The organism is Sneathiella sp. (assembly GCF_029233945.1).
Classification (GTDB): Bacteria; Pseudomonadota; Alphaproteobacteria; order Sneathiellales; family Sneathiellaceae; genus Sneathiella.
The window spans coordinates 1-57,671 of sequence record NZ_JARGOQ010000011.1 but is presented as its reverse complement, the minus strand read 5'-3'; the positions used below and the strand labels follow the sequence as shown (position 1 = coordinate 57,671).

The window sequence follows — 57,671 nt, the reverse complement described above, 5'->3', positions numbered from 1 at the left end:
CGCGGATCGTATTGATCACCCCGTCGATATTACCGATAGCCGAAACCGCTTCCTCGGTTGCGAACTGCATATCGTTGATCTGACCGCCGATCTCTTCGGTTGCGCGGGCGGTCTGGGTCGCCAGGCTCTTAACTTCAGAAGCAACGACAGCAAAGCCCTTGCCCGCTTCCCCGGCGCGGGCCGCCTCAATCGTGGCGTTCAAGGCAAGCAGGTTCGTCTGACCGGCGATATCATTGATCATATTGACCACTTCGCTGATTTTTCTCGCGGTTTCCGCAAGCTTGGAGACAGAGGTCGAGCTGCTGGCAGCCTCAGTAACTGCCTGCTCGGACACATTATTCGCCTGCTGTACCTGACGGCTGATTTCATTGATTGAAGAGGTTAACTCTTCTGCCGCCGCCGCCACAGTTTGCACATTGGCAGATGCCTCTTCGGAAGCCGCAGCAACAGCTTCAGACAATTCCTGTGAAGAGCCCGCCGTCTGGGTCATTGAATTAGCCGTGTCCTGCAATTCGCGAACAGCATGTATCACCGTCTCCAGGACTTCCTGTACACGTCCTTCGAAATTCGCGATCAGCCCTGAAATCTTTTCGGCTCGTTCCTGCTTGGCGGCATTCTCCGCCTGCTCGCGGGCACGTTCATCGGCTTCACGCTTGGCCTCGCGTTCACGTTCAGCGCGTTCATGCTCTGCTCGTTCTTCAACCGAACGTTTTGCTTCAGCCTCAAGACGCTGCTGTTCAAGAGCGTTATCCTTGAACACCTGCACCGCGCGCGCCATTTCACCAATTTCATCTTTCTGATCCTGGGAGCCGATTTCGACCGTGCTATCCCCTTCAGCCAGCTTTGCCATAACGTCGGTGATTCCGATAATTGGCCTGGTGATCATACGCATTGTAACATATGTAACCGCGCAGGAAATAACCAAAGCCAGGACCGCGATTACGATAAAGGTGATCTCAATGTTCTTGATTGCGGTAGTAGCCTCAGCAAGAGACTCTTCGCCCATTTCGTTCCAAAGGGTCGTCAGCTCATCAAATTCTTTATACAAAGCATGGAACTGCTCATCTGCCTCAGCCATCTTGATAGCCGAGCCGGAGACATTGGACTCTGTCATTTTGATGACTTCTGTAGCGGCAACGCTATAGCTTTGAAGTTCCTTCTTCGCCCTGGCCAGAATTTGCAATTCAGTTTCCGTAAACTGATCCGATTCAGTGGCAGTACTGAAGGAATTTGTCAGTTTAGCAATCGTTGCCAAGTCTTTCTGACGTTCATCAGCAAGCTTTTCTTCCTCAAAACCAGCCGTGGCTTCCGAAATCAGACGAAACAGGTCACCGTTAAGCGCCTGTAAATCGCGCTGAAAACGCACTGCGGCACCAATTTTCTGCGTGTCCTGTTTGTGCAGGGCCGCCATGGTGGATTGAGAATTACTTAGTCCGACATAAGCCACGACACCCAATATGATCAGGGAGGCGACAAAAATCATCGGCGCGATGAATAGTTTGGTTGAAATCTTTAAGTTCTGGACACTCATAAGCCTTTACCTTCTCAAATTACTGTAATGGGCGTAAGCATGATCGTTTTGGAACGACCATACGATACCGAGGTTTACTCAATCGAAGAAACCAATGTCGAAATAAACGTTACCGGTTCTTTTCATATAGAAGTGTTTTTGAACAACTGTCTCACAATGACCCACGTTACTGTTCACCATATCAACAACAATTTCCTTTTTATCTTCTGCAAAGACAAGTTCCGAGAACAAAAACAAACCAAACACAACAACTATTGGTAGATATCGATAGAAACAATAACTCTTTATCTTAAATTCACTTCTCCATTTAAGGAGAACTTACTTAATACATATAAATTTATTAAAATATTACTAACGGAATTAACTATATATCAAAGGCTAGATCTTGCGCTTTACTGCGAATATCCTCACAATCAATTTGCAAGGCCGCAAGTAATTCATCAATAATAGTTCAGGAGGACTTAAGTCAAAACCCGAAGACAGGCTGTAACAGACGACTGAAAAAGCCGGAGAACTTCAGCGGCGCATCGGTCGCTATCAGACAGATACAGTCTTCCGCCGTATCAGCGACAGGCTGATGCAGAATATCGCTATCAAGGTCGGCGATATCTCCGGCCTGAAATCGGCCAAAATCATCAATATAGGATCCACGAAGAACCAGCGTAAGCTCCCGACCCGAATGGCCATGTTCAGGCATGACCTTGCCCGGGGCGATCTTCAGCAGACGAAGCGTCCCCTTAACCTTCTGCGCACTCGCTCTTGGCAGGGGGTAATGGCTAACGCCGGGGCCCAATGTCCGCCAGGGAATATCATCAAGTGACGTCGGCATGCGCTCCGCCAAGGGCATCGGCACACCGGTATTCGAATAATCCTGCGTTCGCGATGAACGATCCTGAGCGTGGGGTTCCGGATGCGCACGGTTCGGGATCATGTCCGCCATCGCCTCTTCCGTCGCGGACAAGGCTGCGGCTTCGGTCTCCATCAACAACAGACCGGCCATATCCTCCATCAATGAGACGCTTCTACGGCATTTGGGACATATCGCCAGATGGGTTGCCACAACGACCGACAGCGCGTCCTCAAGGGTTCCGTTGACATATGCCATCAGCGTATCGTCGCCGATATGATGCCGTATATTCATTTCAAACCCTCCAATTCCGTTCGGATTTTTCTAAAAGCCAAACGTATTCTGGACTTGACGGTACCGAGGGGGATATCCAGCATCTCGGCAATTTCACCGTGCGATTTTTCCTCAAAAAAAGACAACTTGATAATTGTCATCTGTTCTGGCGGCAGCATCGCCATCGCTTTTTGAATGCGTTCTCTATCCTGTTTGCGGCTGACGGCCTGCTCTCCGGTTTCCGGATCATCCGGTACAAAGCAGGGATCTTCCGGGTCGGGCTCTGGTCGGTGTTCCTTTCGTAATCGGTCAATCTTCACATTACGCGCAATCGTATAGACCCAGGTTGAGGCCGACGCCTTGGAGCTGTCAAACAGAGCGGCCTTTCGCCAGACCTTCAGCATCGTATCCTGCATCACATCTTCGGCCGCGCTCTCGATCATGCCGCCCTTGATCATGAAATACTTCAGCCGCGGCGCAAGATTGGCAAACAAGCGCCGGAACGCTGAAGGATCCTGGTCAAGACCAACCGCCGTCAGGTCTTTGTCCAGTTCCTCCGGGAGTGCTCGTGTCCCCGTTCTATCCTGCCTGATACCATCTGGTGAGGTCATGCTTGCCTATAAATATCGTAACAGCCACTTTACGTTATTCTATAGTCTACCTTATTACGGAGCAATTGGATAACCGGATCATTTTGAACCGGCTTTTTTTGTGATCCATCCTCCTTCTATTCGCGTATCTCAAGTTAATCGACGAGAACACGGCGGATGGAAAAATGAAAAAAATAGCAGTCATCGGAAGTGGGATTTCAGGGTTGTCAGCGGCCTGGCTGCTGGCGCAAAATCACGACGTCACCTTGTTCGAAAAGGATGATCGCCTCGGCGGTCACAGCAACACCGTTGAAATCGACGGCCAATATATTGATACCGGTTTTATTGTATATAACGAGTTAAACTACCCTAATCTGGTCGCATTTTTTGAACAGTTGAACATCTCCACCCAACCGGGCGAGGTGTCTTTCAGTGTGTCTTTCGATAATGGAAAATTTGAATATTCTGGGGCATCAACGACGGCTCTGCTCGCCCAGAAATCAAATCTCCTCCGGCCTGCGTTCTGGCGAATGATCCGCGACATTCTGAAGTTCTATCGCGAAGCTCCAGAATTTCTGGATCGCGCGGAAACGGAGCATTGGACGCTCGGGAAGTTTCTCGTGCTGGGCGGCTATGGTCGTTATTTCATGGATTGCCATCTACTGCCCATGGGTGCCGCAATCTGGTCGATCCCGGCGAAAAACATGCTCAACTACCCGGCAGCCACCTTCATTCGGTTTTGCCAGAACCACGGCCTCTTGCAAATTTCCGACCGGCCTGAATGGCGGACCGTTACCGGCGGCAGCCGCCAGTATGTTGACCGGGTTGCCGATATCCTTTCTGGGTGCATTCACCTAAATAGTGCGGTTGCTGCGGTCCATACCGGCGAATCCGGCGTTCTGGTCGAATGCAGGAACGGGCATGTACAGCAGTTTGACGACGTCTTACTTGCCACCCATGCGGATCAGGCCTTGTCCCTCATCGCCGAGCCAACGCCCGCCCAGAAGAAGCTGCTGGGTTCCTTCAAATATAAGAAAAACCTCGCAATCCTCCATTCCGATCCATCGCTTATGCCGAAACGGCGCAAGGCCTGGGCTAGCTGGAACTATATTGGCGATGATCACGATGTCTCTTCGCGGGAAGATCTCTCCGTCACCTATTGGATGAACCGGCTTCAAAAGCTGAACACAAACAAGAATTATTTCGTCACCCTCAACCCGGCGGTTGAACCGAAAGACGGCACGGTCCTCAGAAGTTTTCCTTATGATCATCCGCTGTTCGACAACGCGGCCATTGCCGCCCAGAAGATGCTCTGGAATTTGCAGGGACATCAAAACCTCTGGTTCTGTGGCAGCTATTTCGGGTATGGTTTTCATGAAGACGGCATTCAGTCCGGTCTTGCGGCGGCGGAGGCGTTGGGTGGCCATTTGCGCCCCTGGCAAATCGATCCGTCACGCTCGCGTATTCATCTACCCAAAGATTCCGCCGTTCATCGCTTAGCAAGCGTTGCCTGAGTTCAATCTGAAAAAGCACCCTTTATCGCAAAGTGGTATTCTATTCGACTCATCTCATAATGCGGAAAAGACAGCGATCGGATACGAGAAGCTGGCGTTCATCCCGTTTCCTTTTTATGATTTAAAAAAATAAAAAGGCAGGTGAGAAATGAGTCTGATTGATACCATCACACAATCCCACAAATCCATGGTCGAAGGCCGGGATATTCCCTGGCTGCTGCGTCAATGGGTAGAGCGCTGCCCCGACAAACCTTTCATAATCTGGGAGCCATTCGATGAAAAGCCGCAATCCTTTACCTATGCCGAGTTTGCGGCGCAGGTGGAACGGGTCGCCGCCGCACTGTATAAAAATGGCGTTACCCTTGGCGACAAGGTCATGCTGCATATAGACAATAGCCCGGAGTTCCTGATTTCCTGGTTCGCCTGCGCGCGCATTGGTGCGGTGGCAGTCTCCACCAATACCCGCTCCGTCGCCCGCGACATGACTTATTTCGCGGATCATGCCGAGATTGTCGCGGCCATCACACAGCCTTCCTTTGCCAGGCTTGTGCATGATTCCGCCCCCGGCATCAAGTTTCTGGCGGTTACCGATAACGATGCAGGTGCGTCAGCGGACGTGCCCGCGGATATCCCCCATATTCCCTTTGCGGACCTGCTTGCTGAAACGGCGGCCTGCCCCGCAAGAAGCACGGAGCCCTTTGCCGATCTTGGCGTACAATTCACGTCCGGCACCACGTCACGACCAAAAGCCGTACTCTGGACCCATGCCAATGCGATCTGGGGGGCGCAGATGAACGTTGCGCATATGCGGCTTCGCCATGAGGATATCTGCCTCACCTTCCTGCCGCTCTTCCATACAAATGCGCAATCCTACTCCATGCTGAGCAGTCTTTGGATCGGTGGCACGATTGTCGTGCAGCCGAAATTCTCCGCCTCACGCTTCTGGGATGTCGCACGCCGAACCGGCTGCACCTGGAGTTCCCTCATCCCTTTTTGTGTGAAAGCTTTGCTTGCCCAGGATCCCCCGCCGGATCACAGTTTCAGGTTTTGGGGTCCGGCCGTCCGGCTTCCCGATGTCGAGGAAGTCTATGGCATTCAAACATATGGCTGGTGGGGCATGACGGAAACCATCACGCAAGGCATCGTCGGCGACTTTGATCAGCCGGGTCCGGCGATGGGAATTGGCCGGGTATCTCCGGGCTATGACATTGCCATCCGGGATGAGGATGGCAATCATATCAAACCCGGTAGCCGTGGCTCGCTTTTTATTCGCGGGGTACGCGGGGTTAGCATGTTCAAGGAATATTTCCGCAATCCGGAGGCCAATGCGAAAGCCTTCGATGCCGACGGCTGGTTCGAGACCGGCGACGTGATCCAGATGGATGAGGATGGCAATCTCTTCTTCGGGGATCGGGAGAAAGACATGCTGAAAGTCGGGGCAGAGAATGTTGCTGCGTCTGAAATCGAAGCCGTGGTTTTGGAAACCGGCTGGATTGGCGAATGTGCCGTCGTCGGGCAAAAACACTATATGCTTGATGAAGTGCCGGTGGTTTTTGTGATCCCGAATGCCGATGCACCAGACAATTTGAAAGATGCCCTTATTGAGGCCTGCAAGAAGAACCTTGCTGATTTCAAGGTTGTCCGAGATGTTATTATCCTCGACGATTTTCCGCGCTCAACCTTGGAGAAAATCGCCAAGAATGAGCTTCGGGAGAGATTGCCCGCGATTGAAGCGGAAACCAAAACTGGATAACCTGGAAAGATGAAGCAATGACCGATGCGACGACAATGCGCGAGCTTATCAACTCAGGTGCAGGCGAAGATGCCGCCATCGGTGCACCGGGTTGCGCGTCCCTTACCTATGACGGCCTTAACAAGCTAAGCAACCATGTGACGGAAAGGCTGAACAATCTCGGGATCGGGCGGGGGGACCGGGTTGCAATTGTCCTGCCAAACGGTCCGGAAATGGCGAGTGCCTTTGTCACGGTCGCCTCTGCCGCAACCACTGCGCCGCTCAATCCCGATTATAAGGCGGAGGAATTTGAGTTCTACCTTGAAGACCTGAAAGCCAAAGCCCTGATCGTCGAGAAAGGCAGCAAAAGCCCGGCTGTTGGTGCCGCCCAAAAACTCGGCGTTATGGTGATTGAACTCACTGTTCCCGAAAACGCCGCTGCCGGAAATTTTGAGCTGATGGGTGAATCTGTTGGGAGAGCCACCTCTCCGGGTCCAGCAGAAGCGGATGACATCGCGCTGATCCTGCATACGTCCGGCACAACCTCGCGGCCGAAAATTGTCCCGCTCAGCCATCGGAATGTGGCTGCCTCGGCACGCAACATCGCCCGTTCTCTCGCCCTCACGCCGAAGGACAAATGCCTTAACATCATGCCGCTCTTTCATATTCACGGGCTTATTGCGGCGGTGTTGGCATCCCTGAAGGCCGGCGCAAGCGTGACCTGTACGCCCGGCTTCAATGCCTTGAAAATCTTCGGATGGATCGATGAAGAAAAACCGACATGGTATACGGCCGTTCCGACCATGCATCAGGCCATTCTCGCACGGGGCGCACGGAACGAAGAAATTGTGAAGGCGGCAAAGCTGCGCTTTATCCGCTCCTCCTCCGCGTCCCTGCCACCACAGGTCATGACGGCGCTGGAGGATATGTGGAATTGCCCGGTGATTGAGGCCTATGGCATGACCGAAGCGTCCCATCAGATGGCGGCGAACCCACTGCCCCCGGCGAAACGTGTTCCGGGCAGCGTCGGCATCGCGTCAGGACCGGAGGTTGCCATCATGTCCGAAGATGGCCAATTGCTCAAATCCGGCGAGACAGGCGAGATTGTCATTCGCGGGGAAAATGTCACGAAGGGATATGAAAATAATCCAAAAGCCAATGCGGAAGGTTTCAGCGACGGCTGGTTCCGCACCGGCGATCAGGGAATCTTGACAGCGGACGGATATCTCTCCCTTACGGGGCGGCTGAAGGAAATCATCAATCGCGGCGGCGAAAAGATTTCCCCGCGTGAAGTCGATGAAATACTGATGAACCATCCGGCAGTGGAACAGGTCGTGACGTTCGCCCTCCCCCATGAAAAGCTCGGGGAGGAAGTGGCCGCAGCCATCGTTCTGAAGGATGGCCAGCAAGCAACGGAAGCGGAGCTTCGAGATTTCGCGGCGAAGAGCCTCGCGGCCTTCAAAGTACCGCGTAGCATCACCCTGCTGGATGAAATACCGAAGGGTGCGACGGGAAAACTACAACGGATCGGTCTGGCCGAGAAACTGGGATTGGCGTAATGAAAATTTGTATCTATGGCGCGGGCGCGATTGGCGGGCTGGTCGGGGCACTGCTGGCACGAAAAGGCGAGGCGGAAGTCTCCCTTATCGCGCGGGGGCCGCATCTGGCCGCAATCCGGGAAAAAGGCCTGACAATCAACGGGCCGGAAGAAAGCTTCACCATTGAAAATATAACGGCAACGGATGACCCGGCAGAACTCGGCCCGCAAGACTACGTCATCATCGCGCTGAAAGCCCATTCAATCAGCGGAATCGTGGACAAGTTGCAACCGCTTCTTGGCCCGAATACGGCGGTCGTCACCGCGCAGAACGGCGTTCCCTGGTGGTATTTTTACGGTCTGACCGGGGACAAGGAAAACGCGCGGGTAAAGGCCGTCGATCCGGACGGAACAATCTGGGACGGGATCGGACCGGAGCGGGCCATCGGCGCGGTTATCTATCAGGCAGCAGAAGTCACAGAGCCCGGGGTCATTGCACAAATGGCCGGGGATCGCTTCCCGGTGGGCGAGCCGACGGGAGAGCGAACCGAACGCGTTACGATCCTCTCCAAGCTATTGATCGGGGCCGGATTAAAAGCCCCCGTACGGACGGATATCCGGTCCGATATCTGGGTCAAGCTATGGGGTAATCTCAGCTTCAATCCAATCTCCGCTCTGACCGAAGAGACACTTGATAAGATAACCGGAGATCCGGACACCCGTGCCATCGCAAGAAAGATGATGCTGGAGGCCCAGGCCATTGGCGAAGCCCTCGGCGTCAAATATCCCATCAATGTCGATAAGCGCATTGAAGGATCGTCAAAAGTCGGTCCGCATAAGACATCCATGCTGGTCGATATGGAAAGCCGCCGCCCAATGGAGATTGATGCCCTTGTGACCGCAGTGCAGGAACTCGGTGCCATTACGGGCCATGAAACGCCAACAATCGATACGGTTGCGGCTCTTGTCCGGCAAAAGGCGCGACGGCTTGGGTGCTTCATCTAATTAGGAAGTAATTCCCCTATTTATCTGATTTCATTTGTTAAACGGCCCGCTGAGAAAGATTTTTGCAGCGGGCTTTTTTTATCAGACATCATCCTTATTGAATTTTAATATATATTGCTTATTATATAGAACATTCAGTAAAAGGAGACGCGGTATGAAGCTTCCGGAAGAAAGCCTCGGCTTTCTGGTCAATGACGTGTCCCGATTGATGCGCCGAAACTACAATCGGCGGGCACAAGGATTGGGTCTCTCTCTTGCCCAGTGGCGTGCCTTGGCCTTTCTCGCACGTCAGGAAGGGGTCAAACAAGTGACCCTGGCGGATTCGCTTGAGGTTCAGCCGATTACACTGGCCCGCCTCATCGATCGACTGGAGGAAGCAGGGCTTGTCACGCGGCGGCCCGATCCGGATGACAGGCGGGCAATCCGGCTTTACCTGACACCCAAAGCGCAGCCCCTGCTGGATCAAATGTGGGCCTTAGCCGCGAAAACGCATGAGGACGCGTTGAAGGACCTCTCTGAAGAGGCGCGCGCTGTCCTGATCAAGTCACTTTTACAAGCGAAGCAAAGTCTGCTGTCCGCCGAAAATCGCCTGTGCGGTGAAGATGCCGAAAAAGCCGAAAGAAACGATAATGTCTCAAAGCGCACCTGATCCCTCAGATGATCTAACTCAATCCGAGCGGCAAAATCCGGAGGCGCCAACCGTTTTAAGCGTCGCACCCTCACCTCCGAAGAAATCAGGACGTCATCGCCGCTGGATACGGAATTTTCTTCTCCTGCTGGGGCCGCTTGCCGTGATCCTTATCGGCGGATATGCCTATTACACCGGCGGCAGGTTTGTCGACACGGATAATGCCTATGTAAAGGCGGATAAGGTGATGGTCGCCGCCGAGGTTTCGGGTCTGGTTTCCGCTGTTCCGGTGAAGGAAAATCAGCGCGTTGCCAAAGGCGATATCCTGTTTCTGATCAATGATCGATCCTATCGAATCGCGATGGCAGAAGCCGATGCCGGGCTCGCCAACGCCAGAGACAAAATCGCCAGTCTCAAGGCCACTTACCGGCAGAAACTGGGGGAGCTCACTCTTGCGCGCACCAATATCGCCTTCGCCAAAAAAGAGTATGACCGGCAGACGCGGCTGATTGCCAGTAGCGCGGTCTCGCGCAGCAAGCTCGACGCAACGCGGCACGACCTCGATATCGCGAAGCAACAGGTTTTGGTTATCAATCAGGAACTGGCGGAAATCAGTGCTCAGCTCGGCGGTAATCCGGATATTCCGCTGGAACAACACGCGCTTTATCTTTCGGCCATGGCGGCAAAGGAACGCGCGGCGCTCAATCTGGAACGGGTCGCCGTGCGCGCTCCGTTCGACGGGATTGCCGGCAACACGCCGCAGATCGGCCAGCAGGTCATTGGCAACGGGGCGTTCAGCAGTCCGGTCATGAGCCTGGTCGCCGACAGGAATATATGGGTAGAAGCCAACTTCAAGGAAACCGACCTCACCTATGTTACGCCGGGACAGAAAGTCATCCTCCATGTAGATACCTATCCGGATCGGGAGTGGCAGGGAACCGTCGAGAGCCTCAGCCAGGCCACGGGCGCGGAATTTTCCGTTATCCCGCCGCAGAATGCTACCGGCAACTGGGTCAAGGTGGTGCAGCGAATTCCCATTCGGATCAAGGTCGTCCAAAAAAGGGATGATCCTCTCCTTCGCGCGGGCATGAGTACAATGGTCGAGATCGATACGGAGCAAAGCCGCCCGATGCCAAAAATCATACACACCGCTCTCGACTGGCTTGGCGCCCTGCCTTCGGTAGCCATTGCCCGGGAGGCGGATAGCGGCAAATGACTGAGGGAGCGGCCGAAAGCACCCCTCTCGAGCGCGGCCTGATTACCGTTTCCATCATGCTGGCGACAATTATGCAGGCGCTGGACATGACCATCGCCAATGTCGCCCTGCCCCATATGCAAGGGACCATGTCGGCAACGCAAGATCAGATTTCCTGGGTTCTCACCTCTTATATTGTTGCCGCGGCAATCATGACACCACCGACGGGCTTTCTCGCCTCCCGCCTTGGCCGCAAGCGGTTGTTCGTTATCATGGTGATCGGTTTCACCATTATGTCGATGCTATGCGGCACGGCAACGACATTGAACGAGATTGTGATCTTTCGGTTACTACAAGGTGCCTTCGGGGCTGGGCTGGTCCCGTTATCACAGGCCGTCCTGCTGGATACTTATCCGACTGAGAAACATGGCTCTGCCATGGCAATGTGGGGGATGGGCGTCATGGTCGGGCCGATCCTGGGTCCGACGCTTGGCGGTTTTCTAACCGAAACATATAACTGGCGCTGGGTTTTCTTCATTAACCTACCCTTCGGCATTCTTGCATTGCTGGGCATCCTTGCCTTTGTTCCTGAAACCGCGAAAGAGCGCGCCCGTAATTTTGATTACTTCGGATTCGCGTTGCTGAGCCTTGCCATCGGCGCATTTCAGATGATGCTCGATCGCGGGGAATCGCAGGACTGGTTCTCCTCGACTGAAATCATTATCGAAGCTGTCGTTGCCGGGCTTTGCTTTTATATGTTTCTGGTACATATGTTCACCGCGAAAATGCCCTTTATCGAACCAGGTTTGTTCAAGGATCGTAATTTTAGCGTTGGTCTTCTCCTGATCTTTATGGTCGGCATTATCCTGTTTGCCACCATGGCGTTGCTGCCGCCCTTTTTGCAGAATCTTATGGATTTTCCTGTTTTGATCACGGGATATGTACTGGCGCCGCGCGGCTTGGGCACCATGGTCGCGATGGTTTTTGTCGGTCGGTTGATCGGGAAAATAGATAGCCGTCTGTTGATCTTTTTCGGCCTTAGTCTCACGGCCTACTCCCTGTGGGAGATGTCAACTTTCACCACCGATGTATCCGTTGCAACCCTTGTTTGGACGGGAATTATACAAGGCATCGGCCTTGGGTTTATCTTTATACCCTTAAGCACTCTCACCTTTTCGACACTCGCCGCACATTTTCGCAATGAAGGAACCGCCATGTTCAGCCTGCTGCGCAACATCGGCAGCAGTATCGGGATCTCAATTGTCTTCACCATGCTCGGCCGCAATACCCAGGTCAATCACGCCAGTATGGCGGAGCAGATGACTCCCTTTCGCGATGCAATGCAGGCCCCCTTTCTGCCCAATGCCTGGAACTGGAATATGACGTCAGGCCTCCTGGCATTGGATAACGAGGTAACCCGGCAGGCCGCCACCATTGCCTTTCTCAACGATTTTACATTAATGATGTGGGTGATGATTATATCGACGCCTCTGTTGCTCCTATTGAAAAAGCCGGAAAAGACACAATCCGCTGAACTGGCCATGGCAGAATAGCCATTGCCAGCATCTGTAAATATGGCCACAATGGCCGGATCAAAAAAATAAGAACGTAGTCCGATGAATGAAGGCTATCGAAAAGGGCCCTGATTTTCTATGCAGTATTTTAATTTCGACCCCTACAGCCTGCCGCCTGAGGCGGAAGCACTGCGGCTGGAAGTACGAGAGTATCTAAATGAAGAGCTGGCCGACTATCCGGCCGTGCTACGCTCCCGGTCCTGGGCCGGTCTCGATCCGGATTTCTCCCGCAAGATGGGGGAAAAGGGATGGATTGGACTGACATGGCCGAAAAAATACGGCGGCGCGGAACGCTCCTTTTTTGAGCGCTATGCCTTACTCGAAGAACTTCTCGCCTATGGCGCCCCGGTCGGCAGTCACTGGATTGCCGATCGCCAGAGCGGTCCCACGATCCTCCGCTTTGGAACGGAGGAGCAGTGCCACCGTATTCTCCCCGGCATCATCAAGGGGGAATCTTTCTTCTGTATCGGCATGAGTGAGCCGGACAGCGGCTCCGACCTTGCCTCTATCCGCACCAAGGCGGACAAGGTTGACGGCGGCTATCTGATTAACGGCACGAAAGTGTGGACGACCGGCGCGCATCATTGCGACTGGATGATCGCGCTGGTGCGGACAAGTCCAACGTCGGAAAACCGGCATGCCGGCATGAGCCAGTTCCTGATCAACCTGAAACAGGCCAAGGGTCTCACCATCGACCCGATCAAGAATCTCGCGGGCGAGAAGCATTTCAATATGGTCGTGTTCGAGGATTTCTTCGTACCCGAGGAAGACCGCATCGGCGACGAGGGTGATGGCTGGCAACAGGTCACGGCTGAGCTCGCCTTCGAACGGTCCGGGCCGGAACGCTATATGTCCTCCATCCAACTCTTGATCGAGCTGATCCGGGAAGCAAAGCTCGACCCCGGCAAGAAGGCACAGGAACAGATTGGCCGACTAATCGCACATCTCGCGACGCTGCGCCGGATGTCGATCTCCGTTGCCGGAAAGCTTGAATCTCGCTCCAATCCGGCGCTGGAGGCCTCCGTCGTCAAGGATCTTGGCGCAATCTATGAACAGGATATGCCCGAAATTGCACATCGTTTCGCCAGAACTGAGGCCAGCATAACCGCCACAACTGATTTTGAGCAGGTGCGCGCCTATATCACACAAGCCGCCGTCTCCTTCTCCCTCCGGGGTGGCACGCGAGAGATTTTACGCGGCATTATTGCACGGGGGCTCGGCTTACGATGAATGAACTCCGTCAAATTATGGCCGATACGGTCGAGAAACTTTTCTCCGACCAGGTTACAAAGAATTCGAGAGAGCAGGCGGAAGAGGGAGTTTTCCCTGATGCATTGCTGGAAGCTATCGCCGAAAACGGCCTTTTGCACGTCCTCGTCCCAGAAGATATGGGCGGCGTCAGCGGGCAGTTCGCCGATGCGGAAGTTATTGCCCGCGCCGTTGGCCGTCATGCGGTCCCGCTTCCCATTGTCGAGCAAATCCTCGCGAATTACGTCCTCGCAAGCGCGGGGATAGCGCCGCCTGACGGTATCACCGTCTTTGCCCCCGTTCGTGACGGTGAAGCGATCCAGTTGAAGGATGGCAAGGTCTCGGGAACAGCAACGCGGGTACCCTGGGGCCGCAAGGCCGATCATGTTGCCGTGGTCACGGATGATGGCATCGTCCTCGTCAAGGCGGGCGACTATGCGCTCGGTGAAAATCAGAATATCGCCGCCGAACCGCGTGATACGCTTGATTTCAGCAACGCAACCCCTGTTGAAAGTGGCAAGCTCCCGTCCGGAATGACGGTGCAGTCCGTCTTCGCGCTCGGCGCGATGATGCGCGCGTCCCAGATGGCGGGGGCTATTGAATGGGTGCTGGAAGCGAGCGTGCAATATGCCAATGACCGGGTGCAATTCGGGCGACCGCTCGGCAAGTTTCAGGCGATCCAGCAGAATATGGCGGAGATGGCGGGACATGCGGCGGCGTCCGGTGCCGCGGCCCTTGGCGCATTTCAGGCGGCCGATCTCGCCGTGGACGGAGATATCGACAGCACGTTCGAAATTGCCGCCGCCAAGACACGGATCAGCGAAGCGGCAGGCGTTGTCACCTCCCACGCGCATCAGATTCATGGCGCCATCGGCTTCACCTATGAACATGATCTGCATTTCCGCACGCGGCGGCTCTGGTCCTGGCGGGATGAATTCGGTTCGGACAGCTATTGGGCCGATTGGATCGGCGGGCATATCCTAAACCTGGAGGCCGATGATCTCTGGCCCTGGCTAACAACCCGGCCGACCTAACAACAACTAAGCTGCGGCGACTTACGTCGCAACAGAAAGGTAATGGGCGCACGAGACGCCCCGCCGCGAGAGGGAGAAAAAGATGTCACTCGATCTGAAAATCACGAATGGGACAATCATCGACGGGACGGGAGCCTCCGGCTATGTCGGCGATGTGGGTATTAAAGACGGCAAGATCGTCTCTGTCGGCGAAGTTGACGGTGACGCGGTACGCGAAATTGATGCCACCGGGTTGGTGATCTCCCCCGGTTTCGTCGATATCCATACCCACTATGATGCGCAGGTTATCTGGGACCGGATGCTCTCCATCTCCCCCTGGCACGGCGTGACCACGGCGGTGATCGGCAACTGCGGCTTTGGGGTTGCCCCGACCCGGCCCGAGCATCGCACCAGCATCATGCGAACACTTGAGAAGGTCGAGGGGATGTCCTATGACGCCCTCGCCGAAGGCCTCGGAAGTGATTGGCCCTTCGAGAGCTTCCCCGAATATATGGACGCGATTGAAGCGCGCGGAACAGCCATCAACCTCGCGGTTTTTGCCGGACATACCCCAATCCGAACCTACGTCATGGGACCGGATGCGGTGGAACGTACTGCCAATGACGCGGAAGTTGCCAGTATGGCCGATATTGTCCGCGAAGCGATGGAGGCCGGCGCGATCGGCTTTTCCACCTCGCAAGCGACAACCCATCATGGCTATGGCGGCAAACCAGTGCCAAGCCGTCTCGCCGACATGATCGAGATGGACCGGCTGGTTGCTGCAGCGCGTCTCGGCGGCGCAAAAATCGTGCAGGCAACGGTTGGCCCGACGCTGTTCCATGACCAGCTCGCCCTGCTCTCCCAGAAACATGATATCCCTGTCACCTGGACAGCGCTGCTCTCCGGTATGTCCGGCCCCGGCTCCCATCGCCGCCACCAGGAAACGACGCGCAAGCTGCGGGAAGACGGGGTCAAAATTCATCCGCAGGTCGCCTGCCGCCCCATCAATTTCGATTTCGAGTTTAACGAGCCCTTCCCCTTCGAGATGCGCCCCCTCTTTAAGCAGATCATGGAAGCCGACCGCGAAGGCCGCAAGACCATCTATCGCGACCCTGAGTTTCGTAATCAGTTCCGCGAGGATACGGCGGCAGATGCGCGCAATGCCGTAGCGGGCTGGATAGATCGCTGCGTTATCTCCATGGCGCCTGGCAATCCCGAATGGGAGGAACAGCCGCTTCGGGAAATCGCCGAAGGTCAGGGGAAAGACCCGATTGACTTTGTGCTCGATCTCTCGCTTGAGACGGATTTCGTCGCCCGCTTCCGCTTCCCCATTGTCAATTATGATGAGGAGGAAGTCGCCGAGCTCCTGCAAGATGATAACCTCATTCTCGGGCTTTCCGATGCCGGTGCCCATGCAAGCCAGCTCTGTGACGCCTGCTACTCAACCCATCTTCTGGGATATTGGGTGCGCGAGAAAAATACTCTTAAACTGGAACAGGCAATCCATATGCTGACCCAGAAGCCAGCGGAGTTGTTTGGGATCACGGATCGCGGCCTCCTTGCCGAAGGAGCTTTGGCTGATGTGGTCATCTTCGATCCGGCCACCATCTCCGCGGGCAAGCTGGAACGTGTTTATGATTTGCCTACCGGCGCGGACCGGCTGATCTCCCCTGCAAGCGGCATGAAAACCGTTATTGTCAACGGGCAGGTACTGCTAGAGGAAAACCAGGCCTCAATCCCCAAGGCTGCTGCACTTCCCGGCAAATTGCTCCGGAACGGCGCAGCCGCCTGAACGCCTGTCAGGCGGCAGGCGGATCGGCGCTGAACGTCGTGCGATACAGTAACCTGCGAGCGCCATCATAATCATTGGTGGCGTAATGAAGACAGGTGCGATTGTCCCAGATCGCCACATCCCCGGCCCGCCAGCGAAACCGGCAGGAAAAGTCCGGGCGGGTGCAGTGCTTATATATGTCGGCAAGGATCGGCGCGCTCTCTTCTTCGCTCATATCTTCAAAGCGGGTTGTATAGATGGGGTTCAGAAAAAGCGACCGGCGACCGCTTAACGGCTCGGTTATCACAGCCGGATGTAATATTTCCCGGTCAGCCTTTGGATCCCCCCGGGACATACGAATGGAGGCCCCCGCCCGCTCCTCTTCGGGTGGTTGATGCGTCACGCCATAGGGCGCGCCAATATGAACCGCCTTGCGCCCGTCAACGATCTTTTTCAGCTTGTCCGGCAAGGAGGCATAGGCGGACACCTGACTCGCCCAGACCGTGTCCCCGCCTACTTTCGGAACCTCGATCGCGGACAGGATTGACCCGGCAGGCGGATTTTCAAGAAAACTGAAATCAGAATGCCAGTCGCCGCCAAAAACACCCTTATTGCATTCATCCGCCTCTTTCAGTACCGCGATAACCTCATCATCCTCCGGCATCGGCTCAACATAGGGCAGCTTCATGACAGGCCCGAAAACTTCGGTGAGCTCTTTCTGCTGTTTGATCGTCGGGTGCAGGCCGCGAAGGGCGATCATCTGATGATCCGCCAGCGCATGGCGCAGGAAATTCGCCATGTCCGCCGTGATGCCCCCGGTGATATCGAATCCCGTAATTTCGGCGCCCATCAATCCCGTCAGTTTTTCTATCTGAACCATTTTTCCATCATGCTAGTTTAATAATTTTAAATTTTGGGCGGCACTTTTATCAGGAGAAACTACCCATATTGCCGCCATGACCGCCATCGACATTCACAACAGAACCGCTCATGAAACTGGCCCGGTCGGAGGCCATGAAGGTCACCACATTGGCCACTTCCTCCGCCGTCGCCGCGCGTCCACCCGGCAGGTTACCCAGATAGCTCTGCCAGCGATCGGGGTCGCCAAATTCCTTCTCCGCACGGGTCCGCATGAGGGTCTCAATCCGGTCCGTTGCGACGGCACCGGGGCTGACAGCCAGAACCCGGAGGCCATCGTTAAGGCTGCGGCCACCAACAGCCTTGCTGAAGGCATTAAGGCCGGCATTGCCGGTTGTGCCCGCAACATAGCCCGCATCGAAGCGGTCCCCCGCGAGACCGGTGACATTGATGATTACGCCATGTCCACGTTCCTTCATTAGCGCATAATAGGCTCGACACAGATTGATATAACCGAACACTTTGAGGTCCCATGCCTCCCGCCAGCGGGCCTCATCAATAGTCAACAGATCGCCCGCCGGGATGGCGCCCGCGTTATTGATCAGGATATCGGGAAGCGGCGTTGCTTCTATCAGCGTACTGATACTGCGGCTATCACTCAGATCAAGAGCGGAGTAAGTTACAGAAACGTCAGTCTCCTTCGCAATGTCCGCCACGGTTTTAACCAGCTGTTCCTCAGTCCGCGCCACCAGATGCACCGCGCAGCCCTCTGCCGCCAGCGCCCGGGCGACCGCTGCGCCGATTCCTTTTGATCCACCGGTGACAATGGCGCTTTTCCCTTCAAGGCCCAAATCCATTTTTTCTCTCCTTTTCTTTTGCCGTTACTATGACATGTTTCAGCAGTATCTGGATCCCTGTTTTATGACTTTTCTGATGTCGCAAAACCCGGTCGCGGCATCAAGGTCTTTCAACAAATCGCAGTTTATGATTTAATTCTCATGCTCGCCATCTACCGGCGTGTAGTTTCTGATCACAATCCGGTCATATGGAGGGCCCGGCTAAGTGAACCAACCCTTTGTCCTGGCCCTGTTGCGCAATCCCCGGCAAATAGGCGCCGTCGTACCGAGTGGTCAATCATTGGCCCGGGCGATGGCTTTGGCCGCGAAGCCTTCCGGCAAAAGAATTCTGGAGATCGGTCCCGGAACCGGGGCCATCACCAAAGCTCTGCTGGCCGAAGGTGCTTCACGTGAAAAGCTATGCCTGCTGGAGCGTGATGACCGACTGGCGGCCTATCTTACCGGAAAATTCCCTGGCATCCGTGTGATCAATGGGGATGCCCGCTCAACTGCCGACCTGATCCAACCGGAATCTGGCTCTTATTTCGATGTCGTTATTTCCAGCCTGCCACTGCTTAATGTGAAGGAGGCGGACAAAATTATAATTCTGGAGCAAATTTTCTCGCTGCTCAATCAGCAAGGTGTTCTGGTCCAATACACTTATTCGGCCAAGGCACCTATATCATCTTCTCTGGCGAACAGATTTGGTGTCAAAGGTGAGCGGACCGCTATGGTTTTCCGGAACCTGCCCCCCGCGAGCGTTTGGAAATACAGCTATCCCAGTAACTATAATTTTCATAATTAATTCAAATACTTTATGAATATATCTTATGTTATGGGTGACTTTAATTCTGCTTATCCAAGGCAATCCCATCGAGGAAAACCGTCAGAACCTTCCCGATCAGATCATCCAGTGATTTCGACGCCTCCTCTCCATCCCAATTCGGATGAAACCAGTTGGCACTCCAGTTAAGCGCGCCTAACATTAGCTGCCGCATCTGAAGGACATCTAGATCGCTCCGAACCTCTCCGCTTTCCTGCGCCCGCACCAATGTTCGGCTCCAGCTGTTGGAGTACTGTTGCCTTATCGGCCGATGCTTTTCCCGCATGTCCTCGGGCAGCTGGCCATAGATACGTATATTCATCGCGACGAAATCATTGCGAACGAATAAATAATGCATATGCGCGCGAATGGCGGACGCGAGACGGCTGGCATAATCGGAAAACGCGGATTCATTCTCAAGAATATAGATAACCCCCTCGACGATTTCATTCAATCCCCGTGACAGCACATCATCGATAATCTCCTCTTTCGAGGCAAAATGGTAGTAGATACTGCCCGCCTCAATCCCTGCCGCTTCGGCAATATGCCGCAGCGTAATACCATCATAGCCCTTCTTTCTTAGCGCCCGCGTGGCGGACAGAAGAATATGCAGCCGGGTCTGCGCCGCCTTGGAGCGTCCAGCCACGTTTAGAGACATCGGCTCAATCATCATGCCGTCCGGCTCGCGCCCGTTCCATTTAAAAGAAGGGCCAAGGATACCATCGAGGAGAAGATTGACGGTTGTTTCAGAAAATTCACGAACCGAAAACCGATCCCGATCAAACCATTCGGTCGTCCAGTTAAGGGCCCCGATAATCAGCTGCTGAAGGGTCAGCACGCTTATATCCGATCTGATTTCATGCTTTTTCTGAGCGTTGATAAACGCCGTTGTCCATAGATTTTCATAAGTCTCGAAAACCCGCCGATGTCGCACCTGCGCTTCCGGCGATAGCATGGAGAAATTCCGCATGATGGCTGCTGTAAATTCACTGCCACCCAGAATCTGGTGCAGATGAGCATAGACCATCGCAGCAAATATTCCCCGGAAATCCGAGCCCTGCGCTTCTTGCTCATTATATGCCGAGGAGACAACATCAATGACTTGCCGACAGCCGAGATCAAAGACATCATCGAGCAGATCTTCCTTCGAGGCAAAATGATAATAGAGGCTACCGGCTTCCATTCCTGCGCTGGCGGCAATCTCCTTGAGCGTGGTACGGGCATATCCTTTTTCACAAAACTGCCGTGCCGCAACCGCAAGAATGGTATCGCGCGTGCCCTTTGATTTCCGGCTACCGCGTTTGCCCCCGTTTCCGCTGTCCCACTTTAGGTTCATGGATTGAATGTTCCTCAATATGTGAGATCACTGGACAGTCCCTCAGCCAGTGCAATAACGTTATGTCGCCACGACGCCAAGTGCAATGAAGAATAACAATAAACTTAAGTGAAAATAAGGAATTAAAGCAATGCGAGGCTGATCAACTTCCCGCCAGATATCCGTCATCTGGGTATGGGTTTCCACTTCGACAGAATTGAAGGTTTCCGGGCGGTTGAAGGTGATTCCGAGAACGCGCGGTGCGGGATAGTCGAATTTCAGCTTGTCAAAAGCGGCGTAGCGATCGGTGATCCCAATATCTCCTCGGATTATTATTGTTCTTCTATGGTGAAAGCATCCTTTGTATTCGGACTTTCGCCCCTTTCAATATGGGCAACCATATTGGGATAGGCCGCGCGAAAATCGCGAAGGAACCCGTCTATAGGAACGTCCAGAAACAAGCCCCGGTCATTCACATATTCCATATGCTGCTCGTCCTGCTCATTGAACTCATGAAAAAGCGCATCTGAGGTTCCGTCGAACACAAGCGGCTTCACGCCGAAGCGCTCACATAATTCCATATTGAAGGCCGGAGTGATTTTATAGCTTTCCCCCTCCAGCCAGACCTGTACATAGCCGTGATAGATAAATAAATCCGTCCCCATCAGCTCGGTCAGCTTCGGTGTATTGAGATGATTGCGGACGTCCGCAAACCCAAGTGCCGCCGGTACTCCTGCGGCACGCAAGCAGGCTGTCAGCAAAATAGCCTTCGGCACGCAGTATCCCGCCGCCCCTTTTGCGATTGTACTGGCGCGGTAGGCATTAGGTTCCAAAGAGACCCGGTAAGGATCATATTTCAGACCGTCGCGCACCGCCTCGAACAGGCGAATGGTTTTCTCTGTGTCGGAAGCTGTTACCGCCAGCCCGCCCAGCGCCCTTGCAGTAAAATCCTGAACTTCACGCGAATTGCTGTCGACAAACTCCGCAGATTGAAGAAATTTTTCCGCTTCTGGCGGAACTTGATTATCTTGCGCCTTCATTTTTAGTCCTTCTTTCGGCGACGGAGCTTAGGAATAACTCCTCCTTATCTGAGTACTGCCTCTCCTGGTCACTGTCAATAAACCCCATGGGATGGCGAAACACATAGAAAGTTACTTGTGACAAGAGAGCTAATGATCTTTAATATAAGGAACTGCTTATCGTTGAATTGCGATCCGGCGAGAAAATAATAAACAAGACCAGGAGCAAAACATGGTCCAGAGCCTCACTACGGATTATGAAGTCATTGTCATCGGCGCAGGTGTCGCCGGGATATATCAGATCAAGCGCCTCATTGATATTGGGATTAACGCAACCGTGCTGGAGGGCAGCGATAACCTCGGCGGGACCTGGTATAACAACCGCTATCCCGGCGCGCGCTTCGATTCAGAAAGCTATACTTATGGCTATTCCTTCTCGAAAGAAGTCCTGGAAGAATGGCATTGGAAAGAACGGTTTTCGAGCCAGCCGGAAAATCTGCGCTATCTCAATTTCGTTGCGGACAAGTTCAACCTGCGGAACCATATGCAATTCAATTGCAAGGTTGAGGCCGCGAAATTCGATGACCAGAATTCTATCTGGCGCTTGCAGGTGAGCGACGGTCGTGTTCTCACCAGCCGGTTTGTGATTATGGCGGTCGGCCTGCTTTCCCAGCCGACATTGCCAAAGCTGGACGGCAAGGAAGATTTCAAAGGCGCGTCCTTTCACACCTATCACTGGCCGCATGAGGGCATGGACCTTAAGGGCAAGAAAGTCGGCATCATCGGCACCGGTGCGACGGCCATCCAGATCATTCCGGTTATCGCGGAACAAGCGGACGAGCTTTATGTTTTCCAGCGGCGCCCCAACTGGAGCGCACCGCTGAATAACTGCGAACTCTCCGAAGCCGACATGGCCGACATCCGCACCCGCTATGACGATATATTCAAGGCCTGTAGCGAGTCTCCGGGCGGTTTCGTGCATCGACCCGATCCACGCTCCTTCTATGAAGTATCGCGCGAGGAACGGCTGGCGCTCTGGGACAAACTTTATGACGAGCCCGGCTTCGGGATATGGCTCTCCAATTTCCGCGAGATTTTCATGGATGAAAAAGCCAATGCGGAATTTTCCGACTATATCGCGAACCGCATCCGCCAGCGGGTGAAAGACCCGGTGACGGCGGAGACGTTGATACCAACGGATCATGGCTTCGGTATTCAGCGGGTCCCGCTCGAAACCAACTATTTTGAGGCATATAACAAGGACAGTGTCCATCTGGTGAATATTCAGGAAAATCCGCTGGAACGGGTGATTGAAACCGGTCTTCGCACAATGGCCCGTGACTATGATCTGGATGTGATTATCTATTCCACCGGATTTGACGCAATGACCGGTGCCTTCGACCATATCGATATCGAAGGGGTTGGCGGTGCCAAGCTAAAGGACAAATGGTTTGAGGCTCCTGCAACGTTTCTTGGGATGATGATACATGGCTTCCCGAACCTGTTGATGCCAAACGGCCCGCAAAGCGGCTCAGCCTCGACAAACTATCCGCGCGGCATTGAATCCGGCGTCAACTGGCTGATGGAGCTGCTGGAGTTTATGCGCGACCATGGATACGCCCGTGCAGAAGCGACCAGGGCCGCAGAAGAGGAATGGACGGCAGAAGTCGTCGCAATGTATAAAATCATGCTGATGCGGAAAGCCAAATCCTGGTTCACCGGCTACAACTCCAATGTTGAGGGGCATGAGGCCGGACATGTCCGGCATCTTGTCTATAATGGCGGGTCCCCTAAATATATGACGCGCCTCAAAACGGTTGCAGAGAGTGGCTATGAGGGTATCGAGTTTGCCGGTGAACCGGCAGAGCCCGAAGAAAAGAAACTACAATCGACGGTGTGAGCCAAGCAGGGGTTAGTTCAGCTTAACAACCGCCTTGCCGATCATTGTCCGGTTTTCGATCCGTGAAAGCGCGTCTGGCACGGCGGCTAGATCTTCAAGCGGTTGCGTCGGCACTTTAAGAGCGCCCTTCTGAATGGCCTCAAAGACCACCTTTGCGGCGATGGCCAGTCGCGCGGGTTTGTGCCAACGGTAATAGCCAAGCACCATGCCATGAGCGGAGCGGTTCTTGACCAGAAGCCGGTTGGCGGCGAAATTCGGTATTCCTCCGCCTGCGAAGCCAATAATCAGGTATCGGCCATCCCAGTCGAGGCAATGGGCGGCGGTTTCCGCGAAGTCTCCGCCAACCGGATCAAGGACGATATCGACATCCCGTTCCTCATTGGCCTCTTTCACGCGATCACGCAAATCCGGCCCGTAAATAAGCGCCGCATCGGCACCCGCCGCCTTTGCAGCCTCGGCTTTCGCGGCATCACTGACGGCGGCGATCACCCTAGCGCCATGAAATTTTGCAAGCTGGACGCCGGTAAGGCCCACACCTCCGGCCGCGCCGGAGATCAACACTGTCTCACCCGGCTGTATCTGGCCCTTCTCGACCAACGCCAGTTCGGACGTTAGCGCCACCGAGAGGACGGCCGCAGTCTGCACAGGATCGCAATCCTCGGGCAGCGCGAACACTTCAAATGCTTTGGCGCAGACATACTCTGCATGTCCCCCCTCATACACCAGCGCCGCGACCGTATCGCCAACACTGAAACCCGATACTTCTGGTCCCAGCGCCGCGATCGTGCCGACAACTTCCATGCCGGTGGAAAAGGGTGGCTCATGCTTGTTCTGATGCTTGTTTCTGCTCATCAGCACATCGACGAAGCTAATCCCGGCGGCAATCGCCTGAATTAATACCTCGCCTGCGGCTGGTTCCGGCCTATCAACTTCCGCAACGCGAAGGGAAGACGGTCCGTCAAACTCTGAACAGATAAGGGCTCGCATTTATTTTCTTTCTTAAGCCTTCAAGCATCAGGAAAAGCATGGATTGTGCCGCCGCATTTAAATGCAAATCGGCACAATCCTTGGGAGAAACCTTACTTTGCTTCCGGCGGAATGATATCTTCCGGAACTTCAATACCGATTTCTTTGTAGTATTTATACGCACCGATATGCAGAGGCATATTCATCTGGCTCAAGGCATTCTCAGGGGTGATGATCTTCATCCAGGCGGCCGCCTGAGTAAGTTCTGCATTATGCGTTAAAATTGCCTTGGTAATGTTATAAGCGTCTTCTTCGCTCATCCATTTGTTCGTGCCAAGGCCAACGATTGAATTCAGCATACGCACGTCGGTTTCATTGACGAGGTTTTCGTATGTACCTTTCTTTAGCGTAATAAATTCCCGGCCCGGCAAGCTTGAAGCCGCTTTCATCTCTTCGGAATCGAGCGCTGAATCAGGAATGCCCAAAATCCGGATTTCGCCGATGGACGAGAGTTGAGCCATCTGCGGGCTCGGGACAGAGGTTGGAACGAAATAGGCGTCAACCTGTCTATCCTGGAACGCCTGCAAAGCAGAGTTAAAATCAAGGTTGATGGCCTCGTAATCCTTTTTCGGCTCATATCCGGTTGAACCTTTAATGATCTGCTGAGAGACGGTCCGTGCGGCGCCCGAAGGAGGGCCAGTAAAGACGCGCTTCCCCTTTAAATCTGCGAGCGACTTAATACCGGAATCTGCCCAGACAACTGCATGGTACGGCCCGATCGGGTAGTTCAGAATGCCACGAAGATCGCTGAAAAGCTCTTTCGAGTCCGCCATCTTGGCATACATTCTGGTGCCATTCTTCATGAAATGGTTGATCGAGACAGCAGTCACAAACAGATCAAGATCTTTCTTGGCTGCATCAACAGCCTGACGTGTCGCCGGTGCACCGGTTTGAAGCTGAATTTTATAGCCATAGGCTTTTTTCAGGATTTCAATCGCCGCAATAGAGAATGTCGTTGTCGAGTTTGCCGCGCCAAGAGATGCCATTTTAAACGACTCTGCTGCGCTGGCGGTTTGCGACATCGATAGTGTCGCCACTAGTCCGAGGGTGGCCACCCCCATTGATTTAAGCAAGTTTCTTCTTTTCATTACTCTCTCCCTTTTCTTTTTTAGATTAACGATAACACTTTCAACTCTGCAATTTACGACGAGACCGGAGGGTTCCGAAGGTAATCAACGACAGTCCGATTACCAGGAAGGCAATCTGCAAGGTTGGTATCTGGATAAGCAATCCTGCACCCGAAAGCCCCCGCAATATTCGTTCCGGTGCCCCCAACTCTTGCCGTTCATACCCAATCAGCGCCGTATTTATGAGCCAGATTGCCAAGGCCAGACAGATAGATACCCGCACAAAACTCATCAGGTCGAATGTGCCAACCAGCAATAACGACGGCTCATAAATGAAGATAAACGGAATGATAAAGCCAACAAGAGCAAGCCGCACCGCATAGACAGCCGTTGTAAACGGATGAGCGTTGGCGATGGGCGCCGCGGCAAAGGCACCGATAGCGACCGGCGGCGTGATGGCGGACAGAACGCCAAAATAAAAGACGAACATATGCGTCGCCAGAAGCTCGGCACCCATTCTTTGCATGACCGGCCCCAGGACCAGGATAATAATCAGATAAGCCGGCAAGGTCGGCATGCCCATCCCCAGAACAAGCGCCGCCAACGCTGTCGTGACCAAGGCCGCGAGCAATGAAAACTCACTAAACTCCGCAACCACCGAGGCGAAAGAAATTCCCAGCCCTGTCAGGTTCAGAACACCAATTATGACACCGATACACCCGACGGCGACGATAATCCAGGCGCAGGATCGACCCGCTTTCACCAATGCCGTCCAGATAACCGAGGGGTTTTCCCGGTTTTTCTTGTTAAAAACACCCATGATGACGGCGGCTACAATCGCCCAGAACCCCGCAAGAGCCGGGGAGCGTCCCATCACCAGTACAAAAACAATGATGGCGATGGGGATGACAAACATCAGGCACGCGATCAGATCTTTACTGTTCAATGGGGGGCGTTCGGATTCCGGTAACGGCTCAATACCATCGGCACCGGCCTGAATGGAGATGGAGGCAAACAACGAGCCATAATAGAACAGCGCCGGAATAAGAGCCGCAATACAGATCGTCGTATAGGCTTCACCGGTCAGGTCCGCCATCAGGAATGCGGCCGCCCCCATAACGGGCGGAACAATCTGGCCACCGGTTGACGCAGCCGCCTCGACGCCGCCGGCCATGGGCGCGGAAAATCCGCGGCGTTTGATCATTGGTATGGTAAAGGATCCGGTGCCCACCACATTCGCAGTCACGCTGCCGGACATGCTGCCGAACACGGCACTGGCGACAACGGCGGAATGCGCAGGCCCCCCCTTCGTCTTCCCAGTCAGAGCAACGGATGCACGGATAAGGGCATCACTCGCGCCCGTGCTTTCCAGAATAACCCCGAAGACCACGAAGATCAGCACCACCTGTAGGACAACCCCCATCGGCAACCCAAAGACCCCCTGGAAGCTATACCAGATCGTCTGCATGGACCGATTAAGACTAAAGCCGGAATGATTAAGGAAGCCCGGCAGATATTGGCCGTAAAGGCAGTAAAGGATCCCGAGTGACGCGATAATGACAATCGGCAGGCCAAACAGGCGTCGGGTTGCCTCTAACAGCACAATAACGGCTGCGAAAGCCGCCCAGATATCTATAGACTCATATTCGAATATGGTTTCCTCAATGAGGATTTGTATGTCTATGAATTTCAATGTGCCGTAAACAAAAACGGCAACCAGGATTAAGTCGATCCCCCACAGCATCCAAACTGGAAGTCGGCCCATCACCGCGTTACTATCCGCGACCCGCCCTGCAAGTGGATTACCCAGCAAAGCAATGACCACGGCACCACAAAGGATCCATGACCGACCGTATGTAATGTCCCAACTGCCTGAAATGGCGACATAAATTGCCTGTAATGCGAGAACAACCCCCACCAGTGCGACTCCCCAGGAAATGAGGGATTTGAAACTCATGCTCACAAAGACTCTCCTCTTTTTCCTAAAATCCACCCGGTGCAATATAGGGGCAATCCGCGATGGTCCATTCCGGGACCGGCTCGGTTTTGAAAATTTGTCTCAGATGCACTTCATCCGGGCCATCCCCGATACGGAACCAGCGGGCGTAAGAATGGGCATGGTGGATTAATGTATCATCCGTCCCCCCCATGGCGCCAAATAGCTGGACCGCTCGATCGGTCACTTTTTGTAGCATACGCGGTACGGACACCTTTACTTGAGACACAATCCGCCAAGTATTCTTGTCCGGGCTGGTATCAAGCAGCCAAGCTGCTTTATGGATAAACAGGCGGTTTAGATCGATATCAATGCGGGCCTCGGCAATCCATTTCTGAACCGTATCATACTCGACAATCGGGCGACCGAAAGTTTTCCGCTCATGCGCCCTAGCAACCATCTGCGCAAGAACCATTTCGGCCATGCCAATGCAGCGCATGGAATGGTGGATACGCGCCGGGCCAAGCCTGACCTGCGCGCCCTTGAAGCCTTGCCCCCGCTCACCCAGCAGGTTGGATTTCGGGACACGGACATCTTTCAGCTCAAACTCACCGATGGGGGCCACGAAGTCTTCCCAGCCCATAAAGCGTAACTCGCGTACCAAGGTAAGACCGGGCGTTCCAATCGGAACGATCACCATGCTATGCTGTCCTGTCCGGCCCGCATCGGGATCGGAAATTCCCATGACGATCAGGAAGGAACAATCTGGATGTGCCCCCCCGGTCGCAAACCATTTACGGCCGTTCAGGACCAGTTCATCCCCTTCTTCGTGAATTTTAGTCGCGATATTCGTTGCATCCGACGAGGCCACATCCGGCTCTGTCATGGCGAAAGAAGACCGGGTCTCCCCATTGAGCAAAGGGCGCAGCCATTTCTCTTTCTGCTCCGGTGTCGCCAGCGCCTGCAGCATCGCCATATTGGGCACTTCTGGTGCATGACAGTTAAAGACCTGAGATCCCCATGGCAACCGACCCAGAATCTCGGCAATCGGGGCAAATTCGAGATTGGTCAATTTTGTTCCCGGCTCGTCATCCGCAAGCTGTGGCAAAGCAAGGTTCCAGAGTCCCTGCTCTTTCGCCTTATCCTGAATTTTCTTGATAAAATGCGCAGGCTTACGCTCATGACAAACTGTCTGAACCCACTCGCGATGGCGCGGCAAAACTTCTTGCGAAAAGAAGCCTTCTGCACGCAGCCTGATGTCATCAGCTTTCGGGCTTAAGTTAAAATCCATCGTCCCTGTCGTTTTAATTATTTTTATGTTTGACGGTAGTGTTTTATATATAGTAACAAATGATGTCAATAACTACAAAAATAAAAACAACACTCGAAAGTTAACATGACAGACAAAAGCTCAACCGGCCCTCTTACCGGCCTGCGTATTCTTGACATTGCCACGATTATCGCCGCGCCTTTTGCGGGCACTTTGCTTGCGGACATGGGCGCAGATGTCGTCAAGTTGGAACTGCCAGGAGTCGGCGACGGCATGCGTGGTTTCCCTCCCTTCAAGGATGGCAAGTCGCTCTGGTGGAAGGCTGCGAACCGCGGCAAACAATTCGGCACCCTGGATCTTCGAAAGAAGGAAGGCGCGGAACTGCTCCTGGAGATACTGCCGGAATTTGATGTCCTGATTGAAAACTTCAAACCCGGCACTCTTGACCGCTGGGGCCTTGATATAGAGAAACTCTGGAAGGCGAACCCAAAGCTTGTAGTTCTGCGGACAACTGCGTTTGGCCAAACCGGCCCCTATATCGACCAGCCGGGATTTGCGCGTATTTTTGAGGCCATGGGCGGCCTCACCCATATCACCGGGGATGTGGATCGACCCCCCGTTCATACAGGCTACCCGATTTCTGATGCCTTTGGCGGCGTGTTCGGCGCGATGTCCATTCTGGCCGCTGTACATAAGGTAAGAGACGATGAAACAGCCATGGGCGAAGAGATTGACCTCTCGCTCACGGAAGCCACTTTCCGCCTGCTTGACTTCCTTGCCATCGAATATGATCAGCTTGGCGTCGTGCGCGGACGAAGTGGCAACCGCAATCAATACTCGGCACCCTCCGACGTTTACCTTACAAGCGACAAGAAATATGTGTCTCTCGCAGGGAGCACCAATACCACCTTTAAAGGAAACGCCACGGCAGTTGGACGGCCCGAACTTGTTGATGACCCGCGCTTTGCGAACAATGGCCTGCGGGTGGAGAATGCAGAGGAACTTGACAAGATCTTCGGCAGCTTTATCTCTTCCCATACCCTTGATGAGGTACTGAGTGCCTTTTCCAAGGCCAAGGGTACCATCGCGCCGATCTATTCGGTCGAGCAAATCTTCAACGATCCGCAGTATCAGGCCCGCGAGGCAATCACTTCTGTTCCGGATGAAGATTTTGGCTCCGTCCGGCTGCAGAATGTGGTTCCCAAATTTTCCCAAAACCCGGGGAAAGTCAAATGGACAGCGAAAGACCTTGGTGCCGATAATGATGCCATTTTCGAACGGCTTCTCGGGCTCACCAAAGTGGAAATCGACGCCTATCGTGAACGAGGTATTATATGAGCAGTGAGCATACTAATCTTATCGATCGCGTCGAAAGGCGCCATATTCCCTTGGATGAAATGGTCGATGGCGATACTTCACTTTCAACTACCCTGATCCGGGGGCTGGATATCCTCGCTTGCTTTCTCAGTGGCGATCAAACGCTTACGAATGCTCAGATAGCAGCGCGGATCGGTATTAACAAGGCAACGGTATCGCGGCTTTGCAAGACATTGATTGCATTACATTATCTTCGGCGTGACCCCAATGGAGGCTTTAAGCTCGCCCCCGGCCTTCTCGCACTATCCTATCCTATTCTCTCCCATATGAAATGGAGACGACAAGCGATCAATCTGATGCAGGATTATGCCGACTTCTCAAAAGGTAACGTGTCTCTTGCCGTCTTTAACGGGGGCGATGCGGTTTATATCCAAACCATCGGCGACATTACTAATTTCCCTCATGTCCCGGAAATGGGCATGACCGTTCCGGTAGCTGATTCCGCAACCGGCCGGTCTTTGCTGTCGTTGCTTTCGGACGAAGAACGGGCCGAAAAATATCTCGAAGTTGAAAGCGCCTACCCCGGCGCCATTGAACGCTGCGAGGAGAGAATAAACAGCGCCATTGAAAATTGTCACAAACATGGCTTCTGCACCTCATACGGTGAATGGCGGGAAACCATTTACGCAATGTCCGCGCCGGTTGGTCGGACTTCGGACGGACTTGAGGTCACCCTTTCCTGTGGCATTCCCGCCTATCGCGCACGTCGGGAGGAAATTGAAAACGATCTGGCGCCGCGCCTCGCAGTTGCTGCTGAAAACCTGCGCCAGTTCAATATTTTTGGCACCTGATAAAAAAAATACAAGAAGAAGGAAAAGGTCATGGCTTTAACCTCCCCTATTGCTAAGAAGATGGGCATTCGTTACCCGATTTTCGGCCTGGCCCACAACGTCGATGTCATGGTGGCCCTGGGCAAAGCAGGAGGATATCCGGTTTTCGGCGCCGCCCGCAGTATGCCGGACGAAATTACTGAAGTCGCCCGGGTCATGAAAGAAGAACTTGGCGACCTGCCCTTCGGCATTGACCTGATGTTGCCAACTACTGTCGGCGATGATACCGATCGCGACGGCACGAAATTGAACCTGCCGGAAGAGCATCAGCAATTTATCCGTGATCTGACAAAAAAATACAACGTCCCAAAGGCAACGAAACCGACCTTCTTTTCCTCCCAAATCCGCTCCCAACAGCTATTTGAAGAACAGCTCGCGGCAACCCTTGAATCAGATGCCCACAGCTTTGCCTCCGCCGTCGGTATGCCCGCGGAAATGATCAGCCAGGCCAAGGACTACGGCAAGATCACCTTCTCCCTTGTCGGTGCGCCGCGCCATGCGGAAAAGGCAAAGGCAGCGGGCGTCGATGTTATCGTCGCGCAAGGCTATGACGCAGGTGGCCACACCGGACCGATCGGAACGTTCTCCCTCGTCCCGCAGGTTGTTGACGTAGCGGGAGACATTCCCGTCCTCGCCGCCGGTGGCGTGGGTCATGGCCGACATATCGCGGCCTCCTTCGGGCTGGGGGCGCAAGGGGTGTGGCTCGGCACGGCGTGGCTCGCCTCCAAGGAACATGCGCTTTGTGATGCGCTTTTGAACAAGCTGCTCAAAGCGAACAGTCTGGACACCACCATTTCCCTCAGCCATAGCGGAAAGTCCTGCCGACTTATCAAGTCCGCCTGGTCAGAAGAATGGGATCAACCGGATGCGCCAAAACCACTCAAAATGCCATATCAACAGGTTCTGACGGCAGACATTATTGCCGGCATAGATGAGCATGAGATTGAACCGCTGATCTATGAGGCAACCGGCCAGAGCATTGCATGGTTCAATGAACTCATGACCGTCGAAGAAATTGTGCAGCGGCTCGTTTCAGAAAGTAACGCAGCGTTATCCAGCATGAGTGATCTTCTGGCTAGCTAACCAGTCCTCTACCATCACCATCTTATTCAAAAGAGACAAGCACATGATTCGCGATAAAGAAGAACTAGAAAAACAACGCATGGAAGTTCGCGACTGGGTCGAAAAAGTTGCCATCCCGAACGAGGATCGCGTCGCTGAACTCAATGAAGTGCCGCAGGATCTTGTCGACGATATGCAGGCCCGTGGATACTTCGCCTGGGCCATCCCGGAGGAATATGGCGGACTTGGCCTGACCACGGAAGAGCTGGTGCTGATGGCGTTCGAACTCTCCTACTGCTCGGTTGCCTATCGCGCGCGCGTTGGCTCGAATACCGGGATCGGCAGCGAATCCCTTATCGTTGACGGCACCGAGGAACAAAAACGGAAGTATCTGCCCAAGCTGGCCGCTGGCGAGATTGTCGGCTGCTTCGCCCTGACCGAACGGGAAGCGGGGTCACAGGCGACAGCGCTAACCACAACCGCTGTCAAAAAGGGTAATCACTATGTGATGAACGGCTCAAAAGCATTCATCACCAATGCGCCGATTTCTGACCTGTTCACGGTTTTCGCACGGACTGATCCTGACGACGACAGCCATCGCGGTATCAGCGCCTTTCTGGTCGATAAGGACACTCCTGGCCTTACCGTTGGCCCGGCCTATAAAATGATGGGGCAGTCCGGCTCCCCCGTCTCGGAAGTTCATTTCGAAAATTGCGAAATCACCCCGGACCGATTACTTGGCGGCGAAGAGGGTGTTGGCTTCAAGACAGCAATGAAGGCGCTCAACAAGCAGCGTATTCACCTTTCCGCGCTCAGCACCGGCCCGGCCATGCGGATGCTGGACGATGCGGCGAAATATTCCCAGGAAAGAAAACAGTTTGGTCATCCCATCGGCGATTTTCAGCTGATCCAGGCCATGATTGCCGACAGTCATGTGGATGTTGCAGCGGCGCGGACCCTGATCCTTGATACGGCCCGTAAACGTGACGAAGGGATCGATATCACTCTGGAAGCTTCCATGTGCAAATATTTTGCAACCGAAATGTGCGGCCGGATCGCCGACCGGGCGGTGCAGATATTTGGCGGCTCCGGCTATGTCGCGGATTACAGCAGCATTGAGCGGTTCTACCGCGATGTTCGATTGTTCCGGCTCTATGAAGGCACCAGCCAGATCCATCAGCTTAATATTGCCCGGAAGACCTTTGATCGAATTGGCAAGACGGGCACCGTGCGGATTTAACATCGGACCACACGGACAAACCAAAAATCAATAACGCGCAAAGCGAGAGGGAGTAGTTCAATGGACGAGTATAAACCTTTTTGGCCGGACCCGGTTAAGGCACCGAAGGATGCACCGAACATTCTTGTGGTTCTTTTTGATGATGTGGGCTTTTCTGATTTCGGCTGTTATGGCTCCCCTATCAAAACGCCGACCATCGACAAACTTGCCGAAAAAGGCATCCGTTATACCGGTTTTCATACGACGGCCATGTGCTCGACCACCCGGGCAGCCTTGCTCACTGGGCGAAACCATCATTCCGTTGGTGTCGGGTGCCTTGCCAATTTCGACAGCGGATATCCCGGCTATCGCGGCAAGATTGCGAAATCGGCAGGAACTCTCGCTGAGATGCTGCGCCCGAACGGCTATCGCAACTATATGATCGGCAAATGGCATGTAAACCCTCTCAATGAAAGCGGACCGACGGGTCCTTTCGATGGCTGGCCCTTGAGCCGGGGATTTGACCGCTTCTATGGTTTTTTGGATGCGGAGACCGACCAGTATGCCCCGGAGTTAGTGCGCGATAATGGCCATATCGATCCGCCGGGCGACTATGCAAGCGGCTATCACCTGACAGAGGATCTTGTGGATCAGTCTATCCGCATGCTCGCCGATCATCAGGCGGGAGCAGAAGAAACGCCCTGGCTCCTCTGGTGCGCCTTCGCGGCCTGCCATGCCCCCCATCAGGCCCCAAAGGACATTATCAAAAGCTATGATCCGATGTTTGAAGGTGGCTGGGACAAGGAGCGCGAACAACGTCTCGCCCGCCAGAAAGAACTCGGGATCGTCCCGGAAGATACTCAAATGCCCCCCCGCAATGACGGCGTCAAGGCGTGGGAAGAGCATACGAAGGATGAGCAGCGCCTCTATACCCGGCTGCAATCCGCCTATGCCGGCATGCTGGACCACACCGACAGGCATATCACTCGACTGATCGACTTTCTCGAAGAAACCGGTCAGATGGACAACACCTTGATCCTTGTCCTTTCCGATAATGGCGCAAGCCAGGAAGGCGGCCGAAACGGGCTGGTCAATGCCATGGGCCCGTTTAACCTTCGCCCCGAGCCGATGGAAGAAAAACTCGCGCGGATCGAGGATATCGGCGGACCCGATACCCACACCAACTTCCCCCATGGCTGGGCCATGGCGGCAAATTCCCCGCTGAAACGCTACAAGCAGAATACCCATGGCGGCGGCATCCGTGATCCGTTGATTATCAGTTGGCCGAAGGGCCTTCCTGCACGCGGAGAGTTGCGGCATCAATTTGCCCATTGCTCCGACGTAGTACCAACCCTCCTTGATATTCTGGATATCGAACCGCCGGAATCCATCAATGGCGTTAAGCAGCAACCGATTGAAGGGCAGAGCTTCAAGGATAGCCTGTTAAAATCGGAGGCTCCATCCCGAGATAAACCGCAATATTTTGAGATGTTCGGTCATCGCGGCATCTGGCAGGATGGCTGGAAAGCCGTGGCCTTTCATCCCATGGGAACACCGTTCGAAAATGACCAGTGGGAGCTCTATAACCTCAACGAAGACTTCTCCGAAAGTAAAGACCTCGCAACAGAACACCCGGAGCGCCTGGAAAAAATGATCGAAAGCTGGTGGGAAGAAGCCAGAAACAACCAGGTTCTGCCTCTGGATGACCGCTTTGCGCCGCGTTTTGCAGAAAATGCCGAACGATTACAGGGAGACCGGAACATCGCGATTTTCCATCGCGGTGTCGGCCATATCCCTTCTGATGTGGCACCGGACCTCCGCAGCCGCAATTACCGTATTGAAGCGGACGCGGATATTCTGAACGAAGCCAGCAACGGCGTCCTGATCGCCCATGGAGATACGACCTCAGGCTACAGCTTGTTCATGAAAGATGGTTATCTGGTGCATGACCTGAATATCGGCGGCGAGCATGTGGTTGTCACATCGGGCAAGAAAGTTGCGCCCGGTCGTCATCTTCTCGGCCTCCGGGTTGAGCGCCTGACAAAAGAAGAGAAGCCACGCATGGGCAAGGGTATGGGCCAGAGCCGTTATACGCTCACCATCGATGGGGAGGATGCCGGATCAGTCGAGAGCCATCTCGGCTTCTTCATGCTGATATCCTGGTCCGGGCTGGACATCGGGCGGGATCGCGGCAACCCGGTTGGTGATTATGCATCGCCGTTCGAGTTTGACGGGTTCCTGCGCAAGGTAACGGTCCATATGGATACCCAAACCCTTGATGGAGAGGGAGTTGGCAAGGCGGAGATGGCGCGGGAATAACCTGCGCCACCCTGAATTCCCTCAATTTTCTTCGCGAAGCTCCACCCGGCGGATCTTGCCCGAGATAGTCTTCGGCAGGCTGTCCACAAACTCGATCTGCCGGGGGTATTTATAGGGAGCGGTCAGGTTCTTGCAAAAATCCTGAATATCGGTCACAAGGTTCGGCCCTCCCTTTTCCGGGTTCTTCAGGATGATATAGGCCTTGACCAATTGACCGCGTGTTTCATCAGGAATACCGATCACGGCACTCTCAACGACTTCAGGATGTTCGAGGAGCGCGCTTTCCACCTCGAACGGACTGATCCGGTAGGCGCCGGAGCTGATCAGGTCATCCGCCCGACCTTCAAACCAGATATAGCCATCCGCGTCACGTTTTGCGGTGTCTCCGGTAAAATACCAGCCATGACGGAATGATCCCGTATCCGGTTCACCGCCCGTGTAATAGCCATCGAACAGGCCCGGCGGCCAGTTGCCTTTATCCGCCCGGATTGCAATATGGCCAACCTCCCCATCCGGCTGGCGATTGCCGTCATCATCGATGATATCGATATCAAATCCCGGAACCGGCTTGCCCATAGAGCCAAACCTCGGCTCCATTCCCGGAAAATTACCAACGATATTGATGGTTTCCGTCTGGCCATAACCGTCGGCGATAACATTGCCGGTATGTTTCTGCCAGTAACGGATAACTTCCGGGTTAAGCGGCTCCCCGGCGCCCAAAGAACGGCGCAGGGAGGAAAGGTTGCTTCCACTTAGATCATGCTGCGCGAACAGACGATAGACGGTCGGTGGCGCACAAAATGTTGAAACCCCAAGCTGTTCGATCATGCTCAGGTGAAAATCTACATCAAACGCCCCTTCCCCATCATAGAGAACGACTTTTGCGCCCGCCAGCAACGGCGGGAACAGCAGGCCCCATGCCGCCTTCGCCCAGCCAGTATCGGTCAACGTCCAATGAACATCGCCCTCTTTCAAATCCATCCAGAAGAGCGCCGTTGCCACATGTGCCAGCGCATAGCCAAAATCGCGCGGCACCATTTTTGGCATGGACGTTGTGCCGGATGTGAAATAGGCCATCATCATATCAGAGGCAGCCGTCGGAGGCGCATCCTTACGATCAAGCGTTGGTGCCGCATTCGCAACCAGCTCATCGAATGACAGCCAACCCGGATGCGTGCCGCCCACAACGATGAAATGTTCAAGGGTCGGGCATTCATCCCGCACCGAATCCACCTTCTCGCAATGCTCCGGCGTGACAATTACGAAGCGCGCCTTGGATTTTTGAACCCGATAGGCAATATCCTTTGCGGTCAGCAAGTTCGTTCCCGGCATCGAGATGGCTCCGACCTTCATGCAGGCAAACAGGACCGTATACCACTCGGGTATCCGGCCAATCACCAGACAACCGAAATCCCCTTTTGTAATGCCAAGGGATAAAAAGGCATTGGCGAGGCGTGCCGACTGCTCTGCATAGTCCGAGTAGGTAATCTCCCGGACCGTTTCTCCATCCCGGGACACGGCAATGACGGCAACGCCATCCTTACCCTCTCCCCGCTTGTCGATTATGTCATAAGCAAAATTAAAATCATCTGGAATATCAACGCGATAATCCTTTGCCGCAGATATATAATCGCGGTTGAATTGACCCAAATCCATCGTCATCTCCCATACTGACGTAGCCTTAGTTTTTATATTTCTCGGCGCAGCTTAGCTTATTGTGCCGGCCCGTCTCAATTTCTTTTAAACCGGGCAAGCGCCGGATCGCGAATATCGCGCTTTCCCGCTGCCATTTTACCCATTTCCTCCAGCCCCCGTTCATCGACCATCAGGTCGCAAAAAAGCGTTCTCTCCCTTGCAAAACCATCTTCGACCGGCCGATCATCTATCCCTTGGATCAAATCCTTTATATGGCTGATCGCGCGGGGAGAGCGAGATGCCAAAAGCGATGCGACCTCCAGCGCTTCTTCAAGAACGTCCCCCTCCACGCAGAAGCTGGCAAGACCGAGTTCCAATGCTTCCCGCGGGCTCACAGTCCGCCCGAGCAGCATCAACTCCAATGCTTTCGCCTTGCCGACAAGCCGCGTCAGCCTTTGGGTGCCGCCTGCACCTGGCAAAATGCCAAGATTAACCTCCGGCAATCCCAGGTCATAGGGGCCGTCCTTCACAATCCGGATATCACAGGCGAGCGCGAGCTCGAATCCGCCGCCCATCGCCGAGCCATTGATGGCCGCAATAAAAGGCTTGCCCATGGCCTCAATACGCCGATAGCATTTATGGATCAGGGATTCCGGCACTGGACGGGCGGGATCGAAGGTAAGGCCACGCGCCGCCATTGCCTTACTTCGCTCATACAGCACCCCTACATCATAGTGGCGGATAAAGACATCTTCGTCTGCGCCGGTAAGGACAACTACCCGTATCTCGGGATCTCCCTCCACCTCCGTCAGCGCCACCTCAAGCTCGCCTTCCGTTTCCCCATCCATATAGCCCTGAGGCGGATTGCTGAAACGGATGATACCGATGTTACCCTGCCGATCGAGTGTGAGTTGAGCCATTCCCTGTTCCTCCGGTCTTTTTTTGCGTTGCTTGTTATTTGGTGATCTTCGCCGCCCTGCTCTTTTGCCATCAGTATAGGCTAATCTCTCTCAGCAAAACGATCAAAATAACCTGCCCTTATCTCTTCACGTGACAAATCAAAGGCCCTCCGCTACAAAATCGCACCTATATGGACAAATTCTCACCATTATCTACGGATAAAGCCTGCGGATGAAATCGCTTCGAACCGCCATAGCCGCCCTTGCCTTGCTGTCCTCGTCAGCCACGCAGGCGTTTGCCAATGAGGCGGCGGAGGCAGAGACAGAGGATTCCGGCACCTTTACCCTCGTCCTTGAGAATGATTTGTTCTTCGGGCTCGACAGGGACTATACAAACGGTATTCAGCTTGCCTGGATGTCAGAGCCGGATTATGCCCCGCAATGGGCGCTGAAGGCGGCGCGGCTTCTCCCCTTCTTCCCGGAGAATGGCAAAGTCCGGTCGAGCTACGCCGTCGGCCAGAATATGTACACACCGAATGATATCTCGGACCAGAACCCGCCCCTCAATGAACGCCCTTATGCGGGTTGGCTTTACGGCGCGGTCGGCATAGTTGTCGAGACAGGAGAGACGCAGCTTGATCAACTGCAACTGCAGCTCGGTATCGTTGGTCCTGCGTCCCTCGCGGAGCAAACTCAGGAATATGTTCATGAGGTTGTTCACTCCCCGGATCCGCAAGGCTGGAATTACCAGCTTAAAAATGAGCCGGGGTTGGTCCTGACTTATCAACGGAGTTGGCGGGCGCTTGTCTCGACGGAAATCAACGGATTTTCAATTGACGCCACGCCGCATATCGGCGGAGCGCTTGGTAATATCTACACTTACGCCAATGCCGGCGCGACACTGCGCTTTGGCTGGAATCTGCCCAACGATTATGGCCCGCCGCGTATTCAGCCCGGCCTTCCCGGCTCCGGCTTTTTTGAGCAGCAGGATGATATCGGCCTCTATTTCTTCGCCGGGCTGGATGCGCGAGCCGTGGCGCGAAATATTTTCCTGGACGGAAACACCTGGGCCGACAGCCGCAGCGTGGACAAGGAACCGCTTGTCGCCGATGCACAGCTAGGCGTTGCCCTGACCATCAAGTCGGCGCGGCTCGCCTTCACCCATGTCTTCCGGTCGCGCGAATATAAAGGCCAGACAAATGGCGATGAATTTGGCGCTATCAGCCTGTCCCTCCCATTCTGATCAATACCAAAATCAAAAAAATAGTGGCGCCTTTTTCCCGCTCTTTCCTATCTTGTTAATAAACGATAGAAGTAAACCCAACAGGGCGACGCAGCAATCGCCAGAAGCTCATAGCAAAAGAAGGAATAGATGCGATGCAAATGGCTGAAGAAACCACCCAACTGCTTTCGCGCCTCGGGGTGAAGGAAGCCTCCTACACCGGCGGAAACTTGCGCGTAACAAGCCCGCTGACCGGAGAGGAGATTGCGGCAGTAAAAAGCGATAGCACAGAAGATGTCGCCGCCACAATTCAACAGGCCAAAGCCGCCTTTGCCGTCTGGCGTTCCGTACCCGCGCCGCGCCGGGGTGAGCTTGTCCGCCTGTTCGGGGAGGAGTTGCGCGCCGCCAAAGACGACCTTGGCCGACTGGTTTCGATTGAGGTTGGAAAGATCCCGTCCGAAGGGGCGGGCGAAGTGCAGGAAATGATCGATATCTGCGATTTCGCCGTTGGCCTCTCCCGCCAGCTCTATGGCCTGACCATTGCGACCGAACGCCCGGGCCATCGGATGATGGAACAATGGCATCCGCTCGGACCGGTTGGCGTTATCTCTGCCTTTAATTTCCCGGTTGCGGTCTGGTCCTGGAATACAACCCTCGCCCTTGTCTGCGGCAACCCGGTGATCTGGAAACCGTCCGAAAAGGCGCCGCTCACGGCGCTTGCCTGCATGGCGATCATGGCCCGCGCTCTGGATCGCTTCGGCGACTCGCCGGAGGGGCTTCTGTCGGTCATTAACGGCACAGGGGAAGTCGGTGCGGCGCTTGTGGAAAGCCCTGATATCGCCCTTATCTCCGCGACCGGCTCCACCCGGATGGGAAAAATTGTCGGCCCCAAGGTGGCGGAACGATTTGGCCGCGTCATTCTGGAGCTGGGCGGCAACAATGCAGGCATCGTCGCGCCGAGTGCGAATATCGATTTGACCTTGCGGGCCGTTGCCTTCGGTGCCATGGGAACAGCGGGACAGCGCTGCACCACCTTGCGCCGCCTGTTCGTGCATTCCTCTGTTTATGACAAGCTGGTGCCGGGGCTCAAGAAAGCCTATCAGTCCGTCTCCGTCGGCAACCCGCTGACGAGCGGCGCGCTGGTCGGACCGCTTATTGACAAGCAGGCCTTCGACCAGATGCAGACCGCCCTTGGTGCCGCAAAGGCGGCCGGTGGAGAAATAACCGGCGGAGAGAGGGTGGAGGATGGCCACGCCAATGCCTATTACGCCCGCCCTGCGCTCGTCGAACTCCCAAAGCATGAAGGCGTTGTCCTGCAGGAGACCTTCGCACCGATCCTCTATGTCGTGAAGTATGATGATCTGGAGGATGCCATCGCCATGCATAATGAGGTGGGTGCCGGCCTTTCCTCCTGCATCTTCACCCTTGATATACAGGAAGCGGAGCTGTTCCTGAGCGCAGCGGGATCGGACTGCGGCATCGCCAATGTGAATATCGCCACTTCGGGCGCTGAAATCGGTGGCGCCTTTGGCGGGGAGAAGGAAACCGGTGGCGGGCGTGAGAGCGGATCGGACGCCTGGAAGGGCTATATGCGCCGCGCGACCAACACCGTTAACTACTCCAAAGAACTCCCCCTTGCGCAGGGTGTCTCTTTCGATATCTGAGAGAACGAAAAAGCATGACACATCTATGGGTCCGCGCGGAGCAGCGCGAAAATGAACAGCGGGTCGGTATCACGCCAGAGGGTGTCCGGTCCCTGATAGCCGGCGGATTTCGGGTAACGGTCGAAGAAAGCAGCAATCGTGCCATCCCCATTTCCTCCTATCGGGAAACCGGCTGCGAAATCGCCGAGGAGGGAAGCTGGCCCAACGCCCCCAAAGATGCGATCATCTTCGGCCTCAAGGAACTCCCCGTGGAGACATCGCCGCTCGTCCACCGGCATATCATGTTCGGCCATGCCTTCAAGGGACAGGCGGACGGCCCTGCCCTTCTCCGCCGGTTCAAGAAAGGCGGCGGCAAACTCTATGATCTGGAATATCTGACGGACGAGACAGGTCGCCGCGTTGCCGCCTTCGGATACTGGGCGGGCTTTGCCGGCGCTGCCGTTGGCATGATGGTCTGGCTCGCGGAGCAATTCGGCAAAGGTCCCGGACAGGAAAAGATCGATGTTTATCCGGGGCGCGATGTTTTAATCAACAACCTTAAAAAGGATCTGACGCACGCGCTCAATTCAGGAAGTGAAAAACCCAATGCGATCGTCATTGGTGCCCTTGGCCGCGTCGGTAACGGCGCGAGCGATTGTTTCGAAGCGCTCAACCTCAAAGTGACGAAATGGGACATGGCCGAAACCGCCCATGGCGGACCCTATCCTGAAATATTAACGCATGATATATTTGTAAACTGTATTCTCGCGCAGGAAGGCGTTCCCGTTTTCGTGCCCAAATCAGCACTGACGACACCACGTCGCCTTTCGGTTATTGCCGATGTCTCCTGCGATCCCGGCAGTCCCTATAATCCCATCCCGATCTATGATCACGCGACATCCTTTGATAATCCGGTTATCCGTGTCAGCGACGGGACGTCGCCCCTCGATGTGATGGCGATTGATAATCTGCCCTCCATGCTCCCGGTGGAGAGCAGCGAGGATTACGCCGCCCAGCTTCTTCCTTCTCTCCTTGCGCTCATTGATATTAAGAGCGGTGTATGGGGTAGGGCTTCCAAAATATTTGATGAAAAGATATCTGAATTAAGAATATAAATAAAAAATATGATTAAAATCAATATATTGATATATTTTTATAATCTAAAATATTAATTCCGATATCATCCTATTAACCGGTTATTTCTCAATATCCAGCAACTTGATCATTTCATCCCGCATGATGAATTTCTGCGGCTTGCCGGTGACGGTCATCGGCAGTTCAGGGACGAACCGCACATGGCGCGGTACCTTGTAATGCGCAATCTGATCCCTGCAATAGTCTTTCACCCCCTCTTCATCAAGCGCTGATCCGGCACGGGTGACGATCCAGGTGCAGACTTCCTCTCCGAACTTTTCATCCGGCACGCCAAAGACCTGCACTTCCTGAATATCCGGATGAGTAAAGAGGAATTCCTCAATCTCCCTCGGGTAGACATTCTCGCCACCGCGAATGATCATGTCCTTCAGTCGGCCAACGATCTGGCAGTATCCCTCTTCATCGAGAACGGCGAGATCGCCTGTGCGCATCCACCCGCCATCAACGATCGCCTCCCCTGTTTTTTCCGCGTCATCCCAGTAGCCGCGCATTACGGAATAACCGCGCGTCCAGAGCTCGCCCTGGGCGCCGACGGGAACATCCGCGCCATTTTCATCAACAATGCGAACCTCCACATGCGGATGAATACGGCCGACGGTAGAGACCCGCTTCTTCAGCGGATCATCCACATTGCTCTGAAAAGACACCGGGGAGGTTTCGGTCATCCCATAGCAAATCGTGACCTCCGACATATGCATATGATCGATGACTTTCTTCATCACCTCAATCGGACAAGGCGCGCCCGCCATCACCCCGGTGCGCAGACTGGAAAAATCAAGTTCCGAGATGAGCGGATGACCAACCATGGCAACAAACATCGTCGGAACCCCGTAAAGCGCCGTGCAGCGCGCATTTGCAACCGCCTGCAGAGTTTCTGCCGGATCGAAGGCTTCGCCGGGGAAAACCATCGCCGCTCCTGTGCTGACACAGCCCAAAGAGCCCATCACCATCCCGAAACAGTGATAAAGCGGCACCGGAATACAGAGCCGATCCGCCTCGGTGAAATTCATCCGCCCGACCACATGGGTCGCATTATTGACGATGTTGTAATGGGTCAGAGTCGCGCCCTTGGGCGCACCGGTTGTGCCGGAGGTAAACTGGATATTGATCGGATCATCGGGCGACAGGTTACCCGTAATCGTATCGAGTTCGGCCAGCTCTCCCGCGCCTACAAGCCCCGCAATATCAGAGAAGGCGTACATCCCCGCACCGGGGCTGTCATGAATGCCGATAACGATCTGGAGGGCGGGCAGCTTCGCGGCGTTCAGCTGACCTGGCTCGGAATGCTCCAGTTCCGGGGCCAGCGTCCGGATCATCTTGAGATAGTCCGACGTCTTGAACTTGTCCGCCGCAATTAGCGCCTTGCAGCCCGATTTGTTGAGCGCATATTCCAGTTCCGACAGGCGGTAGGCCGGATTGATATTGACGAGGATCAGACCGATCCGTGCCGTCGCATATTGGGTCAATATCCATTCGAGATTATTGGGCGACCAGATCCCGATACGATCTCCCTTGCTGAGCCCAAGTGCGACAAGCCCGGCCGCCAGTGCATCGACCTGCCGGTCGAATTCCTCGTAGGTGAGAGTGAGGCCCTGCTGCGGAAAAACGAGCGCGTCCCGCGCGCCGAATCTCGCGACCGTCTCCTTCAGCATCTGGGGGATTGTCTCGCGCCGGAGCGCGTGTGTTCTCTCCCCCGCCACATAAGACTGGTTATTGATCGGCGAGATAATTGGCTGAAACTGTTGCTCCGCCGCGCGCGGCGCAGACCCTGTATCCTGCACAGTTGACATAATTTCCTCCCAGTTCATGTCTCTGTTTCCCGGGAGTTTACGTCAATCAAACAGGCTTGTCACATGAACAGTTAGCTCGTCCTTTTCGCGTTCTTTAAAATCGCGTCAACCATGGTCGGCACGGCTTCGTCCGGAATGTCATGCCCCATCCCGTCGATCACAACAATCTCCGCGCCGGGGATTGAATTCTTCACATCCTCTGCGCAGCCAAGCGGAACAAGCGGGTCTTCCCGTCCGTGAATAACGAGTACAGGTGCGGTAATCTCTGACAAATGCGCCACCCTGCTATCGCCTGAGGCAAGGCTCGCGAGGAGATGGCGTCCGTTCCCTTCGGGGTAGTAGGAACGCTCGAAAAGGGCGATCGCACGTTCCCCTAGAATCTTTTCATCCACGGGGAACGCTGGGCTGCCAATTGTCTTCGCGGTCGCAACGGCATCTTCCACCGCGCCTTCCCGGGTTCCGGCAGGATTACGCAGCTGGTTGAGCCATTTGGCAGCTGCTTCCGTCGGGCGCGGCAATCCCCGTCGTCCGGACGTCGCCATGACCGAGACCAGCGATTTCACGCATTCCGGTCGCCGGTAGGCAAGGGTTTGCGCGATAGCACCGCCGTTCGAGCTTCCAAGGATATGCGCCTTTTCTACCCCAAGCGCCGCGATCAGCTCCGCCGCATCATCGGCCATATCCTCCAACGTATAGGGCGCAGAAACCTTTTCCTTCGCCCGTGCTTGTGCAAAGGCCGCAGGAATATCTGCCGGCCCCCAGTCATCAAATTTTGTGGAAAGCCCAACATCGCGGTTATCATAGGCAACGACATAAAATCCTGCCTCGACCAGCGCCTTGATGAAGGTCTCGTTCCAGGCAGTGAGCTGTACGCCGACCCCGCCGACGAGAACAAAAGGATCATTGGAGGCATCCCCCCAGGTTTCATATTCAATTTCGATACCGTTTGCGGAAATTTTTGACATTTCTTCTCTTCTTTCTGTTGATGCGGTGATCCCGGAAGATTGCTCTGCATCAATTTTACGCGCTTACCCTAGCCCTGCGCAAGCGTACTGATCAGGAGAGGATCAGGACCGGCTCTCCCAACCCGCGTCATGCCGAGACCCGGCATCTCAGATGACGTCATCCGGCCATTTACGCGCTTAAGAGCGCCTTCGGCGATTGTCACTGCACCGATCACAATAATTTCCGGGTTTTTCTTGTCCTGCCCTGACATTTCGCCCTTCCAACTGCCCGCCCGAACCGGCGGCAAGGCATGCTAATCCAAAGGCGAATTTCCCCAAAGCATAGAAGGATGGGATGAGCTAACCGGTGAGTTCCATACCGAACCTCATGGCGGCATATTCCATCGGCAGGTCAAATATCTCGGAAATAGTATCGGCGGTGATCAGCTTTTTGGACTCACCACCACCGCGAATCCATCCTTCCCGGATAAAAAAGCAACGATCCGTACAATGATAGGCCAAAGTGAGATCATGCATGACGATGATAACCGTGAGATTTTTCTCGGCGCAAAGTTTTTGCACCAAATCCATCAGCTGATGCTGGTGTTTTAAGTCAAGCGCAGAGGTCGGCTCATCCAGAAAGAGGCAGGCGCCTTCCTGCTCCCAGATTTGGGCCAGAACCCGCGCGAACTGAATCCGCTGCTGCTCCCCGCCGGAAAGAGTCGGATAGGATCGGTCCCGTAGATGCCAGGCATCAACAAGCGTCAGAGCCTCATCCGCGATCTCCGCATTTGAGGCGGTGGTTTTCTCAAGCGAATAGGGATTGCGCCCCATCACAACAATTTCATGGGCCGTAAAGGGAAAGCTGATGGGATTTGCCTGCGAGAGAACCGCACGCCGACGGGACAGCTCCGTCAGGGAATAATCCCGCAGGTCCTTTCCCTCTAGGGACACTTTACCTTCATCCGGTTTCAGCGCCCCGGTCAGGCATTTCAACAGTGTCGATTTTCCTGCGCCATTCGGGCCGAGGATCGCCGTGACTTTGCCGGGCGTGAAGGTCGCATACACATTCGCGAGGATACGCTGCCCGCCAATGGAATAAACAATGTTTTCTGCGTTAATCACAGGCCAAACCTCCCGGAATATTGCTTGACCAGCAGCCAGAGAAAAAACGGCCCGCCGATCATACTCGTCAAAATACCGACGGGCATCTCCGCGGGCGCGACAATCGTTCGCGCGATAGTATCGGCGAGCAGTAACAGGATCGCGCCCAGCAAGGCCGAGGCCGGGATAAGCAGGCGATGGTCGGGACCAAGGGTCAATCGGATCAGATGTGGTACCACAAGACCCACAAACCCGATGATCCCACTCACGGCAATCGCCGCGCCAACCGACAACGCCGTGCAGACGACGATCCTTCGTTTCAACCGCTCAACGTCAACGCCAAGATACCGCGCCTCACTCTCTCCCAACAATAGCACATTGAGTTCCCGCGCATTTTTAACAAGGATCAAGGCAGATGGAATGATAATGGTCGCGGCAACAATAACGGACACCCACAAAGCCCCACCGAGACTCCCCATGGTCCAGAAGGTCAGGGTTCTGAGCTGTTGATCATCACTCAGGAATGTCAGGAACCCCACACCCGCCGCCGACAGGGCGTTTATCGCAATACCGGTCAGGAGCATATAGGTAACCGAGAAGGTTCCGGTCAGCCTGGCGAACCGGAAAATCACAAAACAGGCGGCAAGCGCGCCGGTGAACGCGGCCACGCTCATGGCGTAAAGTCCGAAATACCCGGCAATCGGCCCGGCCAGCACAATGACGATGGCAACGGCCAGGGCCGCACTTGTCGCAATACCGATTAACCCCGGATCCGCGAGCGGGTTACGGAACAGGCCCTGCATCGCGGCCCCGGATACGGCCAAAGCCCCGCCGACAATGACAGCGAGCAAGACACGCGGAAACCTGATGGAATTCAAAACCGCCATCTGCTGGTCCGTCAGGGTCCCTCCGACAATCTCCGAAAGTGGAATTGAAACGGCCCCGATCGACGCGGAAACCAAGGCAGCCCCGAGCAGAAGAAGGCCAAGTAGCGGCAACGCCGAGAATTTTATCCGTTTCAGGAAAACCGGCATACCAACGGCCTTTTCGGGCAAGCTCATGGATTATTCAGTTGACGATTTAGTTCGAGGGCAGCTTCGGCCGTCCGCGGTCCGAAGCCGAGCAGCAGAAGGGCATCCATCGCTACAACATACCCGTTTTTTGCTGCTGGCGTGAGCGACACTCCCGGAGCCGCCAAAAGCGACGCTTTGCCCCCCGATTGCTCAAGCCCCTGGGTCGTCACCAGCAAGATATCAGGAGCTAAACTCGTTGCCGCCTCCGGAGACAGGGGTTTATATCCCTCATATCCTGTTACGGCGTTTGTCGCACCGGCCAGCTTGATGACGCTGTCCGCTGCGGTTCTTGATCCGGCAACCATGGGGGCTCCCCCACTATGCTGCAGAATGAACATGACTGATTTCGGTGTTTTCTCTAAGGCGACGGCCGCTTTCAAAGCAGTTTCGGCTTTGCTGATGCCCGCAATCAAATCGGCGCCTTCTCCTTGCTTATCCAGTGTCTTCGCAAGAATTTTAATGTTTTCTTTCACATCCTCAATCGTGCGGCCCGCATCAAGGACCAGCATGGGAACCCCTGCACTCTTCAATTGTTCGAGCACGTTCGGCGGGCCTGATTCCTCAGATAATACGACAAGGTCCGGGCTTAGCGACAAAATCCCTTCCGCACTCAGCGCCCGCATATATCCGACCTTGGGCGCGGAGGCCGCGGCCGGGGGGTAATAGCTTGTCGTATCGCTGCCGACGACAAGGTCTCCCGCACCAAGGGCATAGATTGTTTCTGTGAGCGCACCGCCCACCGAGACTATTTTCTTGGGCGCGTCCGCATGCGCTGCCGCAGAAATGAAAACAAATAAAATAGTGAAAATTCTGATCATGGATTTGTATCTTTTTGCATAAGAATATTAGCGGCCTCAATCCCTTGCGACTGCAGGTATGTCAGCACTTTGAGTAATTTTTCGATTGAAATCTGACGATCACCGGCGACGATTATTTCATGATCCGGCTGAGCCAGCCGGCTCTTCTTGATCGCTTCTTTAAGCTCTACAAAATGAGCAAACTCCTCACCATCAAGTGCGTAGGAACCTTCCCGGATTTCAAGCATGAGATGCCGGGGCTCATTCATTTGCTCTAATTCTTCCTCAACGGCGGAAGGGAGTTGCAAGTCGAGCGAACGCAGCACGGTTCCGACGGTCAACAGAAAAAATACCAGCAGGATAAACAGGATATCCAGCATAGGCGTCAGATCCGGTGCAAGATCCCGCAAGGTGCCCCCGTGCGGGTCCTCTGACTGAAGCGTGATCATGATCGGCGCGCCTCGGTATTCAGGGTAACAACTTCACGGGCCGGTCGCGTTTTTGCCATTTCAAAGGAAAGCGACAGGCGATTAAGTTCCAGGCAAAAGCGCTCTAACTGCCTATCGCTGAACGCACTGAAAAAATGCGCCATGAGAAGCGCCGGCAAGGCAATCATCAGGCCAGCCGCGGTCGTCAGCATCGCCTCCCACAAGCCATCGGCGATCAGGGCGGGCGATACCGGGCCGGTTTGTACGGAGATCACCCTGAATGCCGCGATAATCCCCAGAATGGTTCCAAGCAATCCGATGATCGGGCTGATCATGCCGATCAGCCGCAGCAGTTTGATCCCGCTGTAATAGGGGCGCCTGAAATCATTCAGCGCCAGCCCGACAAGCTCATCCCGGACAGCTTTCGGGTGGCCCTTATTGGCGCGCAAGTAATCGGCCAGCCGTTCATAATGCATCTTTGTCTTTGACGCCGCCCGGGCAGTAAATACCAGCCGCTCCAGCCCGACCGCAACGGCCAGGACGGAGCATATGGCGAGCGGCCAAGCCATCAATCCCATTTGGGAAAACCAGTCAGGAAGCGCGAATGTAAGCCACTCAGGCGACATTCGATATCTCCTTGCGTGGCAGGCTGTCGACAATTTCACGCCATTCGGTCAGTTCCGGCACACCGGGTTTCCGCTTGCCAAAGAAGGTCGCGATCAACTCATTGTTGGTATCGAATATCTCGACAGCCGTAATGAGCCCATCAACGGAGGGTTTTTTTGTTACCCAGCTATGGCTGATCCCGGCTTCATCGAGATGCAGGTTAAATTTGGGATCGAGAACATTGTACCATCCCCCGGCCTCTACCAGTTTGTTGACCGGGCCGGTGTGAATTTGGATACAGCCTTTGTTCCCGACAAATACCATAATTTCGCAATTACGATCCCGCGCGAGTTCCAGTACCAATCGCGCCGCAATGTTATCCAGCTCTGCCGCGAAATCCGTGCCGATCTTTTTCAGCGCCTGAACACGCCCGACTTTAAACTTCCGAAGCATGGGGAAGAAGTCATGGGTGTCTTTCAGGTTTTCCCAGGCGGAACGGAATCCTTGCCAGTCAATTTCTGAGTCCGGACGCTCTTCTGCCTTAGGCGCTGTTCCTTCAATTTCGATTGACGTATCCTGTTCAGCGTGGCGATACATTGCAACCAGATCATCATAGGCGTCCTCATCGGAATGGTTGGTGAGATAGATTTTGTGGACAGCCTCGCCAGCGCCGTTAAAAAACTGCAGGCTCTTGCGGGCGCCGGTTTTGCCCGTCTCGGTTAAGGCGAAGGCATATTTCCATTGCGCCATGAACAGACGAAGGTCGATATCGGGATTGACGAACAAGCCTGTTGTCATGGGCCCATGTTTAAAGAAGCTGGGGTTTTCGTAGATGCCCTTCCGCTCATGAACGCAATGCTCATTGCGGGTCAGCGCCATCACTTCTCCAAGAGAGATCACGGCCTTCAGGATTGCCTCGGCATCGTCGCTGAGGCGGGTGGCTTCCGCCCCGACACGCGCCGCCACCAGTTGGCCTTCGGAAACACCGATTTCGGTTGCGGCATTTCGGGCGCGTATTCCGCCCTCTTGTTTGAGCCGTTCATACTCTACTCTGATTTCTTCCGGCGTCAGCTTTGTCGCTGTTTGAACTGATTCACTCATTGTTGTTTCTGGCTCCTAATGGATAATAAAATTCACGGGAACACGGACCCAGCTGACGACGGCATTTCCATCGACACTGGTTGGCTCGAATTTCCATTTCTTGACGGCTGCCATGGCCGCCATATCAAGCAAGCGATGCCCGGAGGACTGAGCTATTTTAAGATCCCGCGGCGTGCCGCTCGGCAAAACTTCCGCATGCAGTGTCACGGTCCCCTGCTGGCCCAGATCCAGCGCCCGGCGTGGATAGGAGGGCGCCACCTGATGGAGATAACGCGCCTCGTGAACGACGGTCGAATTATCTTCACCCCGGCCCTTACTGCCATCCGGGAGTGCCGCAACAACCTTGGACTCCGGTGCCGGTTGTGGCTCCGGCTTGGCGACGACTTCCTTCACAACTTTCTTCTCCGGGACTTTTTCAAGGACCTCCGGAACAATCTTTGCCATCTCAACCGGAGGAACCGTCTTGGTCTCGGTCGATGGTGCAAGCGCCGCGGCAGGCCGAACCTTGGGACGCGGAACCGGCTGGGCTTTCGCTTCCCGAACAGGTTCGGCCTTCGGCTGCGGCAGCTTGGGAATAACCGCAACCTTCTCCGGCGCGAAGGGAGTCGTGACAACAGGTTTGACACGAACCGCCTCCGGTGGTGGAGGTGGTGGAGCCTTTACAGGTTCCACCTTTGTTTCAACCGGTGGGCTTGAGATCGCCGGACGGGCCAACGTCATCAAATTCACCTTCAGGATAGGAATATCGAAGATTGGCTCGATTTTCGGAATCGGATGGACTTGCATCAAGAGAAAGGCGTTCGCACAGATGGACAGGCCAAGAAAGACAACCCATCTCTTGCCCCAATCCACCGGTTGTGCGAACGCCGCCCCTACCATTTATAAGCTACCCTGACGTTATAGCTTCGCCCTTCTTCAAGAAGAGTGGCAAAAGCGGTGGTGTAGGCCTTATCGAGTATGTTTGAGACACCGAGATCAACCGTCAATGTCTCTAGTCCCGGCTCACTCGGGATCCAGCGATAGTAGACATCGTAGACAGAATACCCCGCAGTCGAGAGATTATCGCCGCCGACTTTATCGTTGGCCGCCGCGAACCGGCCGCGCAGGCCGAAGATACTATCGATGTCCGTTGCGCTATAAGAAAGATCCGCAACCAACGTCAACGGCACGTTATTCGAAAGATATTCGCCAGTATCCCTGTTCTCAGCCTCGACATAGGAAAGGCCCAGTTTCGCCGTAATCGGATGAAGCTGATACTGCCCGTCCACCTCGAAACCGCTCAGGCGCGCATTAGGAATATTTACAAATTCCGTCGTCCCACCAAAAATATCTACTTCTTCACTGATAAAGTTGTCCCCTTCACTAATGAACCAGGAGCCCTTCACCAACACCTCGTCTTTATCCGCAATAACATTATCGAAATTGACACCCGCACCAACTTCAAACGTCGTCACCGTTTCAGGTCGCAGATTGGGATTAGGTACAAAGAAGTTGTCCGGGATCGGGCCGCCACCTGGAAAATGCTGACCGGAAGCATAGATTTCCGTTAAATTCGGCGCACGAAAGGCCTGGGCAATACTGCCGAAAAACATAAGATTGTCATTTGGCAGGTAGCTCATTGAGAGCTTCGGTGAAACCTTGTGCTCATTCTGGGAATTACCGGCGTCATCGCTGCTGCGATATGAATCAAACCGGGCCGCTGGAATGATCAGGAAACGGCCAGCGTCCGTCTGCAGCGCGACTTCATCCTGCACATAAAAGCCGTAGTTGGTGGCGTCTGCATTCGGCACACCTGGACGCGTTCCCCCGTTTGTCGTCGTCCCGGTTTGATCATCATGATAAATTTCAAAGCCATAGGATAGCGTATGCTTCTGCATATCGCTGACGCCAAGGGCCGTCTGATTATCCAGAGTAAATCCGATAGTGTTCATATCGCGTGTCTGCACCCGCCCGGCGTTGGTGCCGCTCACGTCTTCTTCGCGCACTTCCGTATCGTTGTAATAAAGATGCAGCTTTGGATTCAGCCAGTCATTTGACGGGTCGCTGAACTCGTACTTGATGCCAAACTGGTTGTCATTGACCCTTTTCTCGACAACGGGATTTTCAGCAGTGACGGCGCCGCCACCATTGTTCGGCTCCGTTCCATCGTTATGAAGACCCTGATACAGGAACTTCACGGTATTGAAGTCATTGAAGCTATAGCCGACTTTGAAAGTCCCTGAGATCAGGTTGTCTTCCGAAATCAGCTCATTGCCGTCACCTTGCTTGATATCGCCGGAATTACGAAGCGCCGCGACACCGATGATATCAAAGGGGCCGGTCCGCCCGTAGGCTGAGATCACCGGCGAATATTCCTTGCTCGCCGTCCGATATCCTGCCGAGGTGTAAACGCCCCATGTCTCACCGGGCAGCAACATATCAGCCGCATCCTTGGTTTCAAAGGCGATGACACCACCTATTGCGCCGCCCCCGTATATTGCCGAAGATGATCCTTTGACGATTTCGACACGCTTTAAAAGCGACGGGTCGATAAAGAACCGGCCATCATGCGCCGCCTCAAAATTCTGTCGCCGCCCGTCGATCATCGTGATAATCGCCTCATCGTCGAAGCCGCGGATCGAAACTGTCTGGCCATTGCGGCGGGGACCATTGGCAACTTCGACGCCCGGAGTAAATTCCAGAAGATCCCCAGTATCCCCCGCCATGGCATTGCCGGGCGCATCCGCCTCAACCGTCGAGGTCATAGCCGGCACCTCAAAAGAGGATTGCGGGCTACGCGTGGCATATACGGTGACAGTATCCAGCGATACGGCCGGCGTCTCATCCGCCATGGCAACGAAAGAAGACGTAAGACAAGTGCTTGAGAGAAGCGCGCCCAGACAGGCAAGCGGCAGAGTTCGACGCATTACAACAGCTTTCTAGTAGTGTCGCGTTTGCTTGCTGCCTGGCTGCCGAAAGCGTCGGGTGGCTGGGTGGCGGGCTATTAGCTTATTTTGTTAAGATCAGTTTTCCGTTTCCGGTAAGCCGCAATTTGTAAAACTCACTATTGTGGGCGATCGTCAGCTCCTTGCCATGTGCGAATAATTCACCGCTTTGCAGGGTGTCATCCACAAGCATAATCGTCCGCTTACCACTTTTGCGACCGGACTGATTATCCAACATGATGCGACCGTTCATTTCGTTTGCAATTACAATATTTTGGCTTAATTTCTAGGAATGATTATCAATAGCGCAGATAAGAGTCAACTGGAATATGCGAATTATTATCAATTAAGAGATAATGCGGACCGGATAGAGAAATCCCCTCTCGTCCGGATATGGCAGGTCGTTTTTCTCTATCTTTATGTCATCTCTCCGCTTAAATTAACGCTATATAAAGCTGATCAATGTGCCGATGCCAAAAAACTAAGGATAACGAGCAACGGGGCATTATTCTCTAAACAAGAAAATTAAGATGGAGATGGAACGACAATGAACCTTGATGGAATAACTGCGATTGTCACGGGCGGCGCGTCCGGCCTTGGCGCAGCAACAGCTCGAAAGCTGGCGAGTTCCGGCGTGAAAGTAGGTATCTTTGACCTGAACGAAGAATTGGGCGAAGCGATTGCAAGTGAAATCGGCGGAGCTTTTGCGAAAGTTAATGTCACCTCGGAAGAGGATGTCGATGCCGGCTTTGCCGCCATTCGCGAAAAGCTCGGCCAGGAGAGAATTCTTGTAAACTGCGCCGGCACCGGCAATGCAGTGAAGACGGCAAGCCGGGACCGGGAAACCGGCGAAATCAAACATTTTCCGCTGGATAAGTTCGAGATGATTATCCAGATCAATCTTATCGGTACTTTCCGCTGCATTGCAAAATCGGCAGCGGGCATGATGACCCTTGATCCCATCGAAGGAGAGCGCGGCGTGATTATCAACACGGCTTCTGTCGCCGCAGAGGATGGACAGGTTGGCCAGGCCTCCTATTCCGCCTCGAAAGGCGGGGTGATCGGGATGACCCTTCCGATTGCCCGCGATCTCGCGCAGGAACTCATTCGCGTCAACACAATTTTGCCAGGCCTGTTCAACACGCCCCTGCTGCAAGGAGCGCCAGACAAGGTGAAAGCCGCCCTCGCTGCGCAGGTTCCGAACCCGTCCCGCCTTGGCAATCCGGAGGAGTATGCCTCTCTCGCCCTTGAAATGTGCCGGAATGGATATTTTAACGGGGAAGACGTTCGCCTTGATGGCGCAATCCGTATGGCGCCCCGATAGAAACAAGCAATAACAAGGATCAAAACAATGACTGAAGCCTATATTATTGATGCCTGCCGAACCCCGCGTGGTATTGGCAAAGTTGGCAAGGGCGCCCTCGCCCATCTTCACCCCCAGCATCTTGGCGCAACTGTTCTCGGCGCTCTTGCTGAACGGAATGATTTTGATACCGCCGATGTGGATGACATCATCTGGGGCACCTCAACCCAGGTCGGCAAGCAAGGCTATGATCTTGGCCGAATGGCGGCTCTCTCGGCGGGATACGACATCAAGGCCTCTGGCATGACGCTGGATCGCTTTTGCGGGTCGGGCATTACCACGGTCAACCTCGCGGCGGCGCAGATTATGTCCGGCATGGAAGATCTGGTCATCGCGGGCGGGACCGAGATGATGAGCTATACCGCTTCCATCGCGGACCCCAACAAGCCGTCGATGCTTGACGGCGGCAATCTGGATCTTCGCGAAATGCATCCGCAATCACAGCAGGGTGTCTGTGCGGACGCCATTGCCACGCTGGAAGGAATTGACCGGAAAGCCGTCGATGAACTCGCCGTTGAAAGCCAGAAGCGCGCCGACAAGGCAATTCAGGAAGGCCGGTTTGATAAGTCGATCATTCCGGTAAAAAACAAGGATGGCTCCATCGCCCTCGACCGGGAGGAATTCCCGCGCCCCAGCACGACCATGGAGAGCCTTGCCGGGCTCAAGACTGTTTTTAGCATGTTCCGCGATGTTGTCATTGATGAAGCCGGGAACACCTATGGCAGCCTGATTACCCGCAAATATCCTGAGATCAAGGAATTCGACCATGTGCATCATGCCGGCAACTCCTCGGGCGTTGTCGATGGTGCGGCGGCTATTTTGCTGGCCTCCGGTGATTATGCGAAGAAGCATAACCTCAAACCCCGCGCCCGCATTGTGGTTACAGCGAATATGGGGGATTGCCCGACATTGATGCTGAACGCACCAGTTCCCGCCGCGAAGAAAGCGCTCGCCAAGGCTGGCCTCACGCTGGACGATATCGACCTTTGGGAAATAAACGAGGCCTTTGCTGTCGTAGCCGAGAAATTCATCCGCGATCTGAAACTTGACCGCAGCAAGGTGAATGTCAATGGCGGTGCAATGGCGCTTGGTCATCCCATCGGAGCCACGGGATCGATCCTGATCGGCACCTTGCTTGATGAACTTGAGCGGCAGGATAAAAAGCGCGGACTGGTGACCATGTGCGCCGCCGGCGGAATGGCTCCTGCGATCATTGTCGAACGACTTGATAGCTAGGCATTTTCTATATTTGCAGATAGATCGAGCCCGGAGAAATCCGGGCTCTTTTTTATCTCCAGCCGGCATCTACAGTAGCTGAGCCAACTGCCGAATAGGGGCGGAAGACCTTCTTATTCTTGAAATGATCAGAGCCCCTTCTATGGCAGCCACGACGAGTTCCGCTTCCTTGTAAGCTTGCTCGGCGTCCATTTCCGATCCTTCAAATACCGCTGAAATCTGCCCGATCCAGCGATCCATCGCCGCCTCTCCCGCTTTGGTCAAAACCGGAGATTGAGGTGCGGTCTCCAGCATCGTGGTTGCAATCGGACATCCCGAGCGGAAATCAGATTCCTCCATCCAGCCCGCAACGACGTCACAATAGGCAACAATAAATTGTTTAGGCTCAGGGTAGCGCCTCGCCAGATCCGCAAGGGTTTCGCAGATCAGATTCGCCGCCATTTCAACGGCAGCCTCCGCCAGCCCTTCCTTTCCGCTTGGAAAGTAGTAATAGAGCGATCCTTTCGGTGCCCCGCTTTCGGCTAGGATTTGCTGAAGCCCTGTTGACGCATAGCCCTGCCGCCGAAATAGCCGCATGGAGGTATGAACAAGATTATGCTTATGCTGTGTCGATTCTTTCATACCCAATTCTATATTGACTGGTCGCTATAGTCAAATTATAGTGACTGGTCTACATATAAAAATAATCCACAAAGGAGCGTAAAAAAAAATGACGACAAGAACAACATTGGAAATTCTGGAAGGCGGCATCGCCTCAATCACGCTCGACGATGGCAAGGTCAACGCAATGTCGACGGAGATGCTGGCAGAAATCGGGGCGCAGTTGGACAAGGCATCAGAGGCGGCTGAAGTTGCCGTACTTTCAGGGCGTGAAGGAATTTTCTCAGCCGGGTTTGATCTTGCAGTCCTCGGTGGCGGTCAAAAGGAAAAACAAGAAATGGTTGCCGCCGGCTTTCGTCTCGTGGAGAAATTCTTAACGCATCCGCAACCGATTATTGTCGCTTGCACCGGGCATGCCTACCCGATGGGCGCCTTTCTCATGCTCTCTTCCGATATTCGCATTGGCGCACATGGAAACTGGCGTATGGGGTTAAATGAAGTTGCAATCAAGCTTACCGTTCCCCATTTCGCGCTCGAGCTTGCACGGCATCGCCTCACACCTCCAGCCTTCGCACAGATTACGACAGCAACAATGTTTGGCCCGGAAGCCGCATGCCGGGCTGGCTATCTCGACGACGTCGTGGAGCCTGAGAAATTGCAGCCCTGCGTCTTCGAAAGGGCCGCAAATCTGGTAAAAATGCTCGATAAGGAGAGCTATATCGGCACCAAGGCCCGCTTGAACGCCAAGGTACTGTCGGCTATCCGCGAAGGCGCTCAAAAAGATGGACTAATTAACTAGGCCGCCTAGTCAATTTATTTTTGCCAACATATGCGATGGAAACCGATATTTCCTAGCCTGCATATCATCTTTCTGGATGTCTCACCCAAGCAACATCATGGACTGTAGTTTTCCGCTGCATTCTTGGGGAACAGTTTTTCGATCGTGACCCGCCGCGCCGACAGGCCCTGTCGATGGCGGTGATCGAAAAATGTGTTTATTGTCGCTTCATTGCCGTTGATGCCATAGGACCAGAAGTTATCCCCCATCAGCTTCTTATGCCAAGGCTTCTTGTCGAGGGGATTTTCTTCCCATCGGCAAGCGCATGCGCTTCATCGACAGCAAGGTTGTGAATCATCGCCAGCAGACTGTTACGAACAATCTTTTGCGTCTTATCATCAATCCCATCGAGCGCGACTTTATTCACTTCCTGAGCAAGCGGCACAAGTTTATCCTCCAGTGCCCGCCCCTCGTTCGTCAGAAAGATATATTGCTTTTTCAGGTTCCCCGCCCTGCGGCGACGGCTGACGTAACCAAGCTCAACCATTTTCGTGATCGCCGTATGGGTAGTCGGCTCCGTCAAGCCCACCCGCACCGCGAGATCGCGCTGCGTCACCCCATCCTTGTGCCACATGGCCAGAAGGAAAATCCAATGCCCGAAAGACACCCCATGATCCCCCAAACGGGTTTGCAATGACCGGGTAAATCCTCGGGCGAGATCCCTGACGAGATGAGCAATCCGGTCATCGGGCTTGATATGATCCCGAGGCTCAAGAATAGCCTGGGTCGTTGCACCTGCTTCAGCTGTCAATTTTTTCTGTCTGACTATAATTGTCTTAAAGTTGCGGCATTACGCCTTCAGCGGCCCTCAATGTCGAACATTAGAAACTCTGCATGATCCGCCATAGCTGTGTATAGAACTGAAACAGACCTGTAGCAAATATTTACGCCGCTTATTGATCTGATTCCGACACCGGAGTGATATGTCAAGATGCGGACCATTTCACGATCATCAACACATGGCATTCGGTATTATCAGGGATAAAACAGGGAATAGC

At 54.3% G+C, this 57,671-nt stretch carries 49 protein-coding genes and 1 pseudogene (1 of these 50 running past the window's edge); 23 read left to right on the top strand and 27 right to left on the bottom strand.

The window, feature by feature from the left end; all coding sequences use genetic code 11:
* From P1U71_RS05645 to P1U71_RS05635, 3 genes are all read right to left on the bottom strand, one after another.
* Positions 1-1,531 carry the 5' portion of a methyl-accepting chemotaxis protein gene (locus tag P1U71_RS05645; protein WP_301104584.1) on the bottom strand. Its footprint begins 251 nt before the window's first position, so 1,531 of the gene's 1,782 nt are visible here — the first part of the coding sequence; the start codon lies at positions 1,529-1,531; its stop codon lies beyond the left edge, outside the window.
* Positions 1,532-1,997: 466 nt separating this feature from the next.
* On the bottom strand, positions 1,998-2,672 hold the full coding sequence (locus P1U71_RS05640; protein ID WP_301104583.1) for a ChrR family anti-sigma-E factor: 675 nt from the start codon (positions 2,670-2,672) through the stop codon (positions 1,998-2,000).
* Positions 2,669-3,262, bottom strand: coding sequence for a sigma-70 family RNA polymerase sigma factor (locus tag P1U71_RS05635; RefSeq protein WP_301104582.1), 594 nt, complete (start codon positions 3,260-3,262; stop codon positions 2,669-2,671). The genes P1U71_RS05640 and P1U71_RS05635 overlap by 4 nt, the downstream gene beginning before the upstream one ends.
* 164 nt (positions 3,263-3,426) lie before the next feature.
* On the opposite strand from P1U71_RS05635, the gene P1U71_RS05630 reads away from it, so the two are divergent.
* The 10 genes and pseudogenes from P1U71_RS05630 to P1U71_RS05585 form a co-directional block, all read left to right on the top strand.
* Positions 3,427-4,755: an NAD(P)/FAD-dependent oxidoreductase gene (locus P1U71_RS05630; protein WP_301104581.1), complete on the top strand. Its 1,329-nt coding sequence runs from the start codon at positions 3,427-3,429 to the stop codon at positions 4,753-4,755.
* A 148-nt stretch (positions 4,756-4,903) separates the two neighbouring features.
* On the top strand, positions 4,904-6,508 hold the full coding sequence (locus tag P1U71_RS05625; protein ID WP_301104580.1) for an AMP-binding protein: 1,605 nt from the start codon (positions 4,904-4,906) through the stop codon (positions 6,506-6,508).
* A gap of 17 nt (positions 6,509-6,525) precedes the next feature.
* Positions 6,526-8,046: an acyl--CoA ligase gene (locus tag P1U71_RS05620; RefSeq protein WP_301104579.1), complete on the top strand. Its 1,521-nt coding sequence runs from the start codon at positions 6,526-6,528 to the stop codon at positions 8,044-8,046.
* The gene (locus P1U71_RS05615; RefSeq protein WP_301104578.1) at positions 8,046-9,029 is read left to right on the top strand and encodes a 2-dehydropantoate 2-reductase; all 984 of its coding nucleotides are present in this window, start codon (positions 8,046-8,048) and stop codon (positions 9,027-9,029) included. Before P1U71_RS05620 ends, P1U71_RS05615 begins: the two co-directional genes overlap by 1 nt.
* A 154-nt stretch (positions 9,030-9,183) precedes the next feature.
* Positions 9,184-9,678 (top strand): MarR family winged helix-turn-helix transcriptional regulator, encoded by a 495-nt coding sequence (locus P1U71_RS05610; protein WP_301104577.1) that lies wholly within the window; start codon positions 9,184-9,186, stop codon positions 9,676-9,678.
* Entirely contained in the window at positions 9,659-10,873 is a 1,215-nt protein-coding gene (locus tag P1U71_RS05605; protein WP_301104576.1) for an HlyD family secretion protein, read from the top strand. Before P1U71_RS05610 ends, P1U71_RS05605 begins: the two co-directional genes overlap by 20 nt.
* Positions 10,870-12,405, top strand: coding sequence for a DHA2 family efflux MFS transporter permease subunit (locus P1U71_RS05600; RefSeq protein WP_301104575.1), 1,536 nt, complete (start codon positions 10,870-10,872; stop codon positions 12,403-12,405). Before P1U71_RS05605 ends, P1U71_RS05600 begins: the two co-directional genes overlap by 4 nt.
* 99 nt (positions 12,406-12,504) lie before the next feature.
* Positions 12,505-13,656, top strand: coding sequence for an acyl-CoA dehydrogenase family protein (locus tag P1U71_RS05595; RefSeq protein ID WP_301104574.1), 1,152 nt, complete (start codon positions 12,505-12,507; stop codon positions 13,654-13,656).
* On the top strand, positions 13,653-14,708 hold the full coding sequence (locus tag P1U71_RS05590; RefSeq protein WP_301104573.1) for an acyl-CoA dehydrogenase family protein: 1,056 nt from the start codon (positions 13,653-13,655) through the stop codon (positions 14,706-14,708). Before P1U71_RS05595 ends, P1U71_RS05590 begins: the two co-directional genes overlap by 4 nt.
* Positions 14,709-14,787: 79 nt before the next feature.
* Positions 14,788-16,479: pseudogene (locus P1U71_RS05585) on the top strand (amidohydrolase family protein); the annotation flags it as partial.
* Positions 16,480-16,486: 7 nt separating this feature from the next.
* Here the strand turns inward: P1U71_RS05585 and P1U71_RS05580 are convergent.
* Both P1U71_RS05580 and P1U71_RS05575 read right to left on the bottom strand, forming a co-directional pair.
* Complete coding sequence (locus P1U71_RS05580) at positions 16,487-17,338, bottom strand: TauD/TfdA family dioxygenase (protein WP_301104571.1); 852 nt, start codon at positions 17,336-17,338, stop codon at positions 16,487-16,489.
* 49 nt (positions 17,339-17,387) lie between these two features.
* A complete protein-coding gene (locus P1U71_RS05575; RefSeq protein WP_301104570.1) occupies positions 17,388-18,173 on the bottom strand; it encodes a short-chain dehydrogenase/reductase in 786 nt (261 codons plus the stop codon).
* A gap of 205 nt (positions 18,174-18,378) precedes the next feature.
* On the opposite strand from P1U71_RS05575, the gene P1U71_RS05570 reads away from it, so the two are divergent.
* Positions 18,379-18,957: a methyltransferase domain-containing protein gene (locus P1U71_RS05570; protein ID WP_301104569.1), complete on the top strand. Its 579-nt coding sequence runs from the start codon at positions 18,379-18,381 to the stop codon at positions 18,955-18,957.
* Between the two features lie 40 nt (positions 18,958-18,997).
* Here the strand turns inward: P1U71_RS05570 and P1U71_RS05565 are convergent, their stop codons facing one another.
* Together P1U71_RS05565 and P1U71_RS05560 are read right to left on the bottom strand one after the other, a co-directional pair.
* Positions 18,998-20,311, bottom strand: coding sequence for a TetR/AcrR family transcriptional regulator (locus P1U71_RS05565; RefSeq protein ID WP_301104568.1), 1,314 nt, complete (start codon positions 20,309-20,311; stop codon positions 18,998-19,000).
* Positions 20,312-20,622: 311 nt separating this feature from the next.
* Entirely contained in the window at positions 20,623-21,330 is a 708-nt protein-coding gene (locus tag P1U71_RS05560) for a transglutaminase family protein (protein ID WP_301104567.1), read from the bottom strand.
* Positions 21,331-21,541: 211 nt separating this feature from the next.
* Here P1U71_RS05560 and P1U71_RS05555 point away from each other — a divergent pair, with 211 nt between their 5' ends.
* Entirely contained in the window at positions 21,542-23,209 is a 1,668-nt protein-coding gene (locus P1U71_RS05555; RefSeq protein ID WP_301104566.1) for an NAD(P)/FAD-dependent oxidoreductase, read from the top strand.
* A gap of 12 nt (positions 23,210-23,221) precedes the next feature.
* On the opposite strand, the gene P1U71_RS05550 is transcribed toward P1U71_RS05555, so the two are convergent.
* The 4 genes from P1U71_RS05550 to P1U71_RS05535 form a co-directional block, all read right to left on the bottom strand.
* Complete coding sequence (locus P1U71_RS05550) at positions 23,222-24,196, bottom strand: NADPH:quinone oxidoreductase family protein (protein WP_301104565.1); 975 nt, start codon at positions 24,194-24,196, stop codon at positions 23,222-23,224.
* Positions 24,197-24,288: 92 nt separating this feature from the next.
* Complete coding sequence (locus P1U71_RS05545; RefSeq protein WP_301104564.1) at positions 24,289-25,323, bottom strand: TAXI family TRAP transporter solute-binding subunit; 1,035 nt, start codon at positions 25,321-25,323, stop codon at positions 24,289-24,291.
* A 40-nt stretch (positions 25,324-25,363) separates the two neighbouring features.
* Positions 25,364-27,259: a TRAP transporter fused permease subunit gene (locus P1U71_RS05540; protein ID WP_301104563.1), complete on the bottom strand. Its 1,896-nt coding sequence runs from the start codon at positions 27,257-27,259 to the stop codon at positions 25,364-25,366.
* 25 nt (positions 27,260-27,284) lie between these two features.
* Entirely contained in the window at positions 27,285-28,529 is a 1,245-nt protein-coding gene (locus tag P1U71_RS05535) for an acyl-CoA dehydrogenase family protein (protein ID WP_301104562.1), read from the bottom strand.
* Positions 28,530-28,634: 105 nt separating this feature from the next.
* Here P1U71_RS05535 and P1U71_RS05530 point away from each other — a divergent pair, with 105 nt between their 5' ends.
* Genes P1U71_RS05530 through P1U71_RS05510 form a run of 5 tightly spaced genes read left to right on the top strand, consistent with a single transcriptional unit; the run spans position 28,635 to position 35,315 of the window.
* Positions 28,635-29,846: a CaiB/BaiF CoA-transferase family protein gene (locus tag P1U71_RS05530; RefSeq protein ID WP_301104561.1), complete on the top strand. Its 1,212-nt coding sequence runs from the start codon at positions 28,635-28,637 to the stop codon at positions 29,844-29,846.
* Positions 29,843-30,676, top strand: a complete 834-nt coding sequence (locus tag P1U71_RS05525) for an IclR family transcriptional regulator (protein ID WP_301104560.1) — start codon at positions 29,843-29,845, stop codon at positions 30,674-30,676. Before P1U71_RS05530 ends, P1U71_RS05525 begins: the two co-directional genes overlap by 4 nt.
* A 30-nt stretch (positions 30,677-30,706) precedes the next feature.
* Positions 30,707-31,798 carry a nitronate monooxygenase family protein gene (locus tag P1U71_RS05520; protein ID WP_301104559.1) on the top strand — a complete coding sequence of 364 codons (1,092 nt, stop codon included), beginning with the start codon at positions 30,707-30,709 and terminating at the stop codon, positions 31,796-31,798.
* Positions 31,799-31,841: 43 nt separating this feature from the next.
* Positions 31,842-33,017: an acyl-CoA dehydrogenase family protein gene (locus P1U71_RS05515; RefSeq protein ID WP_301104558.1), complete on the top strand. Its 1,176-nt coding sequence runs from the start codon at positions 31,842-31,844 to the stop codon at positions 33,015-33,017.
* A gap of 60 nt (positions 33,018-33,077) precedes the next feature.
* Entirely contained in the window at positions 33,078-35,315 is a 2,238-nt protein-coding gene (locus P1U71_RS05510; RefSeq protein ID WP_301104557.1) for an arylsulfatase, read from the top strand.
* A 21-nt stretch (positions 35,316-35,336) separates the two neighbouring features.
* Here P1U71_RS05510 and P1U71_RS05505 read toward each other — a convergent pair whose 3' ends face one another.
* Both P1U71_RS05505 and P1U71_RS05500 read right to left on the bottom strand, forming a co-directional pair.
* Positions 35,337-36,971: an acyl-CoA synthetase gene (locus tag P1U71_RS05505; RefSeq protein WP_301104556.1), complete on the bottom strand. Its 1,635-nt coding sequence runs from the start codon at positions 36,969-36,971 to the stop codon at positions 35,337-35,339.
* A 74-nt stretch (positions 36,972-37,045) separates the two neighbouring features.
* Positions 37,046-37,870: an enoyl-CoA hydratase/isomerase family protein gene (locus P1U71_RS05500; protein WP_301104555.1), complete on the bottom strand. Its 825-nt coding sequence runs from the start codon at positions 37,868-37,870 to the stop codon at positions 37,046-37,048.
* Positions 37,871-38,081: 211 nt separating this feature from the next.
* Between P1U71_RS05500 and P1U71_RS05495 the strand changes: the two genes are divergently transcribed.
* From P1U71_RS05495 to P1U71_RS05485, 3 genes are all read left to right on the top strand, one after another.
* Positions 38,082-39,092 (top strand): lipid A deacylase LpxR family protein, encoded by a 1,011-nt coding sequence (locus tag P1U71_RS05495; protein ID WP_301104554.1) that lies wholly within the window; start codon positions 38,082-38,084, stop codon positions 39,090-39,092.
* A gap of 134 nt (positions 39,093-39,226) precedes the next feature.
* Entirely contained in the window at positions 39,227-40,735 is a 1,509-nt protein-coding gene (locus P1U71_RS05490) for an aldehyde dehydrogenase family protein (RefSeq protein WP_367281132.1), read from the top strand.
* A gap of 14 nt (positions 40,736-40,749) precedes the next feature.
* Positions 40,750-41,829, top strand: coding sequence for a saccharopine dehydrogenase (locus P1U71_RS05485; protein WP_301104552.1), 1,080 nt, complete (start codon positions 40,750-40,752; stop codon positions 41,827-41,829).
* A gap of 81 nt (positions 41,830-41,910) precedes the next feature.
* Here P1U71_RS05485 and P1U71_RS05480 read toward each other — a convergent pair whose 3' ends face one another.
* The 12 genes from P1U71_RS05480 to hemP form a co-directional block, all read right to left on the bottom strand.
* On the bottom strand, positions 41,911-43,659 hold the full coding sequence (locus P1U71_RS05480) for an AMP-binding protein (protein ID WP_301104551.1): 1,749 nt from the start codon (positions 43,657-43,659) through the stop codon (positions 41,911-41,913).
* Between the two features lie 71 nt (positions 43,660-43,730).
* On the bottom strand, positions 43,731-44,624 hold the full coding sequence (locus P1U71_RS05475; protein ID WP_301104550.1) for an alpha/beta hydrolase: 894 nt from the start codon (positions 44,622-44,624) through the stop codon (positions 43,731-43,733).
* A gap of 68 nt (positions 44,625-44,692) precedes the next feature.
* On the bottom strand, positions 44,693-44,875 hold the full coding sequence (locus P1U71_RS05470) for a hypothetical protein (RefSeq protein WP_301104549.1): 183 nt from the start codon (positions 44,873-44,875) through the stop codon (positions 44,693-44,695).
* Positions 44,876-44,963: 88 nt separating this feature from the next.
* Positions 44,964-45,728: a heme ABC transporter ATP-binding protein gene (locus P1U71_RS05465; protein WP_301104548.1), complete on the bottom strand. Its 765-nt coding sequence runs from the start codon at positions 45,726-45,728 to the stop codon at positions 44,964-44,966.
* Positions 45,725-46,741, bottom strand: a complete 1,017-nt coding sequence (locus P1U71_RS05460) for a FecCD family ABC transporter permease (RefSeq protein WP_367281134.1) — start codon at positions 46,739-46,741, stop codon at positions 45,725-45,727. Before P1U71_RS05460 ends, P1U71_RS05465 begins: the two co-directional genes overlap by 4 nt.
* Positions 46,742-46,764: 23 nt before the next feature.
* Positions 46,765-47,598 carry a hemin ABC transporter substrate-binding protein gene (locus tag P1U71_RS05455; RefSeq protein WP_301104546.1) on the bottom strand — a complete coding sequence of 278 codons (834 nt, stop codon included), beginning with the start codon at positions 47,596-47,598 and terminating at the stop codon, positions 46,765-46,767.
* Positions 47,595-48,026, bottom strand: coding sequence for a biopolymer transporter ExbD (locus P1U71_RS05450; protein ID WP_301104545.1), 432 nt, complete (start codon positions 48,024-48,026; stop codon positions 47,595-47,597). The genes P1U71_RS05455 and P1U71_RS05450 overlap by 4 nt, the downstream gene beginning before the upstream one ends.
* Complete coding sequence (locus P1U71_RS05445; protein ID WP_301104544.1) at positions 48,023-48,631, bottom strand: MotA/TolQ/ExbB proton channel family protein; 609 nt, start codon at positions 48,629-48,631, stop codon at positions 48,023-48,025. Before P1U71_RS05445 ends, P1U71_RS05450 begins: the two co-directional genes overlap by 4 nt.
* On the bottom strand, positions 48,621-49,712 hold the full coding sequence (locus tag P1U71_RS05440) for a ChuX/HutX family heme-like substrate-binding protein (protein WP_301104543.1): 1,092 nt from the start codon (positions 49,710-49,712) through the stop codon (positions 48,621-48,623). The genes P1U71_RS05445 and P1U71_RS05440 overlap by 11 nt, the downstream gene beginning before the upstream one ends.
* A 15-nt stretch (positions 49,713-49,727) precedes the next feature.
* Positions 49,728-50,591: an energy transducer TonB gene (locus P1U71_RS05435; RefSeq protein ID WP_301104542.1), complete on the bottom strand. Its 864-nt coding sequence runs from the start codon at positions 50,589-50,591 to the stop codon at positions 49,728-49,730.
* Entirely contained in the window at positions 50,585-52,618 is a 2,034-nt protein-coding gene (locus P1U71_RS05430; RefSeq protein WP_301104541.1) for a TonB-dependent hemoglobin/transferrin/lactoferrin family receptor, read from the bottom strand. The genes P1U71_RS05435 and P1U71_RS05430 overlap by 7 nt, the downstream gene beginning before the upstream one ends.
* Positions 52,619-52,700: 82 nt before the next feature.
* A complete protein-coding gene (hemP, locus tag P1U71_RS05425) occupies positions 52,701-52,874 on the bottom strand; it encodes a hemin uptake protein HemP (protein ID WP_301104540.1) in 174 nt (57 codons plus the stop codon).
* Between the two features lie 309 nt (positions 52,875-53,183).
* Here hemP and P1U71_RS05420 point away from each other — a divergent pair, with 309 nt between their 5' ends.
* Positions 53,184-53,960: an SDR family NAD(P)-dependent oxidoreductase gene (locus P1U71_RS05420; protein ID WP_301104539.1), complete on the top strand. Its 777-nt coding sequence runs from the start codon at positions 53,184-53,186 to the stop codon at positions 53,958-53,960.
* Between the two features lie 27 nt (positions 53,961-53,987).
* Positions 53,988-55,235, top strand: a complete 1,248-nt coding sequence (locus tag P1U71_RS05415) for an acetyl-CoA C-acetyltransferase (RefSeq protein WP_301104538.1) — start codon at positions 53,988-53,990, stop codon at positions 55,233-55,235.
* A gap of 69 nt (positions 55,236-55,304) precedes the next feature.
* On the opposite strand, the gene P1U71_RS05410 is transcribed toward P1U71_RS05415, so the two are convergent.
* The gene (locus P1U71_RS05410) at positions 55,305-55,856 is read right to left on the bottom strand and encodes a TetR/AcrR family transcriptional regulator (protein WP_301104537.1); all 552 of its coding nucleotides are present in this window, start codon (positions 55,854-55,856) and stop codon (positions 55,305-55,307) included.
* An 88-nt stretch (positions 55,857-55,944) separates the two neighbouring features.
* Between P1U71_RS05410 and P1U71_RS05405 the strand changes: the two genes are divergently transcribed.
* Positions 55,945-56,634 (top strand): crotonase/enoyl-CoA hydratase family protein, encoded by a 690-nt coding sequence (locus P1U71_RS05405; protein WP_301104536.1) that lies wholly within the window; start codon positions 55,945-55,947, stop codon positions 56,632-56,634.
* A gap of 247 nt (positions 56,635-56,881) precedes the next feature.
* Here the strand turns inward: P1U71_RS05405 and P1U71_RS05400 are convergent, their stop codons facing one another.
* The gene (locus tag P1U71_RS05400) at positions 56,882-57,424 is read right to left on the bottom strand and encodes a MarR family winged helix-turn-helix transcriptional regulator (RefSeq protein ID WP_301104535.1); all 543 of its coding nucleotides are present in this window, start codon (positions 57,422-57,424) and stop codon (positions 56,882-56,884) included.
* Positions 57,425-57,671: the final 247 nt, after the last annotated feature.

Coding starts and splice junctions, on each gene's coding strand:
- P1U71_RS05460 (WP_367281134.1), bottom strand. CDS start 46,741: ATGCCGGTTTTCCTGAAACGGATAAAATTCTCGGCGTTGCCGCTACTT.
- P1U71_RS05445 (WP_301104544.1), bottom strand. CDS start 48,631: ATGTCGCCTGAGTGGCTTACATTCGCGCTTCCTGACTGGTTTTCCCAA.
- P1U71_RS05590 (WP_301104573.1), top strand. CDS start 13,653: ATGAATGAACTCCGTCAAATTATGGCCGATACGGTCGAGAAACTTTTC.
- P1U71_RS05455 (WP_301104546.1), bottom strand. CDS start 47,598: ATGATCAGAATTTTCACTATTTTATTTGTTTTCATTTCTGCGGCAGCG.
- P1U71_RS05420 (WP_301104539.1), top strand. CDS start 53,184: ATGAACCTTGATGGAATAACTGCGATTGTCACGGGCGGCGCGTCCGGC.
- P1U71_RS05515 (WP_301104558.1), top strand. CDS start 31,842: ATGATTCGCGATAAAGAAGAACTAGAAAAACAACGCATGGAAGTTCGC.
- P1U71_RS05410 (WP_301104537.1), bottom strand. CDS start 55,856: ATGAAAGAATCGACACAGCATAAGCATAATCTTGTTCATACCTCCATG.
- P1U71_RS05575 (WP_301104570.1), bottom strand. CDS start 18,173: ATGGATTTGGGCCTTGAAGGGAAAAGCGCCATTGTCACCGGTGGATCA.
- P1U71_RS05510 (WP_301104557.1), top strand. CDS start 33,078: ATGGACGAGTATAAACCTTTTTGGCCGGACCCGGTTAAGGCACCGAAG.
- P1U71_RS05440 (WP_301104543.1), bottom strand. CDS start 49,712: ATGAGTGAATCAGTTCAAACAGCGACAAAGCTGACGCCGGAAGAAATC.
- P1U71_RS05520 (WP_301104559.1), top strand. CDS start 30,707: ATGGCTTTAACCTCCCCTATTGCTAAGAAGATGGGCATTCGTTACCCG.
- P1U71_RS05470 (WP_301104549.1), bottom strand. CDS start 44,875: ATGTCAGGGCAGGACAAGAAAAACCCGGAAATTATTGTGATCGGTGCA.
- P1U71_RS05490 (WP_367281132.1), top strand. CDS start 39,227: ATGCAAATGGCTGAAGAAACCACCCAACTGCTTTCGCGCCTCGGGGTG.
- P1U71_RS05630 (WP_301104581.1), top strand. CDS start 3,427: ATGAAAAAAATAGCAGTCATCGGAAGTGGGATTTCAGGGTTGTCAGCG.
- P1U71_RS05405 (WP_301104536.1), top strand. CDS start 55,945: ATGACGACAAGAACAACATTGGAAATTCTGGAAGGCGGCATCGCCTCA.
- P1U71_RS05640 (WP_301104583.1), bottom strand. CDS start 2,672: ATGAATATACGGCATCATATCGGCGACGATACGCTGATGGCATATGTC.
- P1U71_RS05535 (WP_301104562.1), bottom strand. CDS start 28,529: ATGGATTTTAACTTAAGCCCGAAAGCTGATGACATCAGGCTGCGTGCA.
- P1U71_RS05485 (WP_301104552.1), top strand. CDS start 40,750: ATGACACATCTATGGGTCCGCGCGGAGCAGCGCGAAAATGAACAGCGG.
- P1U71_RS05635 (WP_301104582.1), bottom strand. CDS start 3,262: ATGACCTCACCAGATGGTATCAGGCAGGATAGAACGGGGACACGAGCA.
- P1U71_RS05495 (WP_301104554.1), top strand. CDS start 38,082: ATGAAATCGCTTCGAACCGCCATAGCCGCCCTTGCCTTGCTGTCCTCG.
- P1U71_RS05500 (WP_301104555.1), bottom strand. CDS start 37,870: ATGGCTCAACTCACACTCGATCGGCAGGGTAACATCGGTATCATCCGT.
- P1U71_RS05525 (WP_301104560.1), top strand. CDS start 29,843: ATGAGCAGTGAGCATACTAATCTTATCGATCGCGTCGAAAGGCGCCAT.
- P1U71_RS05595 (WP_301104574.1), top strand. CDS start 12,505: ATGCAGTATTTTAATTTCGACCCCTACAGCCTGCCGCCTGAGGCGGAA.
- P1U71_RS05625 (WP_301104580.1), top strand. CDS start 4,904: ATGAGTCTGATTGATACCATCACACAATCCCACAAATCCATGGTCGAA.
- P1U71_RS05560 (WP_301104567.1), bottom strand. CDS start 21,330: ATGAAGGCGCAAGATAATCAAGTTCCGCCAGAAGCGGAAAAATTTCTT.
- P1U71_RS05540 (WP_301104563.1), bottom strand. CDS start 27,259: ATGAGTTTCAAATCCCTCATTTCCTGGGGAGTCGCACTGGTGGGGGTT.
- P1U71_RS05545 (WP_301104564.1), bottom strand. CDS start 25,323: ATGAAAAGAAGAAACTTGCTTAAATCAATGGGGGTGGCCACCCTCGGA.
- P1U71_RS05450 (WP_301104545.1), bottom strand. CDS start 48,026: ATGATCACGCTTCAGTCAGAGGACCCGCACGGGGGCACCTTGCGGGAT.
- P1U71_RS05565 (WP_301104568.1), bottom strand. CDS start 20,311: ATGAACCTAAAGTGGGACAGCGGAAACGGGGGCAAACGCGGTAGCCGG.
- P1U71_RS05610 (WP_301104577.1), top strand. CDS start 9,184: ATGAAGCTTCCGGAAGAAAGCCTCGGCTTTCTGGTCAATGACGTGTCC.
- P1U71_RS05430 (WP_301104541.1), bottom strand. CDS start 52,618: ATGCGTCGAACTCTGCCGCTTGCCTGTCTGGGCGCGCTTCTCTCAAGC.
- P1U71_RS05480 (WP_301104551.1), bottom strand. CDS start 43,659: ATGTCAACTGTGCAGGATACAGGGTCTGCGCCGCGCGCGGCGGAGCAA.
- P1U71_RS05505 (WP_301104556.1), bottom strand. CDS start 36,971: ATGGATTTGGGTCAATTCAACCGCGATTATATATCTGCGGCAAAGGAT.
- P1U71_RS05530 (WP_301104561.1), top strand. CDS start 28,635: ATGACAGACAAAAGCTCAACCGGCCCTCTTACCGGCCTGCGTATTCTT.
- P1U71_RS05580 (WP_301104571.1), bottom strand. CDS start 17,338: ATGGTTCAGATAGAAAAACTGACGGGATTGATGGGCGCCGAAATTACG.
- P1U71_RS05555 (WP_301104566.1), top strand. CDS start 21,542: ATGGTCCAGAGCCTCACTACGGATTATGAAGTCATTGTCATCGGCGCA.
- P1U71_RS05435 (WP_301104542.1), bottom strand. CDS start 50,591: ATGGTAGGGGCGGCGTTCGCACAACCGGTGGATTGGGGCAAGAGATGG.
- P1U71_RS05475 (WP_301104550.1), bottom strand. CDS start 44,624: ATGTCAAAAATTTCCGCAAACGGTATCGAAATTGAATATGAAACCTGG.
- hemP (WP_301104540.1), bottom strand. CDS start 52,874: ATGTTGGATAATCAGTCCGGTCGCAAAAGTGGTAAGCGGACGATTATG.
- P1U71_RS05620 (WP_301104579.1), top strand. CDS start 6,526: ATGACCGATGCGACGACAATGCGCGAGCTTATCAACTCAGGTGCAGGC.
- P1U71_RS05600 (WP_301104575.1), top strand. CDS start 10,870: ATGACTGAGGGAGCGGCCGAAAGCACCCCTCTCGAGCGCGGCCTGATT.
- P1U71_RS05615 (WP_301104578.1), top strand. CDS start 8,046: ATGAAAATTTGTATCTATGGCGCGGGCGCGATTGGCGGGCTGGTCGGG.
- P1U71_RS05415 (WP_301104538.1), top strand. CDS start 53,988: ATGACTGAAGCCTATATTATTGATGCCTGCCGAACCCCGCGTGGTATT.
- P1U71_RS05605 (WP_301104576.1), top strand. CDS start 9,659: ATGTCTCAAAGCGCACCTGATCCCTCAGATGATCTAACTCAATCCGAG.
- P1U71_RS05550 (WP_301104565.1), bottom strand. CDS start 24,196: ATGCGAGCCCTTATCTGTTCAGAGTTTGACGGACCGTCTTCCCTTCGC.